52 protein-coding genes, 1 rRNA gene, 3 pseudogenes and 1 riboswitch (1 of these 57 running past the window's edge) are annotated in these 55,052 nt (G+C 71.2%); of the genes and pseudogenes, 31 read left to right on the top strand and 25 right to left on the bottom strand.

The genetic code is table 11. The features are described from left to right. From rrf to AC07DC_RS37390, 11 genes are all read left to right on the top strand, one after another. Positions 1–92: ribosomal RNA gene (gene rrf / locus AC07DC_RS37340) — 5S ribosomal RNA — on the top strand; the annotation flags it as partial. A gap of 109 nt (positions 93–201) precedes the next feature. Further along, complete coding sequence (gene clsA / locus AC07DC_RS37345) at positions 202–810, top strand: cardiolipin synthase ClsA (RefSeq protein ID WP_478919148.1); 609 nt, start codon at positions 202–204, stop codon at positions 808–810. Positions 811–833: 23 nt separating this feature from the next. Beyond that, positions 834–3,329 (top strand): sugar phosphate nucleotidyltransferase, encoded by a 2,496-nt coding sequence (locus AC07DC_RS37350; RefSeq protein WP_478919150.1) that lies wholly within the window; start codon positions 834–836, stop codon positions 3,327–3,329. A gap of 63 nt (positions 3,330–3,392) precedes the next feature. Beyond that, the gene (locus AC07DC_RS37355) at positions 3,393–4,334 is read left to right on the top strand and encodes a DUF881 domain-containing protein (RefSeq protein ID WP_478919288.1); all 942 of its coding nucleotides are present in this window, start codon (positions 3,393–3,395) and stop codon (positions 4,332–4,334) included. Then, positions 4,331–4,663, top strand: coding sequence for a small basic family protein (locus tag AC07DC_RS37360; RefSeq protein ID WP_030364457.1), 333 nt, complete (start codon positions 4,331–4,333; stop codon positions 4,661–4,663). The genes AC07DC_RS37355 and AC07DC_RS37360 overlap by 4 nt, the downstream gene beginning before the upstream one ends. 7 nt (positions 4,664–4,670) lie before the next feature. Continuing rightward, a complete protein-coding gene (locus AC07DC_RS37365) occupies positions 4,671–5,636 on the top strand; it encodes a DUF881 domain-containing protein (RefSeq protein WP_478919151.1) in 966 nt (321 codons plus the stop codon). A 64-nt stretch (positions 5,637–5,700) separates the two neighbouring features. After that, a complete protein-coding gene (locus AC07DC_RS37370; protein ID WP_478919289.1) occupies positions 5,701–6,600 on the top strand; it encodes an FHA domain-containing protein in 900 nt (299 codons plus the stop codon). Between the two features lie 42 nt (positions 6,601–6,642). Next, positions 6,643–7,380 (top strand): transcriptional regulator FtsR, encoded by a 738-nt coding sequence (ftsR, locus tag AC07DC_RS37375; protein ID WP_478919153.1) that lies wholly within the window; start codon positions 6,643–6,645, stop codon positions 7,378–7,380. Positions 7,381–7,461: 81 nt separating this feature from the next. Continuing rightward, complete coding sequence (locus AC07DC_RS37380; protein WP_031518684.1) at positions 7,462–7,935, top strand: bifunctional nuclease family protein; 474 nt, start codon at positions 7,462–7,464, stop codon at positions 7,933–7,935. 192 nt (positions 7,936–8,127) lie between these two features. Further along, on the top strand, positions 8,128–8,736 hold the full coding sequence (locus AC07DC_RS37385) for a MerR family transcriptional regulator (protein WP_478919155.1): 609 nt from the start codon (positions 8,128–8,130) through the stop codon (positions 8,734–8,736). Between the two features lie 58 nt (positions 8,737–8,794). Then, positions 8,795–10,165: a DNA polymerase IV gene (locus AC07DC_RS37390; protein WP_478919156.1), complete on the top strand. Its 1,371-nt coding sequence runs from the start codon at positions 8,795–8,797 to the stop codon at positions 10,163–10,165. Between the two features lie 33 nt (positions 10,166–10,198). Here AC07DC_RS37390 and AC07DC_RS37395 read toward each other — a convergent pair whose 3' ends face one another. Further along, positions 10,199–10,576, bottom strand: a complete 378-nt coding sequence (locus AC07DC_RS37395; RefSeq protein WP_478919158.1) for a PRC-barrel domain-containing protein — start codon at positions 10,574–10,576, stop codon at positions 10,199–10,201. 125 nt (positions 10,577–10,701) lie between these two features. Further along, positions 10,702–10,799, top strand: a riboswitch (glycine riboswitch). 188 nt (positions 10,800–10,987) lie between these two features. On the opposite strand from AC07DC_RS37395, the gene gcvP reads away from it, so the two are divergent. After that, positions 10,988–13,873 (top strand): aminomethyl-transferring glycine dehydrogenase, encoded by a 2,886-nt coding sequence (gcvP, locus tag AC07DC_RS37400; RefSeq protein WP_478919160.1) that lies wholly within the window; start codon positions 10,988–10,990, stop codon positions 13,871–13,873. A gap of 103 nt (positions 13,874–13,976) precedes the next feature. Here the strand turns inward: gcvP and AC07DC_RS37405 are convergent, their stop codons facing one another. Both AC07DC_RS37405 and AC07DC_RS37410 read right to left on the bottom strand, forming a co-directional pair. Further along, positions 13,977–14,183, bottom strand: coding sequence for a DUF5999 family protein (locus AC07DC_RS37405; RefSeq protein WP_478919161.1), 207 nt, complete (start codon positions 14,181–14,183; stop codon positions 13,977–13,979). 302 nt (positions 14,184–14,485) lie between these two features. Beyond that, the gene (locus AC07DC_RS37410; RefSeq protein ID WP_478919163.1) at positions 14,486–15,073 is read right to left on the bottom strand and encodes a hypothetical protein; all 588 of its coding nucleotides are present in this window, start codon (positions 15,071–15,073) and stop codon (positions 14,486–14,488) included. Positions 15,074–15,537: 464 nt separating this feature from the next. Between AC07DC_RS37410 and AC07DC_RS37415 the strand changes: the two genes are divergently transcribed. Further along, positions 15,538–17,031, top strand: coding sequence for a glutamate-cysteine ligase family protein (locus tag AC07DC_RS37415; protein WP_478919164.1), 1,494 nt, complete (start codon positions 15,538–15,540; stop codon positions 17,029–17,031). 36 nt (positions 17,032–17,067) lie between these two features. Here the strand turns inward: AC07DC_RS37415 and AC07DC_RS37420 are convergent, their stop codons facing one another. Next, positions 17,068–18,858 (bottom strand): substrate-binding domain-containing protein, encoded by a 1,791-nt coding sequence (locus tag AC07DC_RS37420; RefSeq protein WP_478919166.1) that lies wholly within the window; start codon positions 18,856–18,858, stop codon positions 17,068–17,070. A 120-nt stretch (positions 18,859–18,978) separates the two neighbouring features. Between AC07DC_RS37420 and AC07DC_RS37425 the strand changes: the two genes are divergently transcribed. Then, complete coding sequence (locus AC07DC_RS37425; protein ID WP_478919168.1) at positions 18,979–19,764, top strand: CPBP family intramembrane glutamic endopeptidase; 786 nt, start codon at positions 18,979–18,981, stop codon at positions 19,762–19,764. Between the two features lie 40 nt (positions 19,765–19,804). On the opposite strand, the gene AC07DC_RS37430 is transcribed toward AC07DC_RS37425, so the two are convergent. Next, positions 19,805–20,644 (bottom strand): PhzF family phenazine biosynthesis protein, encoded by an 840-nt coding sequence (locus AC07DC_RS37430; RefSeq protein ID WP_478919170.1) that lies wholly within the window; start codon positions 20,642–20,644, stop codon positions 19,805–19,807. Positions 20,645–20,781: 137 nt separating this feature from the next. On the opposite strand from AC07DC_RS37430, the gene AC07DC_RS37435 reads away from it, so the two are divergent. Next, entirely contained in the window at positions 20,782–21,384 is a 603-nt protein-coding gene (locus tag AC07DC_RS37435; protein WP_269275816.1) for a PadR family transcriptional regulator, read from the top strand. 35 nt (positions 21,385–21,419) lie between these two features. Here AC07DC_RS37435 and AC07DC_RS37440 read toward each other — a convergent pair whose 3' ends face one another. Then, entirely contained in the window at positions 21,420–22,439 is a 1,020-nt protein-coding gene (locus AC07DC_RS37440; protein WP_478919172.1) for a LacI family DNA-binding transcriptional regulator, read from the bottom strand. Positions 22,440–22,605: 166 nt separating this feature from the next. On the opposite strand from AC07DC_RS37440, the gene AC07DC_RS37445 reads away from it, so the two are divergent. Next, the gene (locus AC07DC_RS37445; protein WP_478919173.1) at positions 22,606–24,885 is read left to right on the top strand and encodes a glycoside hydrolase family 3 N-terminal domain-containing protein; all 2,280 of its coding nucleotides are present in this window, start codon (positions 22,606–22,608) and stop codon (positions 24,883–24,885) included. Between the two features lie 100 nt (positions 24,886–24,985). Here the strand turns inward: AC07DC_RS37445 and AC07DC_RS37450 are convergent, their stop codons facing one another. Both AC07DC_RS37450 and AC07DC_RS37455 read right to left on the bottom strand, forming a co-directional pair. Beyond that, positions 24,986–25,414 carry a type II toxin-antitoxin system Rv0910 family toxin gene (locus AC07DC_RS37450; RefSeq protein ID WP_478919175.1) on the bottom strand — a complete coding sequence of 143 codons (429 nt, stop codon included), beginning with the start codon at positions 25,412–25,414 and terminating at the stop codon, positions 24,986–24,988. 97 nt (positions 25,415–25,511) lie between these two features. After that, entirely contained in the window at positions 25,512–26,051 is a 540-nt protein-coding gene (locus tag AC07DC_RS37455) for an HAD domain-containing protein (protein WP_478919177.1), read from the bottom strand. A gap of 93 nt (positions 26,052–26,144) precedes the next feature. On the opposite strand from AC07DC_RS37455, the gene AC07DC_RS37460 reads away from it, so the two are divergent. The 4 genes from AC07DC_RS37460 to AC07DC_RS37475 all read left to right on the top strand — a co-directional run bounded on the left by AC07DC_RS37460 (position 26,145) and on the right by AC07DC_RS37475 (position 29,736). Next, positions 26,145–26,807: a pyridoxine/pyridoxamine 5'-phosphate oxidase gene (locus tag AC07DC_RS37460; RefSeq protein WP_478919179.1), complete on the top strand. Its 663-nt coding sequence runs from the start codon at positions 26,145–26,147 to the stop codon at positions 26,805–26,807. A 174-nt stretch (positions 26,808–26,981) separates the two neighbouring features. Beyond that, positions 26,982–27,494 carry a Clp protease N-terminal domain-containing protein gene (locus AC07DC_RS37465; RefSeq protein ID WP_478919180.1) on the top strand — a complete coding sequence of 171 codons (513 nt, stop codon included), beginning with the start codon at positions 26,982–26,984 and terminating at the stop codon, positions 27,492–27,494. Between the two features lie 12 nt (positions 27,495–27,506). Further along, on the top strand, positions 27,507–28,463 hold the full coding sequence (locus AC07DC_RS37470) for an EamA family transporter (protein ID WP_478919182.1): 957 nt from the start codon (positions 27,507–27,509) through the stop codon (positions 28,461–28,463). A 298-nt stretch (positions 28,464–28,761) separates the two neighbouring features. After that, on the top strand, positions 28,762–29,736 hold the full coding sequence (locus AC07DC_RS37475; RefSeq protein ID WP_478919184.1) for a DMT family transporter: 975 nt from the start codon (positions 28,762–28,764) through the stop codon (positions 29,734–29,736). A 29-nt stretch (positions 29,737–29,765) separates the two neighbouring features. Here the strand turns inward: AC07DC_RS37475 and AC07DC_RS37480 are convergent, their stop codons facing one another. Both AC07DC_RS37480 and AC07DC_RS37485 read right to left on the bottom strand, forming a co-directional pair. Next, on the bottom strand, positions 29,766–30,416 hold the full coding sequence (locus tag AC07DC_RS37480) for an FMN-binding negative transcriptional regulator (protein WP_478919186.1): 651 nt from the start codon (positions 30,414–30,416) through the stop codon (positions 29,766–29,768). 9 nt (positions 30,417–30,425) lie between these two features. Beyond that, complete coding sequence (locus tag AC07DC_RS37485; protein WP_478919187.1) at positions 30,426–31,091, bottom strand: pyridoxamine 5'-phosphate oxidase family protein; 666 nt, start codon at positions 31,089–31,091, stop codon at positions 30,426–30,428. A gap of 35 nt (positions 31,092–31,126) precedes the next feature. Here AC07DC_RS37485 and AC07DC_RS37490 point away from each other — a divergent pair, with 35 nt between their 5' ends. After that, on the top strand, positions 31,127–32,458 hold the full coding sequence (locus AC07DC_RS37490; protein WP_478919188.1) for an aminotransferase class I/II-fold pyridoxal phosphate-dependent enzyme: 1,332 nt from the start codon (positions 31,127–31,129) through the stop codon (positions 32,456–32,458). A 99-nt stretch (positions 32,459–32,557) separates the two neighbouring features. Here AC07DC_RS37490 and AC07DC_RS37495 read toward each other — a convergent pair whose 3' ends face one another. Then, positions 32,558–33,550, bottom strand: coding sequence for a DMT family transporter (locus AC07DC_RS37495; protein WP_478919190.1), 993 nt, complete (start codon positions 33,548–33,550; stop codon positions 32,558–32,560). Between the two features lie 73 nt (positions 33,551–33,623). On the opposite strand from AC07DC_RS37495, the gene AC07DC_RS37500 reads away from it, so the two are divergent. Next, positions 33,624–34,541 (top strand): LysR family transcriptional regulator, encoded by a 918-nt coding sequence (locus tag AC07DC_RS37500; RefSeq protein WP_478919191.1) that lies wholly within the window; start codon positions 33,624–33,626, stop codon positions 34,539–34,541. A gap of 11 nt (positions 34,542–34,552) precedes the next feature. On the opposite strand, the gene AC07DC_RS37505 is transcribed toward AC07DC_RS37500, so the two are convergent. From AC07DC_RS37505 to AC07DC_RS37520, 4 genes and pseudogenes are all read right to left on the bottom strand, one after another. After that, complete coding sequence (locus AC07DC_RS37505; RefSeq protein WP_478919192.1) at positions 34,553–35,251, bottom strand: class I SAM-dependent methyltransferase; 699 nt, start codon at positions 35,249–35,251, stop codon at positions 34,553–34,555. A 347-nt stretch (positions 35,252–35,598) separates the two neighbouring features. Then, positions 35,599–35,829, bottom strand: a pseudogene (locus tag AC07DC_RS37510) (LLM class flavin-dependent oxidoreductase); the annotation flags it as partial. Between the two features lie 146 nt (positions 35,830–35,975). Beyond that, entirely contained in the window at positions 35,976–37,247 is a 1,272-nt protein-coding gene (locus AC07DC_RS37515) for a PP2C family protein-serine/threonine phosphatase (protein WP_478919193.1), read from the bottom strand. 96 nt (positions 37,248–37,343) lie between these two features. After that, a complete protein-coding gene (locus AC07DC_RS37520; protein ID WP_478919195.1) occupies positions 37,344–38,102 on the bottom strand; it encodes an IclR family transcriptional regulator in 759 nt (252 codons plus the stop codon). Positions 38,103–38,263: 161 nt separating this feature from the next. Between AC07DC_RS37520 and AC07DC_RS37525 the strand changes: the two are divergent. Beyond that, a pseudogene (locus tag AC07DC_RS37525) lies at positions 38,264–38,386 on the top strand (PIN domain nuclease); the annotation flags it as partial. Between the two features lie 359 nt (positions 38,387–38,745). Then, positions 38,746–39,639, top strand: a complete 894-nt coding sequence (locus AC07DC_RS37530) for an LLM class flavin-dependent oxidoreductase (protein ID WP_478919196.1) — start codon at positions 38,746–38,748, stop codon at positions 39,637–39,639. 25 nt (positions 39,640–39,664) lie between these two features. Here AC07DC_RS37530 and AC07DC_RS37535 read toward each other — a convergent pair. After that, positions 39,665–39,901: pseudogene (locus tag AC07DC_RS37535) on the bottom strand (LLM class flavin-dependent oxidoreductase); the annotation flags it as partial. A gap of 116 nt (positions 39,902–40,017) precedes the next feature. Here AC07DC_RS37535 and AC07DC_RS37540 point away from each other — a divergent pair. Next, positions 40,018–41,007: an NAD-dependent epimerase/dehydratase family protein gene (locus AC07DC_RS37540; protein ID WP_478919197.1), complete on the top strand. Its 990-nt coding sequence runs from the start codon at positions 40,018–40,020 to the stop codon at positions 41,005–41,007. A 189-nt stretch (positions 41,008–41,196) separates the two neighbouring features. Then, positions 41,197–42,261 carry an SIS domain-containing protein gene (locus tag AC07DC_RS37545; RefSeq protein WP_478919198.1) on the top strand — a complete coding sequence of 355 codons (1,065 nt, stop codon included), beginning with the start codon at positions 41,197–41,199 and terminating at the stop codon, positions 42,259–42,261. A gap of 17 nt (positions 42,262–42,278) precedes the next feature. Here AC07DC_RS37545 and AC07DC_RS37550 read toward each other — a convergent pair whose 3' ends face one another. From AC07DC_RS37550 to AC07DC_RS37575, 6 genes are all read right to left on the bottom strand, one after another. Then, positions 42,279–43,514 (bottom strand): RNA polymerase sigma factor, encoded by a 1,236-nt coding sequence (locus AC07DC_RS37550; protein WP_478919199.1) that lies wholly within the window; start codon positions 43,512–43,514, stop codon positions 42,279–42,281. Further along, positions 43,514–43,867 (bottom strand): YciI family protein, encoded by a 354-nt coding sequence (locus AC07DC_RS37555; RefSeq protein WP_478919200.1) that lies wholly within the window; start codon positions 43,865–43,867, stop codon positions 43,514–43,516. The genes AC07DC_RS37550 and AC07DC_RS37555 overlap by 1 nt, the downstream gene beginning before the upstream one ends. A gap of 109 nt (positions 43,868–43,976) precedes the next feature. Next, the gene (locus tag AC07DC_RS37560; RefSeq protein ID WP_478919201.1) at positions 43,977–44,705 is read right to left on the bottom strand and encodes a TetR/AcrR family transcriptional regulator; all 729 of its coding nucleotides are present in this window, start codon (positions 44,703–44,705) and stop codon (positions 43,977–43,979) included. 76 nt (positions 44,706–44,781) lie between these two features. Next, positions 44,782–45,108 carry a nuclear transport factor 2 family protein gene (locus AC07DC_RS37565; RefSeq protein ID WP_478919203.1) on the bottom strand — a complete coding sequence of 109 codons (327 nt, stop codon included), beginning with the start codon at positions 45,106–45,108 and terminating at the stop codon, positions 44,782–44,784. A gap of 113 nt (positions 45,109–45,221) precedes the next feature. Next, positions 45,222–46,118 (bottom strand): SDR family oxidoreductase, encoded by an 897-nt coding sequence (locus AC07DC_RS37570; protein ID WP_478919204.1) that lies wholly within the window; start codon positions 46,116–46,118, stop codon positions 45,222–45,224. A gap of 107 nt (positions 46,119–46,225) precedes the next feature. Next, positions 46,226–46,981, bottom strand: a complete 756-nt coding sequence (locus AC07DC_RS37575; RefSeq protein WP_478919205.1) for an SDR family oxidoreductase — start codon at positions 46,979–46,981, stop codon at positions 46,226–46,228. Positions 46,982–47,171: 190 nt separating this feature from the next. Between AC07DC_RS37575 and AC07DC_RS37580 the strand changes: the two genes are divergently transcribed. Beyond that, positions 47,172–48,671 (top strand): SDR family oxidoreductase, encoded by a 1,500-nt coding sequence (locus AC07DC_RS37580; protein WP_478919207.1) that lies wholly within the window; start codon positions 47,172–47,174, stop codon positions 48,669–48,671. Between the two features lie 92 nt (positions 48,672–48,763). Here the strand turns inward: AC07DC_RS37580 and AC07DC_RS37585 are convergent, their stop codons facing one another. After that, positions 48,764–49,228 (bottom strand): pyridoxamine 5'-phosphate oxidase family protein, encoded by a 465-nt coding sequence (locus AC07DC_RS37585; protein WP_478919209.1) that lies wholly within the window; start codon positions 49,226–49,228, stop codon positions 48,764–48,766. A gap of 211 nt (positions 49,229–49,439) precedes the next feature. Between AC07DC_RS37585 and AC07DC_RS37590 the strand changes: the two genes are divergently transcribed. Then, the gene (locus tag AC07DC_RS37590; protein ID WP_478919210.1) at positions 49,440–50,093 is read left to right on the top strand and encodes a cysteine hydrolase family protein; all 654 of its coding nucleotides are present in this window, start codon (positions 49,440–49,442) and stop codon (positions 50,091–50,093) included. Positions 50,094–50,187: 94 nt separating this feature from the next. Here AC07DC_RS37590 and AC07DC_RS37595 read toward each other — a convergent pair whose 3' ends face one another. Further along, positions 50,188–50,682 (bottom strand): Rieske (2Fe-2S) protein, encoded by a 495-nt coding sequence (locus AC07DC_RS37595; protein ID WP_478919212.1) that lies wholly within the window; start codon positions 50,680–50,682, stop codon positions 50,188–50,190. Between the two features lie 78 nt (positions 50,683–50,760). After that, positions 50,761–52,935, bottom strand: coding sequence for a prolyl oligopeptidase family serine peptidase (locus AC07DC_RS37600; protein WP_478919214.1), 2,175 nt, complete (start codon positions 52,933–52,935; stop codon positions 50,761–50,763). A 100-nt stretch (positions 52,936–53,035) separates the two neighbouring features. On the opposite strand from AC07DC_RS37600, the gene AC07DC_RS37605 reads away from it, so the two are divergent. From AC07DC_RS37605 to fabG, 3 genes are all read left to right on the top strand, one after another. Further along, a complete protein-coding gene (locus tag AC07DC_RS37605) occupies positions 53,036–53,857 on the top strand; it encodes a HipA family kinase (protein ID WP_478919215.1) in 822 nt (273 codons plus the stop codon). Continuing rightward, entirely contained in the window at positions 53,854–54,252 is a 399-nt protein-coding gene (locus tag AC07DC_RS37610; RefSeq protein WP_478919217.1) for a DUF3037 domain-containing protein, read from the top strand. Before AC07DC_RS37605 ends, AC07DC_RS37610 begins: the two co-directional genes overlap by 4 nt. 138 nt (positions 54,253–54,390) lie before the next feature. Beyond that, positions 54,391–55,052 carry the 5' portion of a 3-oxoacyl-ACP reductase FabG gene (fabG, locus tag AC07DC_RS37615; protein ID WP_478919218.1) on the top strand. Its footprint extends 100 nt past the window's final position, so only the first 662 of its 762 coding nucleotides appear in the window; the start codon lies at positions 54,391–54,393; the stop codon falls past the right edge of the window.

Here is a 55,052-nt window from a genome sequence, read left to right on the forward strand (position 1 = left end):
CGCCCGGTTACATTCCGAACCCGGAAGCTAAGCCTTTCAGCGCCGATGGTACTGCAGGGGGGACCCTGTGGGAGAGTAGGACGCCGCCGAACAATTATTACGAGGCCCGACCTCGGATCTTCGATCCGGGGTCGGGCCTTTTTGTCGTCTGGGGTAGGGTCGGGTGGAATCATCGGCACGTACATACAGGAGGGGCCCCCGGTGGAGGTCCAGGAGTCAAGGGTGCAAACGGATCGGATCTTCACGATCCCCAACATCCTGAGTATGGCCCGCCTGGTGGGCGTCCCGGTGTTCCTGTGGCTGATCCTGTGGCCCGAGTTCGGCGGCCCGAAGGCCGACGGCTGGGCTCTGCTGGTCCTCGCACTCAGCGGTATCAGCGACTATCTGGACGGCAAGCTCGCGCGGCGGTGGAACCAGGTCAGCAATCTCGGCCGGCTCCTCGACCCGGCCGCGGACCGGCTGTTTGTGCTGTCCACCCTGATCGGGCTCACCTGGAGGGACATCCTCCCCTTGTGGCTGACGTTGCTCCTGTTGGCCAGGGAGGTGATGATGGGGGTAATGCTCCTGATCCTCCGGCGGCACGGATACGGGCCGCCGCAGGTGAACTTCGTGGGCAAGGCCGCCACCTTCAACCTGATGTACGCCTTCCCGCTGTTGTTGCTGAGTGATGGCAGCGGATGGCTCGCCACGCTGGCCGCAATTTGCGGATGGGCGTTCGCCGGATGGGGTACAACTCTGTACTGGTGGGCAGGGATCCTCTATGTAGTGCAGGTCCGCAGACTTGTGCGGATGGACGCCACGGCTGATTGAGCCGCAAGGAGGACTTTTCCGACATGAAGGCCGTCGTGATGGCCGGCGGCGAAGGCACACGCCTTCGCCCAATGACCTCGAGTATGCCCAAGCCCCTGCTGCCGGTTGCCAACCGGCCGATCATGCAGCACGTGCTGACGCTGCTCAAGCGGCACGGTCTCACCGAGACCGTGGTGACCGTCCAGTTCCTCGCATCCCTCGTCAAGAATTACTTCGGGGACGGCGAAGAACTTGGGATGGAGCTCACGTACGCCAATGAGGAAAAGCCACTCGGGACGGCCGGGAGTGTAAAGAACGCCGAAGAGGCGCTCAAGGACGACTCCTTCCTCGTGATTTCCGGTGATGCGCTCACGGACTTCGACCTCACCGAGCTCATCGAATTCCACAAGGAAAAGGGTGCACTTGTCACCGTATGCCTGACGCGGGTGCCCAACCCGCTGGAGTTCGGCATCACGATCGTGGACGAGGAGGGTAAGGTCGAGCGCTTCCTCGAGAAGCCCACCTGGGGCCAGGTCTTCTCGGACACCGTCAATACGGGCATCTACGTCATGGAGCCCGAGGTCTTCGACTACGTGGCCGCCGACACGTCCGTCGACTGGTCGAGCGATGTCTTCCCGCAGTTGATGAAGGAAGGCAAGCCGGTCTACGGCTTCATCGCCGAGGGCTACTGGGAAGACGTCGGCACGCACGAGAGCTATATCAAGGCGCAGGCGGACGTCCTTGAGGGCAAGGTCGATGTCGATCTCGACGGATTCGAGATCTCGCCGGGTGTCTGGGTGGCCGAAGGTGCCGAGGTCAGCCCCGATGCCGTACTGCGCGGGCCTTTGTACATCGGGGACTACGCCAAGGTCGAGGCCGGCGCGGAGATCCGCGAGCACACGGTCATCGGCTCGAACGTCGTCGTCAAGTCCGGTGCGTTCCTGCACAAGGCCGTGATTCACGACAACGTCTACGTCGGACAGGGAACGAACCTGCGCGGCTGCGTGGTCGGTAAGAACACCGACATCATGCGGGCGGCGCGGATCGACGACGGTGCCGTGATCGGCGATGAATGCCTGATCGGCGAGGAGTCGATCATCGCGGGCAATGTCCGTGTCTATCCGTTCAAGACCATCGAGGCCGGCGCTTTCGTCAATACGTCGGTCATCTGGGAATCGCGGGGTCAGGCGCATCTGTTCGGCGCGCGCGGTGTCTCGGGAATCCTGAACGTGGAGATCACCCCGGAACTCGTCGTCCGGCTGGCCGGTGCCTACGCCACCACGCTCAAGAAGGGGTCCACGGTCACGACGGCCCGCGACCACTCCCGTGGCGCGCGAGCACTGAAGCGCGCGGTGATCTCGGCCCTGCAGACCAGTGCCATCGACGTCCGGGACCTGGAGAACGTCCCGCTGCCGGTGGCCAGGCAGCAAACGGCGCGCGGCAGCGCCGGCGGCATCATGATCCGCACGACCCCGGGTACGCCGGACTCCGTCGACATCATGTTCTTCGACGAGCGAGGCGCCGACCTGTCGGCGGGCGGGCAGCGCAAGTTGGACCGGGTCTTCGCCCGCCAGGAGTACCGGCGCGCCTTCCCCGGCGAGATCGGTGACCTGCGCTTCCCGTCGAGCGTCTTCGACTCCTACACGGGCTCGCTGCTGCGGGCGGTCGACACCTCGGGTGTCGCGGAGTCGGGGATGAAGGTCGTCGTGGACGCGGCGAACGGCAGCGCCGGCCTGGTGCTCCCGAGCCTGCTGGGGCGGCTGGGCGTCGACGCGTTCACCATCAACCCCGGGCTGAACGAGGCCCGGCCCACCGAGACCGCCGACGAACGCCGGTCCGGGCTGGTGCGGCTGGGCGAGATCGTCGCCTCGGCCCGTGCGGCCTTCGGCGTCCGGTTCGACCCGGTCGGTGAACGGCTGTCGCTGGTGGACGAGCGCGGCAGGATCGTCGAGGACGACCGGGCACTGCTCGTGATGCTGGACCTGGTCGCGGCCGAGCGCCGCAGCGGACGGGTGGGACTGCCGGTCACCACGACCCGTATCGCCGAGCAGGTGGCGGCGTACCACGGCACCCAGGTGGCATGGACCACGACATCGCCGGACGACCTCACGCGAGTGGGCCGGGCGGAGAGCACGATCTTCGGCGGAGACGGCCGGGGCGGCTTCATCATCCCCGAGTTCAGCAGTGTCTTCGACGGGTCGGCTGCGTTCGTGCGGCTGATCGGCCTGGTGGCCCGTACCCAGCTCACCCTCAGCCAGATCGACGCCCGGATCCCGCGCGCCCATGTCCTGCGACGCGACGTGGCGACCCCGTGGGCCGTCAAGGGACTCGTGATGAGGAGCGTGGTCGAGGCCGCCGGCGACCGGTCGGTGGACACCACCGACGGTGTCCGGGTCGTGGAGACCGACGGCCGTTGGGTGATGGTCCTGCCCGACCCCGCGGAAGCGGTCACGCATTTGTGGGCAGAAGGTCCGGACGACGCCTCTGCCCAGGCGCTGCTCGACGAGTGGTCGGCGATCGTGGAGGGCGCTGGTCACTGATTCCGGGGCCGAACGGCGCGCCGCAAGGGGGCCGTTCGAGTGGAGCGGCCCCGACGTGCGACGATGTGCGGCATGCCGCAGCAGCACCAGGATGGGAGCAGCCCCAGCCCGAAGGCCCCGCCACGGCGCCCCGACGCCTCGATGTCGCTGCTGACCAACGTGATGGATCACAGCCTCGACGACGGCTACGCGGAGGCGGCGGAGCGTCGTGGCGTGGTGGGCAGCTCACGGCTGCCCACCACGCTGCGGGCCAAGCTGGGGCTCGCCGTCGGGCTGGTGCTGGCGGCCGTCGTCGTCACGCTCGGGGCCGCCCAGGCGAACGTCGCGGCGCCCACGCTGGCTCTGGAGCGGCAGAAGCTGATCGAGCGCATCCAGTCCGGCACGAGCTCCGCGGACAGCCTGCAGAAGAACGTGGACCAGCTGCGCGACGAGGTCGACGCGAAGCAGCGGGCCGCCCTGGGTGACAAGGGTGCCGGCAGTACGGACCTGGTGGCGCTGATGGCGGGCGCCACGCCCGTCAAGGGCCCGGGGGTGAAGCTGGTCGTCGACGACGCCAAGGAGGCGTCGACGGGGAACGGCGGCGGGCCGCGGGAGAGCAATGGTTTCTCCGACACCGGGCGCGTGCGCGACCGTGACATGCAGCGGATCGTCAACGGGCTGTGGGCGTCGGGGGCCGAGGCGATCTCCGTCAACGGCCAGCGTTTGACGGCGCTGTCGGCGATTCGCGCCGCCGGTGACGCCATACTGGTCGACAACAAGCCGCTGGCGCCTCCGTACACGGTGCTGGCGATCGGGGACGGCCGGCGGCTGAGCACGACCTTCCAGGAGAGTGCGGACGGGCAGTATCTGCACGTACTGCAGCAGAGCTACGGGATCCGCGCGGACATCTCCGCGGAGGACGAGGTGCGGTTGCCGGCCGCCCCCAGTCTGATCGTGCGCTACGCCAAGCCGGTGCCCGGCAACACGAAGGCGGACGCCGCCAGAACAGGGAAGGGTACGAAGTGATCGCCGTACTGGGCCTCGTCGTGGGAGTCGTGGTCGGACTCGTGGTCCGCCCCGTCGTGCCGACAGTGGTCGAGCCCTATCTCCCGATCGCCGTGGTAGCCGCGCTCGATGCCGTCTTCGGCGGTCTGCGCGCGATGCTCGACGGGATCTTCGACGACAAGGTCTTCGTCGTCTCCTTCCTCTCCAACGTGGTGGTGGCCGCACTGATCGTGTTCCTCGGGGACAAGCTCGGTGTCGGCGCGCAGCTGTCCACGGGTGTGGTCGTGGTCCTGGGTATCCGGATCTTCTCCAACGCGGCTGCCATCCGCCGCCACGTCTTCCGGGCGTGACCGCCGTATGAGCGACGAAGAACTCCCCGAGCGCGCCACGACGCCCGACAGCGAGGGTGTCCCCGAGGGCGCCGCGACGCCGGAGCGCGCCGGCGTCCCCGAGAGCGCCGGTGCACCGGAGCGTGCCGAGACCCCGGGGCACTCCGATGCCCCCGAGCCCGACGACGCGCCCGCGCGGCCCGGGAAGGCGGTGCCTTCCGAGGCGTCCGAGACCCCCGTGCCGGACGCGGGGCCCGTGAAGCCGGCGTCGGGCGAGACGGGCCGGCAGCGACTGCTGGCGGGGCTGTGGCCGCCGCGGCTGTCGCGGGCCCAGCTGATCGTCGCGCTGCTGCTGTTCGTGCTGGGGCTGGGACTGGCCATCCAGGTGCGCTCCACCAGTGACAGCGGGGCGCTGCGCGGCGCCCGCCAGGAGGACCTGGTGCGCATCCTGACGGAGCTGGACAACCGCACGCAGCGGCTCCAGGACGAGAAGCGCCGGCTGGAGACGCAGCGCTCCGAGCTGGAGACCAGCTCCAACCAGGCCGAGGAGGCCCGCAAGCAGACCGACCAGAAGGCGCAGCAGCTCGGCGTGCTCGCCGGTACGGTCGCCGCGCAGGGCCCCGGCATCAACCTGACGATCTCGGACCCCAAGGGCGGCCTGGAGGCGGACAAGCTGCTGGACACACTGCAGGAGCTGCGGGCGGCCGGGGCCGAGGCGATCCAGATCAACGACGTACGGGTGGTGGCCGACACGTACTTCACGCAGGGTGCCGACGGTGTGGAGATCGACGGCCACAAGGTGGTCCAGCCCTACCGGTTCAAGGTCATCGGAAATCCGCAGGACCTGGAGCCGGCGCTCAATATTCCCGGCGGAGTGGTGCAGACTTTGAAGAAGGAGCAGGCCACGGCCGATGTCGTCCGTTCTGAGAAGATCGTCGTGGATGCCTTGCGGCCGGCGAAGCAGCCTGACTACGCTCGGTCGTCATCACAGTGACGCGGGGGGTCGGCACATCGTCGGGGTGGTCTGTGTTGGAAACTGTGTGTAGCGAGGGTTCGTCCTGCCCCACGGGCGGGTCTGTTTCGGTCAAGGGGAATCGCCCGTGAAGTTGTTTGGGAAGTTGTTCGGCAAGAGCGCGCGACAGGCCAAGCAGGCTGGTGATCCCGCTACGGCGCGTCATCGTGCCCCGCGCCAGGGGCAGGGGGACGGCCCGGCCGGGGAGCGGCCGCTGTTCCGGAACGAGCCCGCCGGAGCGCGCGGTGACATTTCGGGCGGACAAGGTGTGGCGTCTGTTGACCCTGCCGCGTCCGGCCGCATAGGTTTCGGGGAACCATCAACCTCAAGTACGGGTGCAGGGTTTCCCTCCGATCCGTACGCGTCGAACGTCCCCGCGGGCGATCCGCGGCAGGAGGCTCAGTCCATGACGGCCTTGCCGGTATGCACGAGGTGCGGTCACACCAACGCGGAAGCGAGCCGCTTCTGCTCCAACTGTGGCGCGCCGCTGCGTGCCGGTGTCCCGTCCGAGCGGCCGTCGGAGACCACGTCGACGATCTCGATCTCGGGGCTGGAGGCCTACGAGGCCGAGGCGACCGGTCAGACCGTGACGCCGTCGCTGTCCCCGGAGGCCCAGGCGGCCGTGGACGCGCTGCCGATCGGTTCCGCCCTGCTGGTGGTGCGCCGAGGCCCGAACTCGGGCAGCCGCTTCCTCCTGGACGGCGAACTGACCACGGCCGGCCGCCACCCGCAGAGCGACATCTTCCTGGACGACGTCACGGTCTCGCGCCGCCATGTGGAGTTCCGGCGGGCGACCGACGGCGGCTTCACGGTCTCCGACGTGGGCAGCCTCAACGGCACGTATGTCAACCGGGAGCGGATCGACTCCGTGTCTCTCGCCAACGGCGACGAGGTCCAGATCGGCAAGTACCGACTGGTCTTCTACGCGAGCCAGCGAGGCATCTGACCTCCCACGCAGTGTGCGGGGGGACTCCCACAGGGAAGGTCCATGCTTAGAACACCGTCAGGCGGTGCCGGCAACGGCACCGCCACCCCGGACGGCCGGCTGCTCAGCATCGGGGCCGTGCTGAACCACCTGCAGGACGAGTTCCCCGAGGTCACCATCTCCAAGATCCGGTTCCTGGAGGCGGAGGGCCTGGTGGAGCCCCAACGCACTCCTTCGGGCTATCGGAAGTTCGCTCTTCGCGATGTGGAGCGGTTGGGCCACGTCCTGCGCATGCAGCGGGACCACTATCTGCCGCTGCGCGTCATCCGGGAGCATCTGGACGCGCTCGACCGGGGCGAGCAGATTCCGCTGCCGGGGCCGGGCGAGTCCCGGGAGCTCGCGGAGGGTGTGGCCGCTACCGACAGCCCCTCCGAGCTGCGGATCGGTCGGGAAGCGCTGCTGGCCGCCACCGGTGCGGAGCCGGACGATCTGGAGCAGTGGGAGTCCTACGGCCTGGTGGAGGCCGGTCGTGACGGGGGCTACGACGCCGAATCGGTGAACATCGGCAAGCTGATCGTCGACATGGGCCGCTTCGGCCTGGAACCGCGCCATCTGCGCGCGGTGAAGGCCGCGGCCGACCGGGAGGTCGGCCTGGTGGAACAGGTGGTCGCCCCGCTGCGGCGACACCGCAACCCGCAGACCCGTACACACGCCGAGACGACCGCCCGGGAACTGGCGGCACTCTCGGTCCGTCTGCACGCCGCCATGGTCCAGTCCGCCCTTCGCCTGCGGCTCTTCTGAGAAGCTGCGCGATACCTGTCAAGTCCGCCGAGCGGGATGCCCGACTACCCAAACCGGCCGGGCACGTCCTAGGGTTACTGTGTGAACGAGCTCGACGTCGTGGGTGTCCGGGTCGAAATGCCCTCCAATCAACCGATCGTGCTCCTGCGCGAAGTGGGAGGCGACCGGTATCTGCCCATCTGGATCGGGCCTGGAGAAGCCACGGCCATCGCTTTCGCGCAGCAGGGCATGACGCCTGCTCGCCCGCTGACCCATGATTTGTTCAAGGATGTGCTCGAAGCGGTCGGACAGACGCTCACCGAAGTGCGGATCACCGATCTGCGCGAGGGTGTCTTCTACGCCGAGCTGGTCTTCGCCAGCGGTGTGGAGGTCAGCGCCCGCCCGTCCGACGCCATAGCCCTCGCCCTGCGCACCGGGACGCCGATCTACGGCAGCGACGGAGTGCTGGACGACGCGGGGATCGCCATCCCGGACGAGCAGGAGGACGAGGTCGAGAAGTTCCGCGAGTTCCTGGACCAGATCTCGCCGGAGGACTTCGGCACGAGCAACCAGTAACGGGCTTATTTGGCCCATTCGGCTAGCCGTTCCCCGTTCGGGGGCACGCGAAACCACTCTTGGGGTTGATATCACTCGGCGTGCCGAGTGTGGCGATCGTTGACGCACCCCGAGTGACTGCCTACCGTCGAGATGGAAAGTCCCGTTGGCACGTGCACGTGCCGACCGGGACGCGAAGGGACGGAGGGCGGCGTGAGAAGCACCGGCGACGGTATGGCCACGGGCGGCCCGTATCCCACCCGTGGGGCCCTGGCCCGGCAGCCCGCACCGGCCGACGGTGCGATGGCCGGCCCGGCGGAGCCCGAGACCGAGACGGTCGGGTACCGGGGGCCGACGGCGTGCGCGGCGACCGGCATCACCTATCGCCAGCTGGACTACTGGGCGCGTACGGGCCTGGTCGAGCCGAGCGTCCGGGCAGCGTACGGAACGGGTGCGCAGCGCCTCTACGGCTTCCGGGACGTGGTCGTCCTCAAGATCGTCAAGCGGCTCCTGGACACCGGGGTCTCCCTGCAGAACATCCGCACCGCCGTCCGGCACCTGCGCACCACCGCACCCGCCGAGCTCACCCGGATGACCCTGATGAGCGACGGCGCCACCGTGTACGAGTGCACCTCGCCCGACGAGGTCGTCGACCTGCTCCAGGGCGGCCAGGGCGTCTTCGGGATCGCCGTGGGCGTGGTCTGGCGGGACGTCGAGAGCTCCCTGTCGCAGTTGCACGGCGAGCGCGTGGACACCGGCGAGACACTGGCCGGCCACAACCCCGCGGACGAGCTGGCGCGGCGCCGGAACCGCGTGGGGTGAACCGTCCGCTGTACGTCCGTACGGTGAATGTCAGTGCCGTGCGGCAGCATCGGTGACTGTGAGAACCGCTCCGACGATCCTGCACCTGGACATGGACGCGTTCTACGCCGCGGTGGAACAGGCCTCCAAGCCGAGCCTGCGGGGCAAGCCGGTCGTGGTCGGCGGTCTCGGACCGCGCGGCGTCGTCGCGACCGCGTCCTACGAGGCACGTGTCCATGGCGTCCATTCGGCGATGGCCATGGCGCACGCACGGCGTCTCGCCCCCAATGCCGCCTACCTCATTCCCCGCTTCGACCTGTACCGGCGGGTCAGCGAGACCGTGATGGGGATCCTCGGGGAGCTGTCGCCGCTGGTGGAGCCGCTCAGCCTGGACGAGGCCTTCGTGGACCTGGAGGCGGGTGCGACGACCGAGGCCCCCCGCCAGGTGGCGGAGCGGGTGCGGGCGCGGATCAGGGCCGCCACGGGGCTGACGGCCTCGGTGGGGCTCGCGGGCTCCAAGCTGCTGGCCAAGATCGCTTCCGAGCAGGGCAAGCCGAACGGCCTGGTGGTGGTCGAGCCCGGCACCGAGCGGGCGCTGCTGGACCCGATGCCGGTCCGGGTGCTGCCGGGCGTCGGGCCCGCGACCGGCGAGCACCTGCGCCGGGCCGGTATCGGCACGGTCGGGGAGGTGGCGCTGGCCGGGGAGTCCGAGCTGGTGCAGCTGCTGGGCAAGGCGCACGGCGCCTCGCTCTACGCCATGGCCCTGGGCCTGGACAGCCGGGCCGTGGTCGCCGACCGTGACGCGAAGTCCGTCTCGGTGGAGGACACCTTCGACGTGGACCTCACCGACCGGTTCCGGGTGCGCTCGGAGCTCGACCGGCTCGCGGACCGCTGTGTGCGGCGGCTGCGGGAGGCCGGGCGGTCCGGCCGGACGGTGGTGATCAAAGTGCGGAGCTACGACTTCAGCACCCTGACCCGGTCCGAGACCCTGCGGGCGCCCACGGACGACCCAGGGGTGGTGCGGGAGACCGCCCGAAGGCTCCTGGAGGCCGTCGACACGACCAACGGCGTCCGGCTGCTCGGGGTGGGCGTCACCGGGCTGGCCGACTTCACGCAGGAGGATCTGTTCGCCCAGGCGGCCGAGCTGGAGGCGGAGCTCGAGGCGGAGGCCGCCGCGGTGCGCGCGGCGGAGCTCGCGGAGCGGGAGGAGGCGGATCCGGCAGGGCGTCCGGCGCCCGCGGCGGAGCCGGTACGCGCCGCCGTGCGGTGGATGCCGGGGCAGGACGTACGGCACGCCGAATTCGGCGCCGGGTGGGTGCAGGGCAGCGGGGTGGGACGGGTGACCGTGCGCTTCGAGAAGCCGACGGACCGCGTACCGGGCCGGGTGCGGACGTTCGCGGTGGAGGATCCGGAACTGGAAGCGGCCGAACCGCTGCCACTGGTCCCCTGACCTGGGCGTTCGCGGACCGCTCCGGGTGGTTTCTCAGTCCTCGCCGGCCAGCCGGCCGAAGTCGTGGTCGCCGGTGCCGGGGGCCTCGGTCGAGGTGGACGGGACGTCCATGCCGTAGTGGTGGTAGAGCTGGATCTCCTGCTCGGGGGAGAGGTGGCGGCCGACTCCGAAGTCGGGGGCGTCCTTGATGAGGGCCTTGGGGAAGGGGACCCGCAGCTCCCCGTCCACCACCTCGCTCGGCTCGAGCGGCACGAACGCGTCCCGGCTGAACAGCCCGGTGCGTACCGCGGCCCACTCGGGCTCTCCGGTCGCGTCGTCGAGGTACACCTCGTCGACCGTGCCGATCTTCGCCCCGTCGCTGTCCAGGGCCCGGCGGCCGATCAGGCTGCGGGGATCAATATCGGTCTGCACGGTCCCTCCAACAGATCGGTGCTGCTCTGCTAGATCAACCAAAGGCCACATTGGGGGCGGTGTCGACTCGAGGGATCCACGAGGAATCCGCCCCCATCCCCGCTGGTAGGCTGAATGGCGGCTGCAGACCCCATGCGGGAGAGTCCTCCGAGATCGTGTCGGGGGCGCCGAAGGAGCAAATCCTCCCCGGAATCTCTCAGGCAACCGGTACCGCATGGATGAGGTCACTCTGGAAAGCAGGGCGGGCCTCGGGCATGACTCATGCGCGGGACCCGGCCTCACCGACGGTGAAAGTCGTGCTTTAGGCAGCACGGTGAAGCTCTCAGGTTGTGATGACAGAGGGGGAGGCCGTTCGGGTGCCCGCGCCGCGGCACCCCTCGCAGGTCGTGTCAGACCAGGAGGCCTCCGCAGATGAATGCCCACCGCATCCCACTCTCCGAGCTCGAGAGCGGCATCCCGTTCGAACAGCGCCACATCGGCCCCGACGCCGGGGCCCAGGCCAAGATGCTGGCTCACGTCGGTTACGGCTCCTTGGACGAGCTGACGGCTGCCGCCGTGCCGGACACCATCAAGAGCTTCGAGGCGCTGAACCTGCCCGCGGGACGCACCGAGGCCGCGGTACTGGCCGAGCTGCGTGACCTCGCGGACCACAACCAGGTGCTGGCGCCGATGATCGGCCTGGGCTATTACGGGACCTTCACCCCGCCGGTCATTCTGCGCAACGTGATGGAGAACCCGGCCTGGTACACGGCGTACACGCCCTACCAGCCGGAGATCTCGCAGGGCCGGCTGGAGGCGCTGCTGAACTTCCAGACGGTCGTCGCCGACCTCACCGGTCTGCCCACCTCGGGAGCCTCGCTCCTGGACGAGGGCACCGCCGCCGCCGAGGCCATGTCGCTGGCCCGCCGGGTCGGCAAGGTGAAGCAGGGCGTCTTCCTGGTCGACGCGGACTGCTTCCCGCAGACCGTCGCCGTGATCGAGACCCGCGCCGAGCCGACCGGCGTCGAGGTCGTGGTCGCCGACCTCACCGACGGCATTCCGGACGAGGTGGCCGAGCGCGGCGTCTTCGGCGTGCTCCTGCAGTATCCCGGCGCCTCCGGCGCGGTACGCGACCTCAAGCCGGTCATCGAGCGGGCGCACGAGCTGGGCGCGATCGTCACGGTCTCCGCCGACCTGCTCGCCCTGACGCTGCTCACCTCGCCCGGTGAGCTCGGCGCGGACATCGCGGTGGGCACCACCCAGCGCTTCGGTGTCCCGATGGCCTTCGGCGGCCCGCACGCCGGCTACATGGCCGTCCGCGAGAAGTTCGCCCGCAGCCTGCCCGGCCGCCTCGTCGGTGTCTCCGTCGACGCGGACGGCAACAAGGCGTACCGGCTCGCCCTGCAGACCCGCGAGCAGCACATCCGCCGCGAGAAGGCCACCAGCAACATCTGCACCGCCCAGGTGCTGCTCGCCGTCATGGCGGGCATGTACGCGGTCTACCACGGCCCGGACGGGCTGGCCCAGATCGCCCGGCGCACCCACCGCTACGCCGCCATCCTGGCCGAGGGCCTGCGGGCCGGCGGCGTCGAGGTCGTGCACGGCGGGTACTTCGACACCGTGACCGCCCGGGTGCCCGGCCGCGCTGCCGAGGTCGCCGCCGCGGCCCGCGCCGCGGGCGTCAACCTGTGGGAGCGTGACGCCGACCTGCTCGGCATCTCCTGTGACGAGACCACCGGCCGCGACCAGCTGGCCGCGGTGTGGGGTGCCTTCGGGGTGACCGGTGACGTCGAGGCGCTCGACGCCGCCGTCCCGGACGCGCTCCCCGGCGGTCTGCTGCGCGGTGACACGTACCTGGCGCACCCGGTCTTCCACCAGCACCGTTCCGAGACCGCGATGCTGCGCTACCTGCGCCGGCTGTCGGACCGTGACTACGCGCTCGACCGCGGCATGATCCCGCTGGGCTCGTGCACGATGAAGCTCAACGCCACCACCGAGATGGAACCGGTCACCTGGCCCGAGTTCGCCGGGCTGCACCCCTTCGCGCCGGTGGAGCAGGCCGAGGGCTACCTCACGCTGATCCACCAGCTGGAGGAGCAGCTCTCCGAGGTCACCGGCTACGACAAGGTCAGCATCCAGCCCAACGCCGGATCGCAGGGCGAGCTGGCCGGGCTGCTCGCGGTGCGCGCCTACCACCGCTCCAACGGTGAAACCCAGCGCACGGTGTGCCTGATCCCGTCCTCGGCGCACGGCACCAACGCGGCGAGCGCCGTGATGGCCGGCATGAAGGTCGTCGTGGTCAAGACCCGCGACGACGGCGACGTGGACGTCGAGGACCTGCACGCCAAGATCGACCAGCACCGTGCCGAGCTGGCCGTCCTGATGGTCACCTACCCGTCCACGCACGGGGTGTTCGAGGAGAACATCACCGACATCTGCGCGACGGTGCACGAGGCCGGCGGCCAGGTGTACGTGGACGGCGCCAACCTCAACGCGCTGGTCGGCCTGGCCAAGCCCGGCAAGTTCGGCGCGGACGTCTCGCACCTGAACCTGCACAAGACCTTCTGCATCCCGCACGGCGGCGGCGGTCCCGGCGTCGGCCCGGTCGCGGTGCGCGCGCACCTCGCGCCGTTCCTGCCCAACCACCCGCTGCAGCCGACCGCGGGACCCGCCACGGGCGTCGGCCCGATCTCCGCGGCGCCGTGGGGCTCGGCCGGCATCCTGCCGATCTCCTGGGCGTATGTGCGCCTGATGGGCGGCGAGGGGCTGCGGCGCGCCACCCAGGTCGCGGTGCTCGGTGCGAACTACGTGGCCAAGCGGCTCGAGCCGCACTACCCGGTGCTCTACACGGGCCCGAACGGTCTGGTCGCGCACGAGTGCATCATCGATCTGCGGCCGCTGACCAAGGAGACGGGCGTTTCGGTGGACGACATCGCCAAGCGCCTGATCGACTACGGCTTCCACGCGCCGACGATGTCGTTCCCGGTGGCCGGCACGTTGATGATCGAGCCGACGGAGAGCGAGGACCTGGCGGAGCTGGACCGGTTCTGCGAGGCGATGATCGCCATTCGCCGGGAGGTCGACAAGGTCGGTTCCGGCGAGTGGCCGGTGGAGGACAACCCGCTGCGCAACGCGCCGCACACCGCGGCGTCGCTGGGCGGGGAGTGGGACCGGCCGTACTCCCGCGACGAGGCGGTGTTCCCGGCCGGTGTGTCGGCCGCGGACAAGTACTGGCCGCCGGTGCGGCGCATCGACGGCGCCTTCGGTGACCGGAACCTGGTCTGCTCCTGCCCGCCGCTCGACGAGTACAACGCGTAGTACCCGCGCCGCGGTCGTCGTCCCCCCAACCTCCGGCCGGGGGTGCCCCCAACGTCCGCCGATACTGTCCGGGCCCCGCTGTTGTCGGCGGGGTCCGGAGGTTTCAGGCGGCCGTGGCGATCTGTTCGGTACCCAGCGGCCGGTGCGGGGCGATGATCTGCCCGTCGGGCAGCAGCTCGCCGGTGTCCTCGAAGAGCAGGACGCCGTTGCACAGCAGGCTCCAGCCCTGCTCCGGGTGGTGGGCCACGATGATGGCGGCCTCCCGGTCGGAGCACTCGGCGGTGGGGCACTGCGGCTGGTGCTGGCACATGGAAGGTGTCTTTCGCTGCGGTGGAGGAGTCGTGCGGTCGGATCGGCCTGATACCTGGTTCATAACCGCCCCCGTTCGTTCGGTCGGTCCCAGTGTTGCCCCACGGAGCGGAATCCGCAGGGATTTCGCGTGAGCTGTTCCTGCTAGGTGAGGACGCGTCACCCGACCGGGCGGTTGCCCTCACAGCGTGTGCCTTTTCGGGTGGTACACATGACCGATCCGGGTCGAGCAGTCACGGTACGCACATGACAACGCCCCCGTGACCCAGGGGGTCACGGGGGCGCCTGCCGTCCGGCCGCGCGTCAGACAGCCGACTCCAGCACAGGCGCGGGCGCCAGCCGCAGCGTGAGGACCGGCACCAGATCGGTCAGCCGGTGCAGCCGATGGGCGGCGATCCCCGGCGGCGCAGGTGCGAGGGGCACCAGCAGGTCGGCCGGGGCGGGCTGGGCGGAGCCGGCTTCGGCCGAGATGTCGCTGTGCAACCAGAGCGCCAGCATGTACAACCCGGGCACGGAGAGCAGATGCGGCTGGAAGGCGGTCGAGAGGGCTTCCGCCTGCCGCAGGGCGCGTTCGGTGGAGGCCAGGTACGGGCCCTCGAAGAAGCGGGAGAACACCCATCCGTCGGGGGTGCGGACGGTCTCGCCCGCCGCCGCTACGCGGTCGCCGGCGCGGATGTGGAATCGCCACCCGGTCAGCCGGGCATGCGGCAGACCGTGGCCCGAGGCGGCCGGCTCGAAGACGTGCACGGGGAGCGGGTGCTCGGGGATGAGCGGGCCCTCGGCCGAACGCAGCGCCGGCGTACGCGCCTCCAGAACGGCGGTGGGCGAACTCAGGGCGGCGAGGACACTCCGAAGGGCGGGTGCTGGTACTGCGGGGACATGCAGCGGCATGGTGGGTTGCCTCTCAGTCGGAGACACGGTGGTGCTGGACGGGTGCGGACGGCACTGTCAGCGGTGCGGTGAGGGGGTTCCTGCGCAGGCTACGTCCGGCGGATCGCGGAGTCTCTGCCTTGTGCGCGAAGTTTATACGACCTGTGTTCACACGGTGTTTCGGCTAGCTGTCGTGGGCATTGCGAGCAAGGAGGTAATTGGCCTTCCTGGCCAGATATTTCCTCCGCATTTGCGCCGGAGTACGCTCCCCCGAACTGCACATTCCCTGCCGCTGCGGACGGCTGGATCTCGTCGGTCCTTTTTACGAGGGGTACCCCTCATGCCGGGTTAACCCGACCATGCCGGGGGAATGTGCCGGAGAGACTATCCAGCAGCTTAGCTTCCGCTCGGCGCCGCCGGGGCCGTTATCGATCTTATGGGTTGGGCATCATCGTCACACGGCCCACTCGAGGAGGGACGCTCCTATGGGGGAGAAGGTCGTAGCCGTCGGGTTCGACCTGGCCGACCGGCAGCGGTACCGGATGAAGCTTCGCCAGTGTCTCATGGGACTGGAGCGACTGCTGGACGAGAAGAGGTTCGATCGGCCCAGGAATCTGATGGGACTTGAGCTCGAGTTGAATCTCGCCGATTCGGCCGGGTTGCCGCTGATGATGAATGAAGAGGTGCTGGAGCGGATCGCCAGCACCGATTTCCAGACGGAACTGGCGCAGTTCAATATTGAAGTGAACATTGCTCCCCATCATCTTTCCGGACGGGTGCTCGACCGGCTCGCGGAAGAGCTGCGCATCGGGTTGGGATACGCGGACCGCAAGGCCCGCGAAGTCGGTGCGCACATCGTCATGGTGGGTATTCTGCCGACGCTGGGCGCACAGGATCTGGTGGGGGCGAACCTGTCCCGGGCGGACCGTTACATGCTGCTCAACGACCGGATACTGGCCGCCCGCGGCGAGGAGATCACCCTGGACATCGCGGGGGTGGAGCATCTGCTCTACACCTCGGGATCGATCGCCCCCGAAGCGGCCTGCACCTCCATGCAGATGCATCTGCAGGTGACGCCCGCCCGGTTCGCCGCGGTCTGGAACGCGGCCCAGGCGCTGAGCGGACCGCAGGTCGCGGTGGGCGCCAACTCGCCGTTCCTGTTCGGCCGGGAGCTGTGGCGGGAGACCCGGCCGCCGCTGTTCCAGCAGGCCACCGACACCCGCCCGCAGGAGCTGCGGGCGCAGGGCGTGCGCCCGCTGACGTGGTTCGGGGAGCGCTGGATCGACTCGGCGTACGACCTGTTCGAGGAGAACCTGCGCTACTTCCCCCCGCTGCTGCCGATCTGCGACGACGAGGACCCGCTGGGGGCGCTCGACGCGGGGACCGTGCCGCGGCTCAAGGAGCTCACGCTGCACAACGGCACCGTCTACCGCTGGAACCGCCCGGTGTACGCGGTGGTGGACGGCGTCCCGCACCTGCGGGTGGAGAACCGGGTGATGCCCGCCGGCCCCACCGTCGCCGATGTGATCGCCAACACGGCCTTCTACTACGGGCTGGTGCGGGCGCTGGCCGAGGCGCCCCGCCAGGTCTGGCAACGGCTGCCGTTCGCCGCCGCGGCGGCGAACTTCGACGCCGCCTGCCGGCACGGCATCGGCGCCGTCATGCACTGGCCGCGGCCGGGGCGGGGCGGCGGGGTGGTGGAGCTGCCCGCCGTGGAGCTGGTGCTGGAGGAGTTGCTGCCGCTGGCGTCGGCCGGACTCGACGCCTGGGGCATCGAACCCGTCGACCGCGACCGCTACCTCGGCATCATCGAGGCCCGCTGCCGGCTGCGCACCAACGGCGCCGAATGGCAGTCGGCGGTCTTCCACCGCGCTCTGGAGCGCGGCCTCGACCGGCGGGCCGCGCTCGCGTCGATGACGCTGCGCTACTGCGAGCTGATGCACTCCGGGGAGCCGGTGCACACCTGGCCGGTGAGCTGACCGGGGATCCGGCCGGGCCCACCGGCTCCGGGGACGTCAGGCCGTGGCGGCCGCCGCGCTCGCCGCGGCCGCCACCACCGCCTTGAACAGCACCGCCTGGATCTGCCCGGGGTCGGTCACCCGGTACGCCGCTCCGCCGGTGGCTCTGGCCATGCGGTCGCACGCGGACTTGTCGGCGTCGGGGCCGACCGCGATGACGATGAGCGGGACGGGGCGGGCGGGGTCGCCCAACTCCTTCAGCTTGGTGGTCAGGGCGTCGAGGGAGATGCTCCCCGGGTCCTCGTTCGCCCCGTCGGTGAGGACGACGACCGTGTTGAACTTGCCCGCGGCGAACGACTTCCTGGCGTCCTGGTACACCGCGAGTGTGGTGTCGTAGAGGCCGGTCGCACCGCCTTCGACGGGCTGCAGGGCGCCGAACGCGCCGGTCAGCCGGTCCCGTTGGGTGGTGCCCTGGGCGGTGCGTACGCCCAGCCGGCCGGTCTCGACGACCTTCTGGTAGTCGCGGGAGCCGTCGAGCCGGGTGGAGAAGCGCCACAGGCCCACTTCGTCCTCGGGCGTGAACTGCGTCAGCGCCTGCAGCAACGAGGCCTTGGTGACGTCCAGCCGGGTCTTGCCGTCGGTGCCGGGCACCGGCTCGGCCATCGACCCGGAGACGTCGACGACCGTGGTGATCCGGGCGCTCTGCACGGTGATCTGCCACATGACGCGCAGTTGCTGCAGGGTCTGTCCCGTCGGTGCGGGTAGCGGCTCCGCGCCGACCGGCTGTGGCTCCGCGCCGCCCGCGCCGCGTACCAGCGCCGGGTCGGGGGCGCCGGTCGGCGGCCGGAAACCGCGGGCGGACAGCAGCCGCACGCTGGCGTCGCTGCCGAGCAGCGACATGAAGCGCGACACGGCCCGGGACTGGTCGGTGGAGAGCGAGCCGTCGTCCAGCGCCGCGTAAGGGTAGTCCAGGTCCACGGTGCCGTCCTTGGGATAGAACAGCTTCAGCGCGGGCCGGCCGTCGCCCGCGGTGTTGCGGACGAACGCCGCCTGCTCCGAGATCACCAGCGCCTGGTTGCGGTGCGGGTTCTCCAGTTCGGACGTGCTGGAGTCGTTGGGCAGGGTGGCCACGATCTGCGCGTCGCCCGGGGCGGTGTACTGCGCCAGCATCTTCGCCGCGGCGGCGGACTCGGTGTCCACGTCACCGCCCCTGCGGCCGATCGACGACGTGATCATCGTGAACCCCAGCAGCCCGGTCGCGCTGCGCGAGGGATCCGCGCTGCCGAGGCGGAAGTTGCTCTTCTCACCGGCGGCCGTGGTCAAATCGGCCCAGGTGTACGCCTTGGAAGGCCAGCCCAGGCTCTTGGCCTGCGCCTGCAGCGTGCCGACGACGACGGGGGAGCGGGCGATGGTGGTCATCGAGGACAACGGGGTGCCGCGGCCGCCGACGTTGACCTGGTCGAGCCACAGGCTGGAGTCCGGGATCCAGACCTGGAAGCCGGCGTGCGCCGGGGCTTTGCCGAGGGCGTCCGCCACATCGGCCGAGGCACGCGCGATCACGGTGACGTCGAGGCAGCGCCCGTCGGTCTTCACACCGGTGGCCCTGGCCTGTCGGGCGATGGTGGTGAGAGCGGGCGCGATGTCGGGTGAGGCGGCGACAGAGATCTTGACCACGCCCTCCGCGCACTGCCCGCTCACCGGCAGCAGACCGCCGCGCAGCACGACGAAGGTACCGGCACCCATCGCCAGGACGAACGTGGTGGTGACCGCTATGGTGCGGCGGCGTACCCGTGGGCGCGGCGCTCCGCCGGCCTCCCGGGGATCAACTGGAATGCGGTGACGTCCCATGGCTGTTGCGTCTCTCCTGAGGGGGGCTCCGGCCTGTCGCGCGCGATCTTCGTATCTTTTTTCGAGACCCTAGCCAAGCGGGAACGGCACCGAGGCGGGATGACGTAAATGGAGGTTCGGGTGCACACAGAGTCATACGGGTCGGATGCCGGGCTCGCGCGGCGGACTCTGCGGAGCGAGGCACTGCTCGTACTGGCCCTGTCGCTCGGCGCCAGCGCCGTCGGCGCGCTCATCAGCTTCGTCGGGTCGCTGACCAAGCCCGGAGCGCTCAAGGACCAGGCGGCCACCCTGGTCGGCTCCCAGGCGCCGGGCCGGCCGTGGCTCGATCTGGCGTGGCAGCTGTTCGGGATCGCCACCGCCCTGGTCCCGGTCGCCCTGGTCGCGCACCTGTTGGCCCGTGAACGGGTCGGCATAGGTTCCATCGGCTTCGACCTGACGCAGCCCCGCCGCGATCTCGGCCGCGGCACGCTCGTCGCGGCGGCGATCGGCGGTACCGGGCTGCTGTTCTACCTCGGCGTCCGCGCGGCCGGGTTCAACCTCACCGTGGTGCCGGAGTCGCTGCCGGACGTGTGGTGGAAGATCCCGGTCCTGATCGCCTCGGCCGTGCAGAACGCGGTGCTGGAGGAAGTGATCGTCGTCGGCTATCTGCTGCGCAGGCTCGGGCAGTTGGGCTGGACACCGGCCGCCGCCCTGGCGGCGAGCGCGGTGCTGCGCGGCTCGTACCACCTGTACCAGGGCGTCGGCGGGATGATCGGGAACATGGTGATGGGGGTGGTGTTCGTCCTGCTCTACCGCAGATGGGGACGGGTCGGCCCGCTGGTCGCCGCACACGCCCTGATAGACACGGTGGCCTTCGTCGGCTACGCGCTGCTGGCCGGCAAGGTCGGCTGGCTGCCGACGGGCTGAGCCCGCGCGCGGTCGCCGCCCCCCGATCCGGCCCGGGCGGCTACGGCGCCGCGTGCAGCTCGCCGTCGATGACGGTCACGGCCGTGCCGGTGAGCAGTACGCGGTCGCCGCGCAGTTCGGTACGGACGAAACCGGTGCGGGCGGAGACCTGCAGTCCGGTCAGTTCCGCGCGCCCGAGCCGGGCGGACCAGAACGGCGCCAGGGCGGTGTGGGCGCTGCCGGTGACCGGGTCCTCGTCGATGCCGACGGCGGGGAAGAACCCGCGCGAGACGAAGTCGTAGCTTCGGGAGGGGTCTTCGGCCGCGGCGGTGGCGATGACCCCGCGCGGGCCGAGCGCCGCCAGGGCGGCGAAGTCCGGGGCGAGGGCGCGTACGGTCGCCTCGTCCGCCAGCTCGACCAGCAGGTCGCCGACGTCCGGGCCGGTGTCGTACCCGGCCAGCGGCTGCGCGCCGAGCGCGAGCGCCACGGCGGGCGGTGGCGTGGCCGCGGTCAGCGGGGCGGTGGGGAAGTCCATGGTGAGCGAGCCGCCGTCGGCGGGCCGGACGCTCAGGACTCCGCTGCGGGTGGCGAAGCGCACCTGCGAGGTGGCGGCGCCCGTGGAGAACAGCACATGCGCGGTGGCGAGCGTGGCGTGCCCGCACATGGCGACCTCGGTCGCGGGGGTGAACCAGCGCAGCGCCCAGTCGGCGTCAGCGCCGTCCGTATCACCCGTGCCGTCTTGGAGGCGGTGTGCGAAGGCGGTCTCGGAGAGGTTGACCTCGGAGGCGACCCGCTGCATCCAGCGGTCGTCGGGGAAGGTACCCGCGTCCAGGAGCAGGACCCCGGCCGGATTGCCGGCGAAGGGCCGGTCGGTGAAGGCGTCGACGATTCGAATCCGCATGTGTCGACGGTAGGCAGCGGCAAAGCCGCAGGCCAGAGCCAATCGGGGGGAGGTGGCCCGGAAGAGGGTTGCCGAATGAACGCTTCCGATATATCGTTGAAGCATCGCGACCGATCAACGATGGAAGGAGCGTAACCATGCGTTCCCAAGGGCATGAACACGAACACCGCGGACCCGGCCACCACGGCAGGGGAGAACGAGGAGAGCAGCGACGTGCGGCCTTCGGACCGTTCGGACCGCCCTTCGGGGGTGGCCCCTTCGGCGGCCCCGGCGGGCGCGGTCGGGGCGGGCCCAGGGGCCGGGCGAGGCGCGGCGACGTCCGCGCGTCGATCCTGGCGCTGCTCAAGGACCGACCGATGCACGGCTACGAAATGATTCAGGAGATCGCCGAGCGCAGTGGCGGCGCGTGGAAGCCGAGCCCCGGCTCGGTCTACCCGACGCTGCAGTTGCTGGAGGACGAGGGCCTGATCACCAGCGCGAGCGAGGGCGGCAAGAAGCTGTTCACGCTCACCGATGCCGGCCGGACCGAATCCGAAGCGGGGCCCGAGGCCCCCTGGGAAGAGGCCGGCCGGGGCGTCGACTGGGATGCCATGAACGAGATCCGGAAGGCCGGCGGCGGGCTCGTCGAGGCCTTCAAGCAGGTCTGGTCGACCGGGACGCCCGCCCAGCGCGAGAAGGCGCTGGTCGTGGTGAACGACGCCCGTAAGAAGCTTTACCTCATCCTCGCCGAAGAGGACTGAGGCCGGAGGCTCTCCGTCGAGCCGGTCCGAGGCACCTATGCCCCGGGCCGGCTCGACGCGCGTACGACGAGCCGGGTCGGCACGATCCAGGGCTCGGCGGGCTCCGCCGGATCGGCGTCGAGCAGTCCGCGCAGCGCCTTGACGGCCGCCGAGCCCAGCGCGCGCTGGTCCTGGGCGACGGTCGTCAGGGCCGGGCGGACCAGCGAGGCCGCGTCGATGTCGTCGAAGCCGACGATCGCGAGATCGCCGGGTACCGACAGCCCCGCGTCGGCGGCCGCGTGCAGCGCGCCGATCGCCATCTGGTCACCGGCCGCGAAGACCGCGGTGGGCGGCTGCGGCGCGGCGAGCAGGGTACGCACCGCGTCCTGGCCGCTGTTCAGGAAGAAGTCCCCGGTGACCACGTACTCCGGGGGCACGGCCACTTTGAGCCGGGCGCACGCCTGCTGGAATCCGGCCAGCCGTTCGGCGGCCGGCGGCAGGTTCAACGGGCCGGTCACGGTGGCTATCCGGCGGTGCCCCTGCGCGTACAGGTGCTCCACGGCGGCGGCCGCGCCGGCGGCGTTGTCGGAGGTGACCCGGACGGTACGGGGGCCGCTGAGCGCGACGTCTATCCCGGAACAAGGGACATCGGAGGCGGCCAGGGCCCGCAGGGCGCGGTTGTCGGCGGGGGTGCCGAGCACGACGACACCTTCGAGATTGTGGCGCCGCACCGCCTGCAGATACGTGGTGTCCTCGTCGTCGGGTCCCGAGGTGGTCAGCAGCATCAGGTGGTAGTCGGCCTCGGACAGCGCGTTGCGCACCGCGCTCAACAGCCCCTGCAAGAACGGGTGCTGGAAGCCGAGCGTCTCGTAGCCGGTGTCCCAGACCAGGCCGATGGTGTCGGACCGGCGGCGCACCAGCGTGCGGGCGGGTTCGTTCGGGGCGTACCCGAGTTCGCTGGCCAGCCGCCGGATCCGGTCGCGGGTCGCCTCGCTCACCTCGGCCCGGTCGTTGAGCGCGCGGGAGACCGTTGCGGTCGAAACACCGCTGCGGAGAGCCAGTTCGCGGATGTTCACGGCGATTGCACCTGTTCCTGGAGTGGCGAGGGTGTGTGCTGCACACAGTCTTGACGATGTGTCATGGCGAAGACAGACTTCCGGCGCACCGGAAACGTTTACGTAACGCGGCTCCGCCACCGGGGCCCGACAGGAACGGGATGCTGCGATGCCACGCGCGATGCCAATGAAGTCCCCCAGAAGCCGCTTCAGAGCACTTGTCACCCTGGCCACCGCCGCGGCCTGTGTCGCCGCGGTCGGCGCGGTACCGGCCACCGCGGGGAGCTCGGCCCACTACACCGACGCCAGGGCGCCGATCGATCTGCGCGTCAAGGACCTCCTGAAGCGGATGACGCTGGAGGAGAAGATCGGCCAGATGGACCAGATCGCCGTCGCCCGGGTCCAGGGCGACTGCGAATGGAGCGGCGGCGCCCTCAACGAGACCTGCATGAAGTCGGTGCTGGGCGACTACGCGGCCGGCTCGATACTCTCCGGCGGCGGCATGGGGCCCGCGGTGAATACGCCCGCCGAGTGGGCGAAGATGGTCAACACCGTGCAGAAGTACGCCGTCGACCACTCGCGGCTGCACATCCCGGTGCTCTACGGGGTGGACGCCGTGCACGGCCACAACAACGTGCTCGGCGCCACCGTCTTCCCGCACCAGATCGGCATGGGCGCCACCTGGGACCCGGCCACCGTGCAGGCGGCGGGGGCCTCCACCGCGCGCTCGGTCGCCGCGACCGGCATCGACTGGAACTTCGCGCCCGTCGCGGACCTCGCCCGCGACCAGCGCTGGGGCCGCTACTACGAGACCTTCGGTGAGGACCCGCTGCTGGCCGGGACGCTGGCCGCGGCGAGCGTCACCGGCATCGACTCGGCGAACGGCGCCAAGCACGTCGTCGCCACCGTGAAGCACTTCGGCGGCTACTCCGAGCCGGCCAACGGTCATGACCGGGTGCCCGCCGACGTCTCCATGCGCTACCTGCAGGACACCCTGCTGCCGTCGTACAAGCAGGCCGTGCAGGCCGGGGCGAAAACGGTGATGGTCAACTCCGGTGCCATCAACGGCGTTCCGGCGACCTCGTCGAAGTACCTGCTCACCAAGGTGCTGCGCGACCAGTGGGGCTTCAAGGGCGTCACGGTCAGCGACTGGGAGGACGTCCGGGCACTGCAGACGAAGTACGAGCTCGCCGCCGACTACCCCGAGGCGATCGCCCTGGCCGTCAACGCGGGCCTGGACATGGCCATGGAGCCGTACTTCGCCAAGGAGTGGAGCACCGGCCTGAAGACCGCTGTCGACCGCGGTCTGGTGTCGGTCAAGCGCATCGACGAGTCGGCCGGCCGGATCCTGCGGATGAAGTTCGAGCTCGGCCTGTTCGAGCACCCCTACGTGGACGCGGCCAAGGCCGACGCCGCGGTTCTGGGCGCGGACAAGGACCTGGCGCGCAAGGCGGCCGCCGAGTCGCAGGTGCTGCTGCGCAACGACGGCGGGGTGCTGCCGATCTCGCCTGCGGCCAAGAAGATCGTCGTCGCGGGTTCCTACGCCGATGACATCAACGACCAGGCGGGCGGCTGGACCATCGGTTGGCAGGGCGTCCCCGAGGGCGTGACACTTCCGGGCACCACCGTACTGGCAGGGATCAAGGAGGCGGCGCCCGCGGGCACCGAGGTGGTGCGGGCCACCAGCGCCGACGACGCGGTGGCGCAGGCCGAGGACGCCGATCTGACCGTCGTGGTCGTCGGTGAGAAGGCCGCGGCGGAAGGCGCCGCGGACAGCCCGCGGCCCGAACTGTCGGCGGACCAGCAGGCGTTGGTCAAGGCGCTGAAGGCGTCCGGCAAGCCGGTCGTCACCGTCGTCATCGCGGGCCGGCCGCTCGTGCTCGGCGACGCGGACGGCACCCAGGGACTGCTGATGTCCTGGCTGCCGGGCAGCGAGGGCGGGCACGGTGTGGCCGACGTGCTGTTCGGCGCGGCCAACCCCAGCGGCCGGCTGCCGGTCTCCTGGCCGAAGCACATCGGCAACGAGCCGCTGTACTACCAGCAGTTGCCGGGCACCAACGGCGGGCCGGAGTCCTCGTACGACGCCGCCTACCCGTTCGGCGCCGGGCTCTCGTACACCTCCTACAGCTTCGGCGCGATCACGGCCGACCGGACGGTGGTACGGGCCGGTGACCCGGTCGGGGTCAAGGTGACCGTCTCCAACACCGGTGGCAAGGCCGGCGACCTGGTGGTGCCGGTGTACGTGGCACGTCCGACCAGTGACGTCCTGGCGCCGGCGACCCGGCTGGTCGCCTTCACCAAGGTGCACCTGGCGGCGGGGGAGACCCGGACGGTGCGGCTGCAGGTGCTGCCGGGCACCCTCGCGGTGACGCCGGGCGACCTGGACGGCGCGGGCGCGCAGAGGGTCGAGCGCGGCGCGTACACCTTCTCGGCGGGCGACAAGAGCGCGGCGGTGACAGTGCGCTGAGCCGTCCGGTGCGGGGCGGCGGGTGCGGTGCGACGGTCCCTGCCGTCGTCCCGCACCCGTCCGTCCGCGCTCGCAGCGGCCGTGCGCTCAGGCCCTACGGCTACTCGACGAGCCCGGCCAGCTTGCGCAGCGATTCGTTGAGGGCGGCGGTCGCCGAGTCCTTGAGCTTGCCCGCCATCATCGCGACGGCGGCGCCGGCGAAGCTGCTGTCGATCCGCAGCTCGGTGCCGTCTCCGTCGGGGGTCAGGGTGTAGCGCATGCTGAGGTTGACACCCATCGGGCCCTTGCCCGCGATGCCCAGCACCCGCTCGACCTCCAGGGCCTCCACGGTCCAGGTGACCTCGGCCGGGAACCCCATCATCTTCATGTTCTCCTGATAGGTGGCACCGGCCGCCAGCGGCGACGGGCCCCCCTTCGGGAAGTTCGTGTGGGTGGCGCTCCACTGGCCGTACGACGCGAAGTCGGTCAGCTGCCTCCAGACCTTCTCGGCCGGGGCCGCGATGCGCGCCTGTGCGGAGACTTCGGCCATGCGATCACTCCTTGTGCGAAGGCGCTGCGGCTCGCGCGCAGCGACGGTGTCGCGGAACGTAGTCGCAGCCGCCCGAACATTCAATACTGATGAAGCATCAGAACTGACGAACCGTCAGAGGTTCTCGGCGGGCCAGCCGTACGCTGCGCGTCGGCAGCGGCCCGCGGTTCAGCAACCGGTCCACCTGACCCCGGTTCAGGCCGTGCGCGGGATTGATCCGCAGCAGCACCCGGTCCGGGCGGAACCGCGCCTGCCGGGCGAGCCGGCGCGGGATGATGTCGTCGATCCAGGCGAACGGCCGGCCACCGGCGTGGCGCAGGATCGGCGCCCACTTCCGGCCGGTGAACAGGTCCGCGCGCGGCAGCCGCGGATCGCCGGGACGCGGGCGGTAGCGGCCGAACTCCACCACCGGCAGTTCCGGCAGGCCCAGCCGCGGGGCTATGTACCGGTTGGCCTCGTGCTCCCAGGTACTGGCCCAGGTGAGCTCGTAGACCGCGGACAGTTCGCGCAGCCACGCGCCGTGTTCGGCCGAGAGCAGCACGGTGTGGTCCAGGATGTCGTACGCGGTGAATTCCGCCGATGGCAGCACCGGATTGAGGACGCCGTCGATGTCGAGGAAGAGCAGCGGTCTGACCATCGGTCTCCTTCCCCGGGCGGGGCAGGCGGGTACTCGTGCCTGTGAGGGACGAGGATCGGGGCCACAGTGGTTGCGCGCTCAACAGGAGGACATATGGACGAGGAACTGCCGGCCCGGCTGCGCGCCGTGCCGGTGCTGGCCGGACCCCTGCCGCGGTTCGACCCGGACGGCGCGGACCCCTCACCCGGGCGCCAGTTCGCCCGCTGGCTGGACGACGCGCTGGACGACGGCGTACCGGAACCGCACGTCATGACGCTCAGCACCGCGGACCGCGACGGGCGTCCCTCGGCGCGGGTGCTCATGCTGCGCGGCCTCGACACCGACGGGTGCGCGTTCGTGTTCGCGTCCGACGCGGGCAGCCGCAAGGGGCACGACCTGTCGGCGAACCCGCACGCCGCGCTGAGCTGGTACTGGCCGCTGCACGGCCGTCAGATCCGGGTCGTCGGCGGGGTCGAGGCACTGGACGAGGGAACCGCGCGCGACGATTTCCTGGGCCGCCGCGAAGCTTCCCGCATCGCGGGTTTCACCGGCCGGATGAGCGCCCCGCTCACCGGGGCCGACGCGTACGACGCGGAGCGGCGGCGGGCCGCGGACGTGGTCGCGGCCGACCCGCAGGCCGTTCCGGAGGGCCACACCGTCTACCGGCTCCGGGCCGAGGAGATGGAGTTCTTCCAGGGGGACCCGGGCGGCTTCCACGTGCGGCTGCACTACGTCCGGCAGGGCGACGACTGGAGGCGGGGACTGCTGTGGCCTTGAGCGGTCCTGCCGTCCGGCCGTGAGCCGCCGGCCGTGAGTCACCGGGCCGCGAGTCGTCCGGCCGTGAGTCATCCTCAGGGATGAGAGCGGCCGGACGCCCCCGCCTTCGGGCGGACGCGCACATGGCCCCTGGCGGGGATGTTCCGGACACTCCGCCCTGATGAGGTGGGGTATGTGCACAGCGAAACCCGCCCCCTGGACCTGACTCACCCCGACAACGACGCGCGGCTCACCGTGGAGCTGCGCACGGTGGCGGCCGGCGCCCGGCGGCGCGCGGGGCGGGACGGGGACCGGCAGATCGACACCGCCCACCTGCTGCACTCCCTGCTGGAGACCGACCCACGGGCGCGGGCCGCCTGCGACGCGGGCAGCGGGCAAGTGGTGCGCGTGCTCGGCTACCTGGCGCAGCGCAGCATCGGCTACGGCATGGAGTGGCAGGGGTCGGTGGAGGACTCCGGGGCGCTGCCGGTGGTCACCGCGCGGAGCACCCCGGGCTGGAGCCCGTCGGCCGCCGCCGCGATGCGCACAGCGGTGCGCTCGGCCCAGCGCGGGGGCCGCACCCAGGCCGACGGGATCGATCTGCTCAACGCACTGACCGCCGACCGGCACAGCCGCGCCGTCGAGGTACTGCGTACCGCCGGTCTGGATGTCAGCCGCTACCTGGACGAAGGACCTGTCGCGAGCTGACATCATGGCCCGATGCATGCGTCTCAGGGGAGAAACGCGGGGCTGGGGCTCGCCCTGGCCTCAGCGTTCGCGTTCGGTGGTTCAGGAGTAGCGGCGAAGCCGCTGATCGAGGCGGGACTCGACCCGCTGGATGTGGTGTGGCTGCGAGTCGCGGGAGCGGCGATCATCATGCTGCCGGTCGCGCTGCGCCACCGCGCCCTGCTGCGGCAGCGCCCCGGACTCCTGGCGGGCTTCGGCCTCCTCGCCATCGCGGGTGTGCAGACGTTCTACTTCGCGGCGATATCCCGGATCCCGGTGGGTGTCGCGATCCTCGTCGAGTTCCTCGGCCCGGCCCTGCTGCTGGGCTGGGTGCGCTTCGTGCAGCGCCGCCCGGTGAGCCGGGCGGCGGCGATCGGGGTGGTGTTGGCGGTCGGCGGCATGGCCTCGGTGGTCGAGGTCTGGTCGGGGCTCGCCTTCGACGCCTTCGGCCTGCTGCTCGCCTTCGGCGCGGCCTGCTGCCAGGTCAGCTACTTCGTACTGGCCGACCACGGAACGGAGGGCGAGGACGCCCCCGACCCGATCGCCGTCATCGCCTTCGGTCTGCTGATCGGCGCCGCGGTGATGACCGCCGTGGCCCGACCGTGGGGGATGGACTGGGCGGTGCTCGGGCGGCAGGCCGCGCTCGGCGACAAGCAGGTGCCCGCGGTACTGCTCGTCGGCTGGATCGTCCTGGTGGCGACCGTTGTCGCCTATCTGACCGGGGTGCTGGCCGTGCGCAAGCTGACCCCGCAGGTGGCCGGGGTGGTCGCGTGCCTGGAAGCGGTGGTGGGGACCGTGTTCGCCTGGATCCTGCTCGGCGAGCACCTGGGGGTACCGCAGATCATCGGCGGAACGCTGGTGCTGGCGGGCGCGTTCGTCGCCCAGACCACCACTCAGAGCGGCCGGAGCAAACCGGTGGCCGAGCCGCTGCCGCAGCCCGACCTGGTCTGAGGACGGCACGGTGAGCTCGGGGGCGGCCCGGATCCGGTGCCCGGCTCTCGTCCCGAATTCGGTGCCCGGCTCTCGCTCCGCATCCCGCACCCGGATCTCGCGCCTCGGAACCGCCTTGTAGGGGCCGGTCCGCTCCTCGTAAGGTGACGATCATGCACCTCACCGTTCTGCCGCCGCCCGCCGCCTAGGCGGGCCGCCAAGCCACGGAAGACCCGGCTCGGGCACGTACCCGAGCAGGTCGCGGCTGCCCGCACACGGGACCACGCGACCATTTCAAGTCCTCCGCGGGAGAACACTCGTGCCGTCGATCCATGGCCACACCCTTGCCCCGTCCGTCGGACGCGGCCTGCTCTACGTCACCTTCGCCGCCACCGCCTGGGGCACCGCGGGCGCCGCCGCCGCGCTGCTTCTGGCGAGCAGCGGCCTCGGCCCCATCGCTCTGACCTTCTGGCGCACCGCCGGCGGCTTCGCGCTGCTGCTGCTCGTCCGGCTGGTCCGCCGCCACGGCGCCGTCCGTACCTCGGTGCGGAAGGAGCCCCGGCGCCGCGCGGTGCTGCGCATTCTGGCCACCGGACTCGGCCTGACGGTCTTCCAGGCCGCCTACTTCGGCGCCGTCCAGTCGACTGGACTGGCCGTCGCCACCGTCGTCACCCTGGGCGCGGGCCCGGTCCTCATCGCCGTCGTCGCCCGCCTCACCATGGGCGAACGGCTGGGCCGCGGCGGCGCCGTGGCGGTCTCCGGCGCTCTGGCGGGACTCGCCGTACTCGTCCTGGGCAACGGCGGCGGATCCGTGGCCCCGGCCGGGGTCGGGCTCGCGCTGCTGTCCGCGTCCGGCTACGCCTGCATCACGTTGCTGACCCGCTGGATGGGCCGCGGCGGTGAGGCCGGGGACCCGTTCGCGACCTCGCTGTGGTCCTTCGCGGTCTGCGCCGCGACGCTGCTGCCACTCGCTCTGGCGGAAGGGGTGTGGCCGCGCGGCGCGGACCTCGGCCACACCCTGTGGCTGCTGGTCTACCTGGCCTCCGTGCCGACGGCGCTCGCCTACGGGCTGTATTTCGCGGGCGCCGCGGTGGTCCGCGCGGCGACGGTCTCCGTCATCGCGCTGATCGAACCGGTCTCCGCGGCGGCCATCGCCGTCGTCGTCCTCGGCGAACGGCTGACCGGCGCGACCGTGCTGGGCACCGTGATCCTGCTGGGCGCGGTGACGGCGCTGGGCCTCGAAGAGGCCCGGCTGGCCTCGGCCGGCCGCCGTGCGGCGGCCGGCACAGGATGAACGGCTGAGGGCGCGGTCCGGCCGGTGACCTAAAGCCTCTCCGGGTCTGAGGCCGCCAGCCGGCGCAGCTGGTGGGCGCGGGCTTCCGCGTCGTGCGGGGCGGCCCGCTCCGCGAGGCGCTCCGCGTCCCGCCGCTGCATCTGCCGGGGCTTGTTGCCGCCGTACTTGAACTTCGCGCGGACCTCGGTCACCTCCAGCCGGATGCCGCGGATCCCGGGCAGCATCCGGCCGAACGGTGCCTGCCCGGGGGCGACGAGCGCGTAGTCGCCGGCCGGCTGGAAGTGCGCGAGCTGGCGGTGCAGCACGGCGGCCTTCTGCGCCTCGTCGTCGATGACGTGCGCCGTGCACACCAGCTGGACGGCGGCGTAGAAGCTGGTCGGGGTGCCGTGCTCGGCGGGTACGCCCTCGGGGGCGTGCCACGGGCCGGGGATGAACGTGTAGTCGTCCACGACGCTGAGCGTCACCCGCGGGTTCGCTTCGAGGGCGGGCCACAGCGGGTTGGGGCGGGCGAGATGGGTGAACGCCTCGTTGTGCTCCGCGTCGTAGGCGAAGTGCAGCGGCTGGACGAACGGGGCTTCGCCGGGCAGGCCGTTGACGGCCAGCTGCCCGAAGTCGTGGGCGGCGAGCCAGCTCTGCCACTCGGCGTCGTCCTGCGGTGCGTCCCAGGGGTGGATCAGCATGTCGGTCCCTCAGACGAGATAGGCGGGCAGTGCGACGGCCGGGTCGAGGTCGTCGGCCGGAACGGGGGCGCCGTACGTCTTGCTGACCGGCACGATGCCGGTCCAGTACGGCAGGCCGGCGTCCTCCGGCTCGTCTTTCGGGCCGCCGGTGCGGACCTTCGCGGACACTTCCAGGAGGTCGAGCCGGATGACGGTCGTCGCGGCCAGCTCCTTGGCGTTGGCGCGGCGCGAGTCGTCAGCGCGGCCTGCCACGACCTGGTTGACCAGCGCGTCCAGCGCCTCGGCGCGCTCCGCCGGATCGGTGACCTGGTGGGCGGTCCCGTGCACCACCACCGAGCGGTAGTTCATCGAGTGGTGGAAGGCGGAGCGGGCCAGCACCAGGGCGTCGAGGTGGGTGACGGTCAGGCAGACGGCCAGCCCCGGATCCTTCGCGCCGCGCAGGGGGCGCGATCCGGTCGAGCCGTGGACGTAGAGCCGCTCGCCGATCCGGCCGTAGAGGGTGGGCAGGACGACGGGCGCGCCGTCGCGGATGAACCCGAGGTGGCAGAGGTAGCCCTCGTCGAGGATCGCGTGGACGGTGTCACGGTCGTACGCGGCACGCTCCCGTATCCGGGTGGGGACGGTGCGTTCCGTGGCCTCGTACGACGGGGCCCGGGTGGCGGAGGTGTCGGCCATAGCGAAATCCTTTGAACTAGTGCATAATCAACTTTGTGCTAGGAGAGTATCGAATCACGGGCCGGGGCGCATCGGGTATCGCCGCCGACATCGAGCGCGCGGTGGGCGAGGGCACGCTCAAGCCCGGCGCGGCGCTGCCACCGCTGCGCGAACTGGCCCAGGAACTGGACGTGAACCCGAACACGGTGGCCGCCGCCTACCGGCTGCTGCGCGACCGCGGGGTGATCGAGACGGCCGGGCGGCGCGGCAGCCGGGTGCGGTCCCGGCCCGCCACCACCTCGCGCGACCAGATCCGGATCGATGTGCCGCCGGGAGTACGGGACATCTCCGACGGCAATCCGGATGTCTCGCTGCTGCCCCCGCTCGACGCGGCGTTCGCGGCGGCGGTCGCCCGCAACGCCGAGCAACCCGCGCTCTACGGCGGGCCGGCCGTCGACGCCGAGCTGAGCGGCCTCGCCCGCGCGGCCTTCGACCGGGACGGCGTGCCCGACGGCCCCATCGGGCTCACCTCGGGATCGCTCGACGCCATCGAACGGGTGCTGGCGGCCCATCTGCGTCCCGGTGACACCGTGGCGGTCGAGGATCCGGGCTGGGGGAGCGTGCTGGACCTGGTGCCCGCCCTCGGGCTGCGCGCGGTGCCGGTCGGGGTCGACGACGACGGTCCGGTCGTCGCGGACGTCGTGCGGGCGCTGCTGGCCGGGGCGCGCGCTCTCGTGGTCACCGACCGCGGCCAGAACCCCACCGGCGCGGTGATCTCGGCGGACCGCGCGAGGGAACTGCGCGAGGTGCTCGCGCGCCATCCGGAAGTCCTCGTGGTGGACGACGACCACGTCCACGGACTGGTCGAACTGCCGCTGCAGTGCCTGTCGGGCGTCACCACGCACTGGGCGCTGGTGCGTTCCACCGCCAAGGCGTACGGCCCGGACCTGCGGCTTGCCGTCTTCACCGGCGACCCGGTCACCGTCGACCGCGTCCAGGGCCGGTACCGGCTGGGCGCCGGCTGGGTCAGTCATCTGCTGCAGCGCGCGGTGGTGCACCTGTGGGAGTCCGGCGCGGTCGATCCGCAGGCGGTGGCGCGGTCCTACGGCCGGCGGCGCGACGCCCTGGTGCTGGCCCTCGCCGAACGCGGCATCGCGTCCCACGGGCGCAGCGGCATGAACGTCTGGGTGCCGGTCTCCGACGAGACCGGCGCCGTGGCCGGCCTGCTGCAGGCCGGCTGGGCCACCGCCCCTGGCGCGCGCTTCCGTCTCGCCTCCGCCCCCGGAGTGCGGCTCACGGTCTCCGCCATCGGCGACGGCGACATCGTGCCGCTCGCGGACGCGGTCGCCCGGGTGATCGGGGCGCCGGGCGCGGGGCGGTACGGCTGATCGGGTGCGGGGACGGGTACGGGTGCGGGGACGGGTACGGGTACGGGTACGGAGACGTGGGCGCTGGGACGTTGAAGCCGGGACGTTGCGCCTGGATCGTTACGGCTGGGGCGTACCGGCGGCCGCGGCCGGTCGTGAACGGCGGGGGCGCAGCTGGGTGAGAGCGGCGCCCGCCAGGACGACGGCCGCACCGACCGGCTCGTTCCAGCCCAGCCGCTCGTGGAGCAGCAGCACGCCCGCGGCGGTGGCGACGACCGGGATCAGATAGGTGACCATCACGGCGATGGTCGGTCCCTTCTCGGCGACCAGGGCGTACTGGAGCAGGAACGCGATCCCGGTGCCGAGGGCGCCGAGCGCGATGACCGAGAGCACGGACAGGATCGGGAACGAGGTCGGAACGGAGGTGAAGAACGGCGTGACCAGGGCGAGCTGGACCGTGCCGAGCAGCAGCTGGCTTCCGGAGAGCGCCAGGTTGGAGTTGCCGGTACCCGCCAGGGTGCGGCGCACGTACGCCCAGCCGACCGCGTAACTGGCCGCGGCCGTCAGGGCCATGGCGGTGCCCGCCGGATCCTGGCCGGAGAAACCCTGCCAGGCGCCGAGCACGGTCAGCACGCCGAGGAAACCGAGGCCGACGCCGGCGAACCGCTGCCGCGTGGGCTTGTCCTCGGAGAGCGCGACGACCGAGACCACCATGCTCCACAGCGGGGTGGTGGCGTTGCAGATCCCCGCGAGGGTGGAGGGGATGGTCAGCTCGGAGTAGGCGAACAGCGAGAACGGCAGCGCGTTGAGCAGGAGCGCGGCGACCGTCAGATGCAGCCAGATCCGCTTCCCGCGCGGCAGCCGCTCGCGCTTGACGACCAGGGCGGCGACCAGCACGGCCGTGCCGAAGACCATCCGGCCCAGCGTCACCTGCAGCGGGGCGAACGCCTCCGTGCCGACCTTGATGAAGAGAAAGCTGAAGCCCCAGATGATGCCCAGGAGGGCGAACCGGATCCGCCAGTCCACCGCGCGACGGGCGGCCGGTGCCGCCTCCGGTATCAGGTCGGGCGCGGCGCTGGCGGGGGTGGGCCGGAGGCCGGCGGGGACGCTCATGTTCCTAAGATGACGGATTTGATTCCGTAGAACAAGCGAGTTTAGGTACGAGAGAACGCGTAGAATCGCTTACATGTTGAACCTGGAGCGCCTCCGGATCCTGCATGCGATCGCCACCTACGGCTCGGTCAGCGCCGCCGCCGATGTCCTGCATGTGACGACGTCGGCCGTCTCCCAGCAGATGGGCAAGCTGGAGCGCGAGACCGGCCAGCAGATGCTGGCCAAGAACGGCCGCGGGGTCCGCCTCACCGACGCCGGCCGGCTGCTGTCCGGCCATGCGGAACGCATCCTCTCGCTGGTCGAGCTGGCGCACTCCGACCTGGAGGCGCACCGGGGAGCGGCCGTCGGCGAGGTCGTCCTGGGGGCGTTCCCGACCGCCGCCAGGGGGCTGCTGCCGGCGGCCCTCGCGACGCTGCGCCGGGACCACCCCCAGCTGCGGCCCCGGATGCGGGAGATGGAGCCGGCCGAGTCGGTGGCCCGGGTGGTGCGCGGGGACATGGACCTCGCCGTCGTCCTGGACTGGTACAACAGGCCGCTGTCGCTGCCGTCCGGCCTCGCCAAGGCCCCGCTGCTGGACGACATCGCCGATGTCGCGATGCCGTCGGACCATCCGCTCGCCGGCCGCGCCCAGATCGAGCTGGAGGACTTCGCGGACGACGACTGGGTCTCCTGGCCGGACGGCGAGTTCTGCCACGACTGGCTCATGTTCACCCTGCGCGGCAAGGGGATCGAGCCCCGCCTGTCGCACTCCGCCGAGGAGCACCACACCCAACTCGCGCTGGTCGCGGCCGGACTCGGCGTCGCGGTCGCCCCCCGGCTCGGCCGCGGCCCGGTCCCCGACGGCGTGAGCGTCGTCCCCGTCCGTCACACCATGCACCGCCACGTCTACGCCGTCTGGCGCGAAGACGCCGACCGCAGACCGGCGATCCGCGCCGCGGTCGAAGCCCTGCAGTCCTCAGCGGGCGCCGCACTCACCACGGCGGCGAGCTGACGCCCTGACGGTCACCCGGGCTTGCGGACTCTGACGGCCAGGACGGTCGGGGTCGGCGCGCCGCCCTCCGTGAAGCGTTCGAGCACCAGGCCCGCCGCGAGGAACGCATGCATCAGCTCGGGCAGCGGATAGTGCGTGGCGCCCACCTTGTCGCGTACTCCCGCGGTCGTCCAGGAGGCCTTGGTCCAGTGACCGTCGCGGTAGCCGGGACCGATCACCACCGCGTCCGGGTCCGCGCGGTCGGCGAACCCGCCGCAGAAGCACGGATGGACGCCGATGTGCACCAGCACGCCGCCGGGGCGCAGCACCCGGGCCGACTCGCGCAGCACCGCCGGATACCCGGGCATGTCGGTGTGGACCATCATCGAGACGACGGCGGGAACGGAGCCGGCCGCTATGGGCAGCCGCTCGGCGTCGGCCCGCGCGATGGGCAACCGGCCGCGCGCGTGCCGCAGCATGCCGCCGGAGAGATCCACGCCGACGGGGGTCCAGCCCAACTCGCGGACCCGTTCCGCATGCGTCCCGGTGCCGCAGCCGATCTCCAGACAGGTGCCGCTTCCCTCACCCAGCAGTTCGCGCAGGGCGCGGTGGATACCCAGAGGATCGACATCCGCCACGGGTTCCCCGGCCTCCGTCCTCGGCTGCCGCCCACCGAGGAACTCCTCCTCGTACCAGTCGGCGATCTCGTCGTAGGCCGCGGTCGGGGCCATGAGGAACCTCCGTGGGTCGGGTACTTCCGGGGTTCGGCCGGGCTTCCGGCCGTTGTCGGTCCCGTACCTTCCCCGGACAACCCACGGGTATCGCTCGTTCGCCAGGGGCTTGGCCGGGCTCGGCCGGCTGCTCGCGCTGGTGTGGCGCGGCATTGATGACCCCGGCCAGGCCGGTGTGCGGGTGCACGTCTGCCGGACGGCCGGAACCGTGCGGGGAAGCACCGGGGTCAATCGTTGAGCGCACAACCAAGTGTGCGCACTGAGACGTCAGATGCGCACGTGAATCGCCGTACTGGGGCAGCCCGGACATGACTACGTCGGCATTTTTGACCGGATTGCCCTGGTTGTTACCGGATGGCGAGCTGGGCGAGCGCTTCGGTGGCGATGCGTTCGAAGAGCTTGGGGTCGGCGGCGAAGTCGGAGTCCTCGATCGGCCAGTGGATGACGATCTCGTCGATACCCAGCTCCGCGTGACGGCCCGCGAAGTCGGTGAAGGCGTCGAAGGAGTCCAGCGGGCGGTCCGGGGTGAAGCCGGTGAGCATGATCTTGTTCAGCTCGGCGGCGTCCCGGCCGATCTCAGTGATCTTCCAGCCGCATCGATGGGAGAACGAGCGATGTTCGAAGGACGCCCCGACGGACTGCCCCCTGGCCATCGTGCCCACTCCGCAGCCTCTGCCGGTGAGACCGAGACAGGCCGCTTGGCAGCGCGGCGAGGTCGCCTGCCTCATGGACCCGGACGGGGTGCAGTGGCAGCGCATCGACTTCTTCGCCGTCCCGAAGGCCCACCGGTTCCTACCCACGGGCCCGCGACCGAAGTCCGGCGCTCAGGTGCCGACGTCGAGCCGACAACGGCCGGCTTCCGGAGCAGGAGCAGCGCCGCGTCGTCGTGGAGCCGACCGCCGACGTGGGCCAGCAGTTCGTCGTGGAGTGCGGCGAGGGTACGGGTCGGCTCGTCCGACATGTGCCGCGCCACCCGCTCCATGAGCGGGTAGAACTCACGACTGTGGTTGCGGGCCTCGGTGACCCCGTCGGTGTAGAGGAGCAGCTGGTCACCGTCGGCGAAGGGCAGCACCTGGAGACTCGGGGTCTCGCCGGTGAGGGCCCGCAACCCGAGCGGTGGAGCCGGACGCGTCGGCTCGACAGCCGTGACCTCGAAATCGCGAACCACCAGCGGCGGGGCGTGTCCGCAATTGACCACCTCCATGCGCCCGGCCCCGGGGTACCCGACGACCACGGCGGTAACGAAGTCGTCGGGACCCAGGTTGCGCGCCAGGCTCCGCTCTATCCTGCCGACGACGTCGAGGAGGTCCGGTTCGTCGTAGGCGGCCTCGCGGAAGACACCGAGCACCAGAGCGGCGGTGCCCACCGCGGGCAGTCCCTTGCCGCGCACGTCGCCGACGATCAGCCTGACCCCGTACGGAGTGGGGATGAGGGCGTAGAGGTCGCCGCCGATCCGGGCCTCCGCCGCGGCGGCGCTGTAGCGGACGGCCACCTGGAACTCGCCGACAGTGGCGGGCACGGGCTTGAGGAGGGCGTGCTGGGCAGCCTCGGCGACTGAGCGGACGGCCGCCAGTACCCGTTCGCGACGCCCGCGCAGCGCGCTGGCCTGGCTGCTCGCCAGGGTAACGGCGACCAGTGCGGACAGCACGATTGCCTGTTCACGGACCGAAGCACCGCCACGGGCGCCGAGCACGGCACCCAGCGCCACGGCGAGGAAGCCGATCCGAAGCACTCCCCATGGCCTGCTGGGGGCGGCGGCCAGCGCAGGCCCGACGGCGAGCAGCGGCAACCAGGTCATCCCACCTCCGCTGACGAGGGCGAGGAGTGCAACGGCAGAGACGATCAGTGAGGGCGCCCAGGCGGCGAGGTGGGCGGCGACGCGTGACTGCTCCTCCGGCGCTGTCCTCGGGGCCGGGCCCGCCGACCCCACGCGAAGCCGCTTCCTGAGCTGCCACGTCGGCCGATGATCGCGCTGATGCTCTTGGGCATAGCTCATGTCCTCTTCCGCAGCCCTCTCCTGCTCACGGCGCGTACGCCAGTCCGTTTCATCCAGAGAACAGGTAGCCGTGCGGGAGCCGCAAGGGCGATATTTTCAGATAGTGAGCGAAAGGCCCCTGGTCACACGACTCGCTGTCGGGACCAGCCGCGCTCGAACCTGCTCGATGCGGGAGAGCCGGTCTGCCCGGAGTGAGACACCGAGCGAGCCGAGCTTGTGCCCGCTGTACACGGGCACCGCGACGCAGATCGTGCCCAGGGCGTACTCCTCCAGGTCCATGACGGTCGGGGCCGTGGGGGTTGAGTCGAGTTGTCGAAGCAGTTCGGAGCGGTGGGTGATGGTGCGGGGCGTGAGGTCGGCGAGGGAATGCCGGGAGAGGTACTCGTTGCGGGAGTCGTCGTCGAGCTCGCGCAGCACGCACTTGCCCAGCGCCGTGGCGTGCCCGGCGTCCTCGAATCCCACCCAGAGGTCGACCCGTGGTGCCCGTGGGCCCTCGACGATCTCGGCGACCCGGATCTCGCCCTCCTCGTAGAAGGTCAGATAGGCGGCGGCCGACAGTTCGTCCCGCAGAGCGGCGAGCATGGGACGGATACGGGTGATCAACCCCTGGCCGCGGCTTCCGGCGTGCAGCGTGTGCAGTCTGTCTCCGATGACGTACGCCCCGTCGTCCAGCTTCCGCAGGTATCCGTCGTGGACCAGCGTCCGCAGCAGGTGATAGGTGGTGGCCAGTGACAGTCCTGCCTCACGTGCCAGCTGCTTCGCCGGAGCACCGCCCTCGTGTGCCCCTACGGCTTCCATCAAGCGGAAGGCTCGCTGCACTGAAGTGATGAGCGTAGGGCTGCCATGAGGACCCATGTCCCAAGCTTGCGCCCGGCGGCACCGCGCCAGCAAGCTCAGCCTGGACCGGCCCCGGCCGACCCGTCCCACACCGTCTCGTCGAGGTCTTGGCCTCCCGGCTCAGCTGGTCGGCGAGGGCGGCGCCCCCCACCGCGTGGTCGGGGACCGACTCGGCCTGGCTGGTCGCCGCCACGGCGGAACTGCAACGCCTGACCCTCCTGCACCGCGACCGGGACTTCGAGTGCATCGCTGCCTTCACAGGACAAGCTCTCCAGTGGTACGGACCCGCAGCCGGAAGGTAGACCCAGGACCGGTTGCAGTTTTGGTTGCATTCACCCTCGTCCAGCACCGTTCACAGCCGCGCCAGATAGCCGTTCCGGCGCAGGTCAGGACAGCGCTGATCTGTCGCGAACAGCCGGACGAACAGTTGGAAAGCGTGTTGTGGACGGGCGAGACGATCATTTCGCGGTGTGCTGCTTCCGCAGGTCGTGGCGGCCCTGGTCTTGCCGAAGGTGAAGCGGACCTGGCTGCGGCCGGCCTCCGGGCCTCCGTAGAAGGCGGCCTCGCCCAATGGCCACCCCGCCGCGGGGAAGGACGCCTGACGCTGCTGACCTGGGCCTGCGACCAGGGTGTTCAGGCGCGTTCCACGTAGGGTCGGAGCATGCGACTGAGCACTGTGATCCTCCCCATCCACCGCTGGCAGCAGGGCCAGAAGGTGTGGCGGCACGCTGAAGACCTCGGCTTCCACACCGCGTATACCTACGACCACCTGTCCTGGCGGACCTTCCGCGACGGGCCGTGGTTCGGCGCGGTGCCCACGCTGACTGCTGCTGCGGCCGCCACAACGCGCCTCCGGTTGGGGACCCTCGTTACGTCTCCTAATTTCCGGCATCCCGTGATGCTGGCGAAGGACCTGATCACGCTCGACGACGTGAGCGGTGGGCGGATCACGCTGGGGATCGGGGCCGGGGGGTCGGGGTTCGACGCCACAGCGCTGGGGCAGGAGGCATGGACGCCGAAGGAGCGGGCCGACCGGTTCGCGGAGTTCGTGCCGCTGCTGGACAAGCTGCTGTGCGAGGACATCGTCAGCTTCGAGGGCGAGTTCTACTCCGCGCACGAGGTGCGGAACATCCCCGGTTGCCTGCAGCGCCCCCGGCTGCCGTTCGCTGTGGCCGCCACCGGGCCGCGGGGGTTGAAGCTGGCCGCACGCCACGGCCAGGCGTGGGTGACGACCGGCGACCCGAAGCTGTTCGAGACTGGCACCCCTGAGCAGTCGCTGGAGGCCGTCAAGGGTCAGCTCGACAAGCTCGGCGCGGCCTGCGAGGCGATCGGCAGGGACGCCGACGAGCTGGAGAAGATCATGCTCACCGGCTTCACCCCGGACCCGCGCGGCCCGCTGGAGTCCGTGGACTCGTTCGTCGACTTCGCGGGCAAGCACCGCGAGGCGGGGATCACCGAGCTCGTGCTGCACTGGCCGATCCCGGAGACCGAGTTCGCCGCCGACCTCAAGACCTTCGAGCAGATCGCCACCGAGGGCCTGAAGCAGCTCGTCTGAGATGGATGTTGCCTGGTCAGGCTGCGATAGGTGAAAGAGGCTTGACGGAGGTGACGAGCGTGCCGAGCCGCAGTCGCTCGGTGGCCGTCGCGGCCGCGGTGAGGGTGGGCACCGCGCCGAACCACGGCCCGTCCCGGAAGGTCCGCCAGGAGAGGTGGTCATACGTATAGGCGGTGTGGAAGCCGAGCTCCTCGGCCCGCCGCCACACCTCCTGGCCCTCGGTCCAGCGGTAGACGGGAAGGATCACAGTGCTCAGTCGCATACCCCGACCTTACGATGCGCCTGGTCAGGTCGTCACAGCCGCATTCCGCTGCGGGCGAATTCGCTGTGAGCATGGAACGGTTACCACGAGGGCGGTCCGGGGGCAGGGTGACCGGCATGAGGATTCTGCTGCTGGGTGGGACGGAGTTCGTCGGGCGCGCGGTCGCCGACGCGGCGCTGGAGCGGGGCTGGGAGGTGACGGCGTTTCACCGCGGTCGCCATGAGGCACCGCCGGGGGTCGCGACCCTGCTGGGTGACCGGAATGCGCAGGGCGGTCTGGCGGCGCTGGACCGGGGTGAGTGGGATGTCGTCGCCGACACATGGTCCGGTGCGCCGTCGGCGGTCCGCGACACGGGCCGGCTGCTCGCCGGCCGGGTCGGGAGGTACGCGTACATGTCCAGCCGGTCGGTGTACGAGTTCCCGCCGCCCGCCGGCCTCACCGAGGACGGTCCGGTCGTCGAAGCGTCGCCCGACGACGGCGAGGTGGAGTACGCCCAGGCCAAGCGGGGCGGTGAGTTGGCGGCGCTGGCCGCCTTCGGCGAGCGGGCGTTGCTGCTGCGCGCCGGGCTGATCATCGGGCCCGGGGAGAACATCGGACGGCTGCCGTGGTGGCTGGGGCGGATCGCCCGCGGTGGCAGGGTGCTGGCGCCAGGACCGCGCGACCTGGGGCTGCAGTACATCGACGCGCGCGACCTCGCGACCTGGACCCTGGACGCCCTTGAAAAGGGGCTCGGCGGCCCGTACAACCTGGTGAGCCCGCCGGGGCACACCACGATGGGCGAGCTCCTGGAGACGTGCGTGCGGATCACCGGCTCAGACGCCGAGTTGTGCTGGACCGACCCGGAGCCGATCCTCGCGGCCGGCATCGAGCCGTGGACGGAGCTCCCGGTATGGCTGCCGCCGGGCGAGGTCCAGGACGCCATGCACCGGGCGGACGTCTCCAAGGCGCTCGCCGCGGGACTGCGCTGCCGGCCCGTCGAGGAGACGGTGGCCGACACCTGGACCTGGCTCCGCGCCCTGGGCGGCGAAGCACCGCAGCGGCCCGACCGTCCCACGCTCGGACTGGACCCGGAAAAGGAGGCGAAGGTGCTGCGTCAGGAGACATAGGACGTGCGAGAGAGGCCGTGCGAGAGAGGCGGTGCGCGCGTGGCCCGGGGCGGATCCACTTCTCTTCCGGTGCGACCGACCACGATCGGCGATGGCTCGTCAACTTCCCTACCCGACTCCACCACCGCCGTCCGGCGGCTCCCGTACCTTCCTCCTACGGCGTGGGAACGTACGAAAGGAACCGCGAGGATGTCCGGATCGCGAATTACCTTCCTTCAGGGGCAGGCCGACCAGCCGAACGCGCTGGAGCGGGTGGTCGCGCACGTGCGCGGGCAGTTCGAGGGCGCGGGCCTCGACCGGCTGCGCGGCGCCGAGCGCCCGCTCTTCGCGGGGATCGGTGCCTCGTACGCGGCGCTGGCCGTAGTGGTCGGACTGCTGCGCGCGCAGGGTGTTGTCACGCAGCGGGTGCTCTCCAGCGAGATCGAGAGGGGCACCGCCGGATTCGACGTCGATGTGCTGATCGGGGTGTCGCAGGGCGGCCGCAGTTCGGAGACCATCGCGGCCTTCAAGGAAGCGAACGGCGTGCCGCGCGTCGCTCTCCTGAACGTCCGACCGTCCCCGCTGGGCGAGCTCGCGGACATGACGGTCGACCTCGGCAACGAGCCCGACTCGTACGCTTCGACGATCGGGTTCACCGGAGCCGTCGTCGCCCTGGACCTGATCGCCGCCGCGATGGCGGGCCGGGGCGGCGCGGACGACCCCTGGCACGGCATCGGGACGCTGGCGGCGGCGGTCCGCCGGGACGCGGCGGAGGTGATCGGCCCGCTGCGGGCCCGCGCCGCGCGCCGCGTGGCCGCCGACGTCATCGCGTCAGGAGCCTCACGGGCCTCCGCAGAGGAGGGTGCGCTGCTGCTGCGCGAGGTCGTCCGGATGCCGGCCACCGCCTCCGTCACCAGGAACTATCTGCACGGCGAGATGGAGTCCGCCGGCCGGACGCTGCACGTCGTCTTCGGTGACGGCCGCGAGGTCGCGCTTGCCCGCTCTCTCTCGGGCGCCGGCCACCTCACGCTCCTCGTCACCACGCGACCGGTCGCGGCCGGCGCCGACCTCGGGGTCGTACGACTGCCCGACGCGGCGCCGAGCGTGCGCGTCGTGCTGGAGACCGTCGTCATGCAGGAGTTGGTGGCGGCTCTCAGCAACGAGCGGAACATCTCCATAGAGTCGTTCGTCTTCGCCAACAACGACACGAAGCAGGGCGGCGTGGACCCGGCGGACTTCGCGATCGCCCCGCCGGCACCGCCGGCGATGGACTGAGCGTCGGCGACCACCGATCACAGGTCCGAGCCGAGTTCCTGGTGGCGGCGTTCGAGGAAGTCGTGCTCGGGCCTGTTCTCGGTGAGCGCTGTCGCCGTCTCGTACGCCGACAGCGCCTCGGCGGTGCGGCCCAACCGCCGGAGCAGGTCGGCCCGGACGGCGTGGAACACGTGGTATCCGTCGAGCCTCAGCTCTTCGACGAGAGCGAGCGCGGCTTCCGGACCCTCGACCTCGGCCACCGCGACCGCGCGGTTCAGGGCCACGACGGAGGTCGGGGTGAGCGCCAACAACTGGTCGTAGAGGTACAGGATCTGCCGCCAGTCCGTGGCGGCGGTGCTCGGGGCGTCGCTGTGGACCGCGTTGATCGCCGCCTGGACCTGGTAGGGGCCTGGGCGGCCGCGCCGCAGGCACTGCCGGACGATGGCCTGCCCCTCGGCGATGAGGGCGCCGTCCCACCGTTCACGGTCCTGGTCGGCGAGCGGGATCAGCTCGCCGTCCGGGGTGGAGCGGGCGCGGCGGCGGGACTCGGTGAGCAGCATGAGCGCGAGCAGCCCCATCACCTCGGGCTCGTCCGGCATGAGTTCGGCCAGCAGTCGTCCGAGGCGGAGGGCTTCCGCGCAGAGGTCCTCGCGGACCAGCCGGTCGCCCGAACTCGCCGTGTAGCCCTCGTTGAAGATGAGATAGACGACGGCCAGGACGGCCCGGAGCCGGGCCGGGAGATCGGCCTCGTACGGGACCCGGTAGGGGATCCGCGCATCACGGATCTTGCCCTTGGCCCGCACCAGCCGCTGGGCCATGGTCGGCTCCGGGACCAGGAACGCGTGGGCGATCTCGGCGGTGGTGAGCCCTCCCAGGAGCCGGAGCGTCAGCGCGACCTGCGCTCCGGTGGCGAGCGACGGGTGGCAGCAGGTGAAGATCAGGCGGAGCCGGTCGTCGCGCACGGGGCCCTCCTCGGGCGGTTCGTCGCGGGCGTGCAGCAGAGCGGCCTGGGCATGCCGGTCCTGGCGGGACGCCTCCCGGCGGAGGCGGTCGATCGCCCGGTTGCGCGCGGTGGTGATGATCCAGCCGGCCGGACTCGGCGGCAGCCCGGCGGACGGCCACCGTTCCAGGGCCGTGGTGAACGCGTCCTGGACCGCCTCCTCGGCGATGTCGATGTCGCCGAAGACGCGGACCAGGACCGCCACCGAGCGGCCGTACTCCGCACGGAAGACCCGTTCGATCTCCGGGGCGGGGACGGCCGGCAGGTCGGGCATCAGCCGGTGGCTTCCCCGTAGAAGGGGCGCACCTCGATCGGGAGGGTGGTCGCCCGGGTGCTCTTGCGGCCCCATTCCAGCGCGGCGTCCAGATCGGGCGCCTCGATGATGCACAGGCCGCCGAGATACTCCTTGCCCTCGAGGTACGGGCCGTCGGTGGTGAGCACGTCACCGTCCTGCAGGCGCACCACGGTTGCGGTGCTCGGGGCATGCAGCCCGCCGGCGAAGACCCATGCGCCCGCGGCCTTCAGCTCCTCGTGCAGAGCGTCGAGGTTCCGCATGATCTCCTGCAGAACCTCGGGGGCGGGCGGCTCCCCTTCGGGCTGCATCACGCTGAGCAGGTACTGCGGCATGGTGTCCTCCTAGGTCGTTGCGCCGGCCCCGTGCCGGCTTCTCACTCCCTATACGAACGGCCCGGGCCCGGATCGACACCGCGGCGAGAACATCCGGAGATTTCTGTGACTACCGGTGCTGGGGGGTGTTCGACAGCCGGTCCAGCCATTCGGTCAGCAGGACCGTCTCGGCGACGCTGAGCGTCTGGTCGGGCGACTGGCGCAGCAGCGCGTTCAACCGGCTCGCGGTGGACTGCAGCCGCCCCTCGTCCTGGCCGCCCGCGGAGCTGTCCGCGGCGGCCCGGGGGCCGAACACGTCCGGGGTGAAGATGGACGCGTGCACGGCGTCACGGACGCGGCGCGAGGTGCTCGGGTCGGTGAAGGTCGAGGGCCGGGCGACGAGCATCAGGGCCACGCCGACGTTGGCCGACATCACTATCTGGGCGGCCAGCTCGGGGGCGAGCCGCAGCTTACCCAGTGCCGCCGCCCGCTCCAGGTCCCGGGTGAGGATCTGATGGGACTCCAGCGCCGCGGCCGGCGTGGTGCGCATCGCGGGGGAGTTCATCAACCGGTACAGGTTCGGGTTCTGCAGGGCGAATTCCACGTGGCTGTCCCAGCCGTGGCGCAGGTCCTCGATGGGATCGGCACCGGCGCGGTGCTGCCGCTTGGTCGCCAGGTACTTGTCGAAGCCGTGGTCCACGACGGCCGACAGCAGGCCTTCCTTGTCCCCGAAGTACCGGTAGAGTGCCGGGGCGCCCACCTGCGCGGCCTCGCACACCGCCCGCGTGGACACGTCCCCGTCCGGAGACTCCGCGACCAGGTCGGCCGCCACTTCCAGGATGCGCGCTCGTGTACTCACGAAGGGGACGCTATCAAGCGCGGCGTAGCGATGCTACGTACGGTGGCGGGCTTTCCGCGCGGGGGTCGGCCGGTCGTCATCCGGTGATCCGCATCAGGGATATCCGGTCCCCGGACACCGTGAACGCGAAGTCGGAAGGCCCGTTGAAGCCGTTCCCGCCCACGGTCGCGCTCACGGTGACGGTGTCGCCCGACCGGCGCACCGCCGTGACGTCCAGGCTGACGTCCACGCCGATGAATTCCTTGTCGCTCCACCCCCGGATGGCCTCACGTCCCGTGAAGACGCGGCCCCAGTCGTCGACCGCGCCGTCCGCGGTGAAGCTGTCGAGGAAGTCGTCGGTGACGCCGGAGTTGGCGGCGTCCACCGCGCGCTGGACTGCGGGGTGCAGTTCGGTCGTGGCCATGGTGTTCTCCTGTTCCGGTACGGGGTGAACGGGTGCGAGCGGGGGCGGGGCCGGGGTCCGATGCGCCGGCCGGACGGGGCCGGTCCCATGGTCTCCGCGCTCGCGCCGGGGTGCTACTTGGCGGTGTGGGGGCCGAGGAGGTCGCCGAGGCCGATCCGGGTGAGGAATGCGGCGCGGATGCGGTCGGCGACCGCACTGACTTCTTCGGCGCCGTCGTCCGCGGGGTCCACATGGACGCGGAAGGGCCGCGTGCCGTGCGGGGCGTTGACCACGTCGACGATGGCGTCGGCGACCTGGGAGACATCGGCATCGGCCGGGGCGAGGGCGGCCAGTCGCTGGGAGACCTGGTCCATGAGGCCTGCGTAGTGCTCCTCGTAGGCGTCGACGGTGGCCTGCTCGGCGGGGTGCCCGCCGGTGGCGAAGTGGTTGGTGCCCGAGGTGAAGGCGCCGGGGACGACGATGGAGGTCTCGATGTTGAAGCGGGCCAGTTCGGCGGCGTAGCTCACGGCGAGAGAGTCCATGGCGGCCTTCGCGGCGAAGTACGGGGCGAGGTAGGGCGGGGTGCCGCCGCGGGTGCTGGTGGAACCTATCCACAGGACGAGGCCGTTGCGCCGGGCTCGCAGGTGCGGCAGAGCGGCGCGGTTGACGCGCTGGGTGCCGAGCACGTTGGTGTCGTAGACGGCGGCGAGCTCTTCGGGAGTGAAGGCTTCGGTGGGGCCGGTGACCATGTGGCCGGCGTTGTGGATGATGACGTCCAGGGTGCCGGCCTCGGCCAGGACGGTGGCGACGGCGGCGTCGGCGGACTCCTGGGAGAGGACGTCGAGTTCGACGGTGCGCAGGTCCGCCTGGTGTTCGGTGGCGTACTGCCGGGCCTGGGCGACACGGTCGGCGTTACGCCCCGTGGTGTTGCGCATGGCGGCGTAGACGGTGTGGCCTGAGCGGGCCAGCGCCCGTGCGGCCAGGGCTCCGAAACCGGAACCGGCTCCCGTGATGACGATGGTCTTGCCCATGACAGAACTCCTCGGTCGGTCGAGCGCGATAAGGCGGCGGGAAAAGCAGGCGTGATCGGTGTTGGGGACGGCTCGGGCGGGCGGCGGGCGGCAGGCCGGGGCGTCGGTCAGACGATGCCGCCGTTGGCCCGGATGACCTGGCCGTTCACCCAGCGGGCGGGTCCGGCGAGGAAGGAGACGACCTCGGCGATGTCCTGCGGGGAACCGAGGCGCTCCAGCGGCGCCTGGGCGGCCATCTTCGCGATGGTCTCCTCGTCCTTGCCGTCCAGGAACAGGGCGGTGGCGGTCGGTCCTGGGGCCACGGCGTTGACGGTGATGTCCCGGCCGCGCAGCTCCCGGGCCAGGATCAGGGTCATGGCCTCGACGGCGCCCTTGGTGGCGGCGTAGGCGGTGTAGCCCGGGATGGCCAGCCCCACCACGGAGCTGGAGAAGTTGATGATCGCGCCACCGCCGCGCAGCCGGCGGGCGGCCTGCTGGTCGACGACGAAGGTGCCGCGGATGTTCGTGCGGTGCATGCGGTCCAGGGCGTCCAGGTCCGTGTCGACCAGGGGCGCCAGCGTCATGACGCCCGCCGCGTGCACGACGACGTCGACTCCGCCGAAGGTGCTCTCGGCGGTGTCGAAGAGGGCCGAGACGGCGACCTCGTCGGCGACGTCCGCACGGTGGGCGACCGCCTGTCCGCCGGCGGCGGTGATGGCCGACACTGTCGCTTCGGCCTCGGTCCGGTTGCCCGCGCAGTTGATGACGACGGCGAAACCGTCGGCGGCCAGCCGCTCGGCGCTCTCCCGGCCGATCCCGCGGGACCCTCCGGTGACGATCGCCACCCGGATCGAAGGGCTTGAGGTGGTGGTCTGCTCGCTCATGACGGTGCTCCCTGATGCGGATTCTGATGCGGTTCCTGATTCGGTCGGGAGGGCGTCCTCCGCAACCTGACAACAGCAACGCTAACACCAAAGAAGTAGCAGTGCTACCCCACAACGTAGCGCCGTTACGCCGACCCTGTCGGATCCCGGTCCGCTGTGATCGCCCCCGCCAGCCGGGTAGGGATCTCGCATGCCCGAAGTCGAGAGCCCCCGCCGCTGCCTGGTCACCGGAGCCACCGGATACATCGGTGGCCGGCTCGTGCCGGAACTGCTCGATGCCGGATATGCCGTCCGCTGCCTCGCCCGGACGCCGGACAAGCTCCGGGACTACCCCTGGGCCGATCGGGTCGAGACGGTCCGGGGCGATGTGACGGACGCGGACTCGCTGCGCCACGCCTTCGAGGGCGTGCACATCGCGTACTACCTGGTGCACGCGCTGGGCACCGGTCGCGGCTTCGAGGAGACCGACCGCCGTGCCGCCCGGCTCTTCGCCGAGCAGGCCCGCGCCGCCGGAGTCCGGCGCATCGTCTACCTGGGCGGGCTGACACCGGGTGGGGTCCCCGAGTCGGAACTCTCCCCGCATCTGCGCTCCCGCACCGAGGTGGGACGCATCCTGCTCGGCTCGGGGGTGCCGACCGCCGTCCTGCGGGCCGCCGTGATCATCGGCTCGGGTTCTGCCTCCTTCGAGATGCTGCGCTATCTCACCGAACGGTTGCCGCTGATGGTCACCCCGAGCTGGGTCAGGACCCGCATCCAGCCGATCGCCGTCCGTGACGTACTGCGCTGCCTCGTCGGCGCCGCCGGTCTGCCGCCCGACGTCAGCCGTTCATTCGACATCGGCGGCCCGGACGTTCTCACCTACCGCGGCATGATGCGGCGGTACGCGGCCGTCGCCGGACTCCCGCGGCGGGTGATCCTCCCCGTACCGGTCCTGACGCCGGGCCTGTCCAGCCACTGGATCGGGCTCGTCACCCCCGTACCGAGCTCCATCGCCCGCCCGCTCACCGAGTCACTGCGGCACGAAGTGGTGTGCGAGGAGAACGATCTGGCGCGCTACGTGCCCGATCCGCCCACCGGACGGATCGGGTTCGACGACTCCGTGCGCCTGGCGCTCAAACGGCTGCGGGACGCCGACGTCCCCACCCGCTGGTCGTCCGCCGCGGTGCCCGGAGCCCCCAGCGACCCGTTGCCCACGGACCCCGACTGGGCGGGCGGCAGCCTGTACACCGACCGGCGCGAACGCACGGTGGACGCTTCGCCGGACGCGCTGTGGCGGGTGATCGAGGGCATCGGCGGCGAGAACGGCTGGTACTCCTTCCCGCTCGCCTGGGCCGTACGGGGTTGGCTGGACCGGCTCGCCGGCGGCGTCGGGCTGCGCCGGGGCCGCCGCGACACCGCGCGGCTGCGGGTCGGGGACTCGCTGGACTTCTGGCGGGTCGAGGCGATCGAACCCGGCCGGCTGCTGCGGCTGCGTGCCGAGATGCGGCTGCCCGGCCTGGCCTGGCTGGAACTGTCGGTGGACCACGACGACGCGGGCGCCACGCTCTTCCGCCAGCGCGCGCTGTTCCATCCGCACGGACTGGCCGGGCAGCTCTACTGGTGGAGCGTGGCGCCGTTCCACTCGGTGGTCTTCGGCGGCATGGCCCGCAACATCTCCGAGGCGGCGGCGCGCGGGCCCGGTCGGAAGTAACGCCGCCCGCACCGCCCGCCCGCCCCGCACCCGCCCCCGCACCGCGCCCGCCCGGAAGGCCTGCCGCCCTTCCGCCCTCCCGGCCTGCGGTTCTACTGCGGAATCTTGCTGAAGTCCCAGGAGGCCATCCGGTCCGGCGTGAGCCGCAGCCAGGCGTGGCGGCCGTCGTGCGGCATGCTGTCGAGCCCGAAGTTCTTGGCAGAGAAGAGCCGCTCGGGAGTGGCGAGTTCGGGGACGGGCTCACCGGTGCGGGGCGCCTCGCCGATGAATTCCACGGTTCCGGAGAGCTCGATACCGCGCAGTTCCCCGTACTCCACTCCGTCGTCGATCACGACCGAGACGCGGGGATCGCGCAGCAGGTCGGTCCAGCGCTGGCTGCGGACGATGGAGTAGAGCCAGAGCGATGTGCCGTCCCAGGCGAACCAGAGGGCGCCGACGTGGGGCCGGCCGTCCTTGGAGACGGTCGCCACGCGGCAGGTGCGCTGCTCCGCGAGGAAGGCGTCGACCTCGTGCGGGGTCATCATGATTCTGCGGCCCCGCCGCTGAATGACGGCCATGAGTCGAGCACCTCCACTATCTGACTGTGTGTCAGAAATAATGGGGGACGGCGGCCCGGCCGTCCAGTGGTGGCCCGCGGGAACGTCCCGCTCGCGCCGCCTCGCGAGGGTACGCCTCTTCCTACCTGACGATCCGTCAATTACTGTCAGCCCTCGTCATCGTCCGTACTCCGTTGTAGTCCGTCGATGTCCGTCGTACGAAGGGGCAGTCATGGCGCCGAGCGACCGGCTTGTGGAACTGCTGGACCCGGCGGTCACCGCCGTACTGACCGTGGAGTGCCAGCGCGGCGTCGTCGGAGCGGACAGCGCGCTGCCGGAACTCGCCGCGGAGGCCCGGGATTCCGGGGCACTGGGCAATGTGGCACGGCTTGTCGGCGGCGCCCACGAGGTGGGCGCCGCCGTCCTGCACGCCATCGCCGAACGCCGCCCGGACGGGCGCGGCGCCAACCACAACGCGCGGCTCTTCCGTGCCGCCGGGCGGCTGCCCGTGCAGCAACTGTCCGGCACGCCCGCCGTCCGGCTCGCCGACGGGATCCCGCTCGCCGACAGCGACCTGGTCGTACGGCGGCTGCACGGGCTGTCGCCGATCGCCGGAACCGACGTGGACGCCCTGCTGCGCAACCTGGGCTGCCGCACCCTGATCGTCACCGGGGTCTCCGCGAACATCGCGATCCCCAATGCCGTCTTTGACGCCGTCAACCTGGGGTACCAGGTCGTGGTTCCCGCCGACGCCATCGCTGGGGTGCCCCGCGAGTACACCGAGGCCGTCGTCCGCCACACCCTCGCGCTCGTCTCCACGGTCAGCGCGACCGACGACATCCTCGCCTGCTGGAAGCGGCAGGGGCAGCGAGCCGGAAAGCCGTAGCCGTACAGCCATGCTGCCGCAGCCGAAGTGGCCGCGGCAGCACGACAACGGCAAACGGCACCACCGCCGTCCGGCTCGGCCCTGCCCGCTGCGGTCAGCCCAGCTGCAACGAGCTGCCGGCGACGGTGACCTTGGCGGCGGCCAGCGGCTTGGTCGCGGGGCCGTTCGCGACGCTGCCGTCCGCGATTTTGAACTTGCTGCCGTGGCACGGGCAGTTGATGGTGCCGTCCGCCACCTCGCTCACCGCACAGCCCTGGTGCGTGCACACCGCGGAGAACGCCTTGAAGTCACCGGCGGTCGGCTGGGTGACGACCACCTTCTGGTCCGCGAAGATCTTTCCACCGCCCACCGGGATGTCCGAGGTCTTGGCCAGGGCCTCACCGCCGTCCGCGCCCGGGGTGGTGGGGGCCGTCGCCGGGGAGCCGCCCGGGGCCGAGGACTGCGCCGGGGTCGTGCCCGTCGGGGTGTCACTGGCCTTCGTGTCCGATCCGCCGCACGCGGTCAGAGCGGCGATGAGACCCACGCCGCCCGCCGCGGCGACCATCGTGCGGCGGGTCGGAGCCGCGGGAATACCGGAGGTGTCGGTCATGTGGCACTTCCTGTCGGTCGGAGGAGCCGGGTGGCGCAGGAGAGGCCACCCGGTGGGCGTGATGCCGCGCCCGCCCGGTCATACGCAGAGATCCTCCGGCGCGTTCAAAGCCGTCCGAAGGAATTCCAGCTGGTGTCGCAGCAGATTCGCGACGGTGGTCTCGTCGGTCGGCATGTGGGACGTCCCCGACAGCGGCAGCACCTGGTGCGGGCGGCCCGCAGCGAGCAGCGCCGCCGACAGCCGCAGGGTGTGCGCGACCACGGCGTTGTCGTCCGCCAGGCCGTGCACCAGCAGCAGGGGACGGCGCAGCGCGGCGGCGTCCCCGATCGGCGACGAGCGGCGGTAGTTCTCCGGCTCCTCGTCCGGATGGCCGAGGAACCGCTCCTTCCAGTGCGTGTCGTAGAGCCGCTGATCGGTGACCGGCGCGCCCGCCACGGCCGCGTGGAAGACATCCGGCCTGCGCATGACGGCGGCGGCCGCCAGCGAGCCGCCGTAGGACCAGCCGCGGATGGCGACCCGGTCCAGATCCAGCTCCACCCCGGCGCCCGGGCCGGAACCCGGCCGCCGGCAGTGCTCGGCCGCCGCGTGCAGCGCGGCGACCTGGTCCTCGATCACCGGATCCAGGGTGTTGCCGTGGATCGCCTTCTCCCAGGCCGGACCCCGCCCCGGGGTGCCGCGGCCGTCCGCGACCACCACCGCGAATCCGGCCTCGGCGAACCACTGCGCCTCGCACAGCCACCAGTGCCTGGCCCGGGTCACCAGCTGCAGCCCCGGACCGCTGTACGGCGCCAGCAGTACCGGCAGTTTCCGCGAACCGGGCACATGACCCGTCGGCAGCAGCAGCGCGGTGCGCACCTCACGCTCGCCGGACCGGAGCCAGCTGACCCGGGGTGTCAGACGGGGCGTCGCGGCGAGCGAGGCGATGTGGCCGGCCGGCTCGCCGTCGCGCAGCACCGTCACCGTGTGGCCGTCCATGGTGTGGCTGTGCAGGACGACGACCGGTCCGCCGAACGCGGCCGTGTGCACCCCGGGGCCGTCGGAGAGCCGCACGAAGCCGCCGTCCGGGTCGTAGCGCCAGACGTGCACCTCGGTGGGCTCCTCGCTCGCACGGAACAGCACCCGTTGGCCGTCGATGCCCAGCACCCCGTGGAGCTGGAGGCCCGGCGGGGTGCTCGCGCCGTGGACCCGCAGTTCCCTGGTGCCGGCACGCTCGCGGCTCAGCACCGGGGACCCGCAGGCCAGGCGCGCCGGAGTGCCGGGGACCAGTTCCACCCAGTGCCGGTCCCGGCGCAGATGCACGTGCGCCGTCCGGCCGGTGTCCGGGTCGACCTCGAAGACGTCGAGGTTCCGCTGGTCGCGGCTCTGCAGGGTGATCAGCGGACCGTGCGCGTCCCACAGCGCGGCGGCCAGGTACTCGAAGGCGTCCCGGTCCCAGCCGACCTCGGTGCGCCGGCCGTCGAGTCCCACGACCCACAGCGTGACGTCCGCGTTGGCGGTGCCCGCGGCGGGATAGGCGATCTCACGGGGCGGCAGCTGCGGCTGCGCCGGGTCGGACAGGAACCAGCGCCGCACGGGGGCGGTGTCCACCCGGGCCACCAGCAGACGGGTGCCGTCCGGCGCCCACCAGAAGCCCCGGTGGCGGTCCATCGACTCCGCCGCGACGTGCTCCGCCAGCCCGTAGGTGACCTCCGCTTCCGTCGGACCCTCCGGCTCGGCCAGCCGCCGGTCGGTGCCGTCCGTCAGGTCGACCACGTGCAGCGCCCCGCCGGTCACATAGGCGACGTACCGACCCGCCGGGTCCGGGCGCGGATCGACGACGGGTCCCGCGGTGGGCACCGGGCGCGGCGCGGAGCCGTCGGTGCCCACCACCCAGAGGCGCCCGTCGAGGGCGAAGACGGCGGTGCGTACGGCCGCGTCGGTGGCGTACCCGACGACGCCGTTCGCGCGCTCCCGGGCCCGCTCGCGCCGGATCCGCTCCGCCTCGGGAACGTCGCCCGCCCCGGCGTCCAGCAGCTCGGGTCCGGCGAGCAGTGACTCCGTTCCGTCCTGCCACAGCCACAGGCAGCTGTTGCGGTCCTCGCCGCCCCGGGTCCGCAGGAACAGCACCCGCGCGCCGTCCGGGGAGACGGTGAAGGCGCGCGGGACGCCGAGCGAGAAGCGCTGGGTGCGGGCGATCTGGCCGGGGAATGCGGCTGCGTCTTCAGGCGTGTTGGACGAGGCGGTGTCCTCGGGCATGGTCATGGAGGAGTTCATGGGCAGACACTGACAGCCGAAGCACGGCCCCGGTACCCGATTGATCGCCGGTCGTGGTCGTGGTCGCGGTCGCCCGGCGCCGCGCAAGTAGCCTGGTGCGATGCTCACAGAGGTAACAGGGATCCGCTACGTGACGCCCTTGCGCGAGGGCGGCTCGGTGCCGGGGGTGGTCGAGGCCGACGACCTCGGCACGTACGTCGTGAAGTTCACCGGCGCGGCGCAGGGCCGCAAGGCGCTGGTCGCCGAGATCGTGGCGGGCGAGCTGGCCCGCCGGCTGGGGTTGCGCGTCCCCGAACTCGTCCGGTTCCAGTTCGATCCGGTGATCGGGCTCGGCGAGCCCGATGCGGAGATCCAGGACCTGCTCAAGGCCAGCGGCGGACTCAACCTGGGGATGGACTTCCTGCCGGGCTCGCTCGGATTCGACCCGCTGGTCTTCGAGATCGACCCGGTCGAGGCCGGCCGCATCGTCTGGTTCGACGCCCTGATCGGCAACGTGGACCGGTCCTGGCGCAACCCCAACCTGCTGATCTGGCACCAGGACCTCTGGCTCATCGACCACGGCGCCTCGCTGATCTGGCACCACAACTGGAAGACCGCCGAGCAGGCGTCGGCGAAGCCGTTCGACGCCGCCGACCACGCGCTGTCCCGCTTCTCGCCCGACCCGGCGGCCGCCGCGGCCGAGCTGGCGCCGAAGGTCACTGAGGAGCTGCTGCGGGAGGTCACTGCGCTGGTTCCCGACGAGTGGCTGGCCGAGGAGCCCGGCTTCGACGGTCCCGACGAGGTGCGCAGGGCGTACGAGCGGGTGCTGCTCGCCCGCGCGGTCTCCGTGCACGAGCGGATCATCCTGGTGGCGGGGCAGAAGCAGAAGCAGGAAGCGCCGACCTGGCTGCGCACCTGGGTGGACGGGAAGGCCGCGAAGTGACCGGATACCGGGACAGTGGCCGGGATGTGTTCGAGTACGCGCTGGTGCGCGTCGTACCGCGGATCGAGCGCGGCGAGATGATCAACGCGGGGGTGCTGGTCTACTGCCGCGCGAAGTCGTTCGTCGGGGCGCGGATCCACCTCGACGAGGCGCGGCTGCGCTGTCTCGACGAGGGCGTGGACGTCGAAGGGGTGCGCGCCGCGCTGCGCGGGTACGAAGGTGTGTGCGAGGGCGGGGAGCAGGCCGGACAGGCGGCCGGCGACGACCCGGGACGGCGTTTTCGCTGGCTCACGGCGCCGCGCAGCACGGTCGTGCAGCCCGGTCCGATCCACACCGGGCTCACCGCGGACCCCGAGGCCGAGGTGGACCGGCTGCTGGGTCTCCTGGTGCGCTGAAACACACTCGTGAGGGGTTCCGTTGACAGCGGGTCACAGGCCTCCTACGGTTTCGACATCTAACCTACTAAGCGGTTGCTCAGTGTGGAGTCCGTGCGGGATTCCGGGCGGCACCGCATCTGAGGGCAAGGAGACTGCATGTCCACGACCGAGCAGCGCGTCGCGATCGTGACCGGGGCCGCGCGCGGGATCGGCGCCGCCACCGCCAAGCGGCTGGCGGCCGAGGGCCGCGCCGTCGCCGTACTCGACCTCGACGAGGGTGCCTGCAAGGAGACCGTCGAGCAGATCACCGCCGACGGCGGCAGGGCGCTCGCGGTCGGCTGCGACGTGTCGGACGAGGCGCAGGTCGAGGCGGCGGTGGCCCGCGTCGCCGAGGAGCTGGGCGCGCCGACCATCCTGGTGAACAACGCGGGTGTGCTCCGCGACAACCTGCTGTTCAAGATGAGCGTGACCGACTGGGACACCGTCATGAACGTGCACCTGCGGGGCGCCTTCCTGATGTCCCGCGCGGTGCAGAAGCACATGGTGGCGGCCAAGTTCGGCCGGATCGTCAACCTGTCGTCGAGCTCCGCGCTCGGCAACCGCGGCCAGGTCAACTACTCGGCCGCCAAGGCCGGTCTGCAGGGCTTCACCAAGACGCTGGCCTTCGAGCTCGGCAAGTTCGGCGTCACCGCCAACGCCGTGGCCCCCGGCTTCATCGTCACCGACATGACCGCCGCGACGGCCGCCCGGATCGGCATGGGCTTCGAGGAGTTCCAGGCCGCCGCCGCGACCCAGATCCCCGTCCAGCGGGTCGGCAA

Source organism: Streptomyces sp. NPDC045021 (assembly GCF_056432645.1).

Excerpts from the sequence above, each read along its gene's own strand:
- AC07DC_RS37350 (WP_478919150.1), top strand. The coding sequence starts at position 834 with ATGAAGGCCGTCGTGATGGCCGGCGGCGAAGGCACACGCCTTCGCCCA.
- AC07DC_RS37355 (WP_478919288.1), top strand. The coding sequence starts at position 3,393 with ATGTGCGGCATGCCGCAGCAGCACCAGGATGGGAGCAGCCCCAGCCCG.
- AC07DC_RS37365 (WP_478919151.1), top strand. The coding sequence starts at position 4,671 with ATGAGCGACGAAGAACTCCCCGAGCGCGCCACGACGCCCGACAGCGAG.
- ftsR (WP_478919153.1), top strand. The coding sequence starts at position 6,643 with ATGCTTAGAACACCGTCAGGCGGTGCCGGCAACGGCACCGCCACCCCG.
- gcvP (WP_478919160.1), top strand. The coding sequence starts at position 10,988 with ATGAATGCCCACCGCATCCCACTCTCCGAGCTCGAGAGCGGCATCCCG.
- AC07DC_RS37405 (WP_478919161.1), bottom strand. The coding sequence starts at position 14,183 with ATGTGCCAGCACCAGCCGCAGTGCCCCACCGCCGAGTGCTCCGACCGG.
- AC07DC_RS37410 (WP_478919163.1), bottom strand. The coding sequence starts at position 15,073 with ATGCCGCTGCATGTCCCCGCAGTACCAGCACCCGCCCTTCGGAGTGTC.
- AC07DC_RS37415 (WP_478919164.1), top strand. The coding sequence starts at position 15,538 with ATGGGGGAGAAGGTCGTAGCCGTCGGGTTCGACCTGGCCGACCGGCAG.
- AC07DC_RS37420 (WP_478919166.1), bottom strand. The coding sequence starts at position 18,858 with ATGGGACGTCACCGCATTCCAGTTGATCCCCGGGAGGCCGGCGGAGCG.
- AC07DC_RS37430 (WP_478919170.1), bottom strand. The coding sequence starts at position 20,644 with ATGCGGATTCGAATCGTCGACGCCTTCACCGACCGGCCCTTCGCCGGC.
- AC07DC_RS37435 (WP_269275816.1), top strand. The coding sequence starts at position 20,782 with ATGCGTTCCCAAGGGCATGAACACGAACACCGCGGACCCGGCCACCAC.
- AC07DC_RS37445 (WP_478919173.1), top strand. The coding sequence starts at position 22,606 with ATGAAGTCCCCCAGAAGCCGCTTCAGAGCACTTGTCACCCTGGCCACC.
- AC07DC_RS37450 (WP_478919175.1), bottom strand. The coding sequence starts at position 25,414 with ATGGCCGAAGTCTCCGCACAGGCGCGCATCGCGGCCCCGGCCGAGAAG.
- AC07DC_RS37455 (WP_478919177.1), bottom strand. The coding sequence starts at position 26,051 with ATGGTCAGACCGCTGCTCTTCCTCGACATCGACGGCGTCCTCAATCCG.
- AC07DC_RS37460 (WP_478919179.1), top strand. The coding sequence starts at position 26,145 with ATGGACGAGGAACTGCCGGCCCGGCTGCGCGCCGTGCCGGTGCTGGCC.
- AC07DC_RS37470 (WP_478919182.1), top strand. The coding sequence starts at position 27,507 with ATGCATGCGTCTCAGGGGAGAAACGCGGGGCTGGGGCTCGCCCTGGCC.
- AC07DC_RS37480 (WP_478919186.1), bottom strand. The coding sequence starts at position 30,416 with ATGCTGATCCACCCCTGGGACGCACCGCAGGACGACGCCGAGTGGCAG.
- AC07DC_RS37485 (WP_478919187.1), bottom strand. The coding sequence starts at position 31,091 with ATGGCCGACACCTCCGCCACCCGGGCCCCGTCGTACGAGGCCACGGAA.
- AC07DC_RS37495 (WP_478919190.1), bottom strand. The coding sequence starts at position 33,550 with ATGAGCGTCCCCGCCGGCCTCCGGCCCACCCCCGCCAGCGCCGCGCCC.
- AC07DC_RS37500 (WP_478919191.1), top strand. The coding sequence starts at position 33,624 with ATGTTGAACCTGGAGCGCCTCCGGATCCTGCATGCGATCGCCACCTAC.
- AC07DC_RS37505 (WP_478919192.1), bottom strand. The coding sequence starts at position 35,251 with ATGGCCCCGACCGCGGCCTACGACGAGATCGCCGACTGGTACGAGGAG.
- AC07DC_RS37515 (WP_478919193.1), bottom strand. The coding sequence starts at position 37,247 with ATGAGCTATGCCCAAGAGCATCAGCGCGATCATCGGCCGACGTGGCAG.
- AC07DC_RS37520 (WP_478919195.1), bottom strand. The coding sequence starts at position 38,102 with ATGGGTCCTCATGGCAGCCCTACGCTCATCACTTCAGTGCAGCGAGCC.
- AC07DC_RS37530 (WP_478919196.1), top strand. The coding sequence starts at position 38,746 with ATGCGACTGAGCACTGTGATCCTCCCCATCCACCGCTGGCAGCAGGGC.
- AC07DC_RS37540 (WP_478919197.1), top strand. The coding sequence starts at position 40,018 with ATGAGGATTCTGCTGCTGGGTGGGACGGAGTTCGTCGGGCGCGCGGTC.
- AC07DC_RS37545 (WP_478919198.1), top strand. The coding sequence starts at position 41,197 with ATGTCCGGATCGCGAATTACCTTCCTTCAGGGGCAGGCCGACCAGCCG.
- AC07DC_RS37550 (WP_478919199.1), bottom strand. The coding sequence starts at position 43,514 with ATGCCCGACCTGCCGGCCGTCCCCGCCCCGGAGATCGAACGGGTCTTC.
- AC07DC_RS37555 (WP_478919200.1), bottom strand. The coding sequence starts at position 43,867 with ATGCCGCAGTACCTGCTCAGCGTGATGCAGCCCGAAGGGGAGCCGCCC.
- AC07DC_RS37565 (WP_478919203.1), bottom strand. The coding sequence starts at position 45,108 with ATGGCCACGACCGAACTGCACCCCGCAGTCCAGCGCGCGGTGGACGCC.
- AC07DC_RS37570 (WP_478919204.1), bottom strand. The coding sequence starts at position 46,118 with ATGGGCAAGACCATCGTCATCACGGGAGCCGGTTCCGGTTTCGGAGCC.
- AC07DC_RS37575 (WP_478919205.1), bottom strand. The coding sequence starts at position 46,981 with ATGAGCGAGCAGACCACCACCTCAAGCCCTTCGATCCGGGTGGCGATC.
- AC07DC_RS37580 (WP_478919207.1), top strand. The coding sequence starts at position 47,172 with ATGCCCGAAGTCGAGAGCCCCCGCCGCTGCCTGGTCACCGGAGCCACC.
- AC07DC_RS37585 (WP_478919209.1), bottom strand. The coding sequence starts at position 49,228 with ATGGCCGTCATTCAGCGGCGGGGCCGCAGAATCATGATGACCCCGCAC.
- AC07DC_RS37590 (WP_478919210.1), top strand. The coding sequence starts at position 49,440 with ATGGCGCCGAGCGACCGGCTTGTGGAACTGCTGGACCCGGCGGTCACC.
- AC07DC_RS37595 (WP_478919212.1), bottom strand. The coding sequence starts at position 50,682 with ATGACCGACACCTCCGGTATTCCCGCGGCTCCGACCCGCCGCACGATG.
- AC07DC_RS37600 (WP_478919214.1), bottom strand. The coding sequence starts at position 52,935 with ATGAACTCCTCCATGACCATGCCCGAGGACACCGCCTCGTCCAACACG.
- AC07DC_RS37605 (WP_478919215.1), top strand. The coding sequence starts at position 53,036 with ATGCTCACAGAGGTAACAGGGATCCGCTACGTGACGCCCTTGCGCGAG.